General features: G+C 44.4%; 35 protein-coding genes and 4 pseudogenes. 8 read left to right on the forward strand and 31 right to left on the reverse strand.

All coding sequences use genetic code 11. The features are described 5' to 3' along the window. The 13 genes and pseudogenes from DXA13_RS16795 to DXA13_RS16860 form a co-directional block, all read right to left on the reverse strand. Positions 1 to 1,986: glycosyltransferase (locus tag DXA13_RS16795; RefSeq protein ID WP_118246207.1), on the reverse strand; the 1,986-nt coding region annotated here is incomplete at its 3' end. Between the two features lie 21 nt (positions 1,987 to 2,007). Continuing rightward, positions 2,008 to 3,162: a class I SAM-dependent methyltransferase gene (locus tag DXA13_RS16800; protein WP_118246209.1), complete on the reverse strand. Its 1,155-nt coding sequence runs from the start codon at positions 3,160 to 3,162 to the stop codon at positions 2,008 to 2,010. Positions 3,163 to 3,164: 2 nt separating this feature from the next. Continuing rightward, a complete protein-coding gene (locus tag DXA13_RS16805; protein WP_118246211.1) occupies positions 3,165 to 4,643 on the reverse strand; it encodes a glycosyltransferase family 2 protein in 1,479 nt (492 codons plus the stop codon). 33 nt (positions 4,644 to 4,676) lie between these two features. Next, positions 4,677 to 6,571 (reverse strand): annotated as a pseudogene (locus DXA13_RS16815) (DUF4422 domain-containing protein). A gap of 27 nt (positions 6,572 to 6,598) precedes the next feature. Next, the gene (locus tag DXA13_RS16820) at positions 6,599 to 7,345 is read right to left on the reverse strand and encodes an ABC transporter ATP-binding protein (RefSeq protein WP_118246218.1); all 747 of its coding nucleotides are present in this window, start codon (positions 7,343 to 7,345) and stop codon (positions 6,599 to 6,601) included. Between the two features lie 12 nt (positions 7,346 to 7,357). Continuing rightward, complete coding sequence (locus DXA13_RS16825; protein ID WP_118246220.1) at positions 7,358 to 8,146, reverse strand: ABC transporter permease; 789 nt, start codon at positions 8,144 to 8,146, stop codon at positions 7,358 to 7,360. Between the two features lie 10 nt (positions 8,147 to 8,156). Then, on the reverse strand, positions 8,157 to 9,179 hold the full coding sequence (locus DXA13_RS16830; RefSeq protein ID WP_147348047.1) for a DUF4422 domain-containing protein: 1,023 nt from the start codon (positions 9,177 to 9,179) through the stop codon (positions 8,157 to 8,159). Continuing rightward, positions 9,101 to 10,435: an exopolysaccharide biosynthesis polyprenyl glycosylphosphotransferase gene (locus DXA13_RS16835; RefSeq protein WP_118246224.1), complete on the reverse strand. Its 1,335-nt coding sequence runs from the start codon at positions 10,433 to 10,435 to the stop codon at positions 9,101 to 9,103. The genes DXA13_RS16830 and DXA13_RS16835 overlap by 79 nt, the downstream gene beginning before the upstream one ends. A gap of 233 nt (positions 10,436 to 10,668) precedes the next feature. Continuing rightward, complete coding sequence (locus DXA13_RS16840) at positions 10,669 to 11,757, reverse strand: O-antigen ligase family protein (protein WP_243009199.1); 1,089 nt, start codon at positions 11,755 to 11,757, stop codon at positions 10,669 to 10,671. A gap of 185 nt (positions 11,758 to 11,942) precedes the next feature. Next, positions 11,943 to 12,254 (reverse strand): hypothetical protein, encoded by a 312-nt coding sequence (locus DXA13_RS16845; protein WP_118246228.1) that lies wholly within the window; start codon positions 12,252 to 12,254, stop codon positions 11,943 to 11,945. Positions 12,255 to 12,280: 26 nt separating this feature from the next. Then, positions 12,281 to 12,484: a hypothetical protein gene (locus tag DXA13_RS16850; protein WP_118246230.1), complete on the reverse strand. Its 204-nt coding sequence runs from the start codon at positions 12,482 to 12,484 to the stop codon at positions 12,281 to 12,283. Positions 12,485 to 12,710: 226 nt separating this feature from the next. Beyond that, on the reverse strand, positions 12,711 to 13,256 hold the full coding sequence (locus DXA13_RS16855; RefSeq protein WP_118246232.1) for a DUF1700 domain-containing protein: 546 nt from the start codon (positions 13,254 to 13,256) through the stop codon (positions 12,711 to 12,713). Between the two features lie 268 nt (positions 13,257 to 13,524). Then, positions 13,525 to 15,461, reverse strand: a pseudogene (locus DXA13_RS16860) (fructose-1,6-bisphosphatase). Positions 15,462 to 15,687: 226 nt separating this feature from the next. Here DXA13_RS16860 and DXA13_RS16865 point away from each other — a divergent pair. The 3 genes and pseudogenes from DXA13_RS16865 to DXA13_RS16875 all read left to right on the forward strand — a co-directional run bounded on the left by DXA13_RS16865 (position 15,688) and on the right by DXA13_RS16875 (position 20,077). Further along, positions 15,688 to 16,496, forward strand: a pseudogene (locus tag DXA13_RS16865) (MBL fold metallo-hydrolase). Positions 16,497 to 16,892: 396 nt separating this feature from the next. Further along, positions 16,893 to 18,035 (forward strand): M23 family metallopeptidase, encoded by a 1,143-nt coding sequence (locus DXA13_RS16870; RefSeq protein ID WP_118246234.1) that lies wholly within the window; start codon positions 16,893 to 16,895, stop codon positions 18,033 to 18,035. Positions 18,036 to 18,199: 164 nt separating this feature from the next. Continuing rightward, positions 18,200 to 20,077 carry a hypothetical protein gene (locus DXA13_RS16875; protein WP_118246236.1) on the forward strand — a complete coding sequence of 626 codons (1,878 nt, stop codon included), beginning with the start codon at positions 18,200 to 18,202 and terminating at the stop codon, positions 20,075 to 20,077. Between the two features lie 60 nt (positions 20,078 to 20,137). Here DXA13_RS16875 and DXA13_RS16880 read toward each other — a convergent pair whose 3' ends face one another. The 6 genes and pseudogenes from DXA13_RS16880 to leuB all read right to left on the reverse strand — a co-directional run bounded on the left by DXA13_RS16880 (position 20,138) and on the right by leuB (position 28,505). Next, the gene (locus tag DXA13_RS16880; RefSeq protein WP_118246239.1) at positions 20,138 to 21,394 is read right to left on the reverse strand and encodes a DUF1015 family protein; all 1,257 of its coding nucleotides are present in this window, start codon (positions 21,392 to 21,394) and stop codon (positions 20,138 to 20,140) included. A gap of 191 nt (positions 21,395 to 21,585) precedes the next feature. Continuing rightward, positions 21,586 to 22,746, reverse strand: coding sequence for a phosphoglycerate dehydrogenase (locus DXA13_RS16885; protein WP_118246241.1), 1,161 nt, complete (start codon positions 22,744 to 22,746; stop codon positions 21,586 to 21,588). 21 nt (positions 22,747 to 22,767) lie between these two features. Continuing rightward, positions 22,768 to 23,850 carry a 3-phosphoserine/phosphohydroxythreonine transaminase gene (serC, locus tag DXA13_RS16890; RefSeq protein WP_118246243.1) on the reverse strand — a complete coding sequence of 361 codons (1,083 nt, stop codon included), beginning with the start codon at positions 23,848 to 23,850 and terminating at the stop codon, positions 22,768 to 22,770. A gap of 185 nt (positions 23,851 to 24,035) precedes the next feature. Then, positions 24,036 to 25,717 (reverse strand): annotated as a pseudogene (ilvB, locus tag DXA13_RS16895) (biosynthetic-type acetolactate synthase large subunit). Between the two features lie 12 nt (positions 25,718 to 25,729). Beyond that, complete coding sequence (ilvD, locus tag DXA13_RS16900) at positions 25,730 to 27,400, reverse strand: dihydroxy-acid dehydratase (RefSeq protein WP_118246269.1); 1,671 nt, start codon at positions 27,398 to 27,400, stop codon at positions 25,730 to 25,732. Next, on the reverse strand, positions 27,390 to 28,505 hold the full coding sequence (leuB, locus tag DXA13_RS16905) for a 3-isopropylmalate dehydrogenase (protein ID WP_118246245.1): 1,116 nt from the start codon (positions 28,503 to 28,505) through the stop codon (positions 27,390 to 27,392). The genes ilvD and leuB overlap by 11 nt, the downstream gene beginning before the upstream one ends. Positions 28,506 to 28,795: 290 nt before the next feature. Between leuB and brnQ the strand changes: the two genes are divergently transcribed. The 4 genes from brnQ to DXA13_RS16925 all read left to right on the forward strand — a co-directional run bounded on the left by brnQ (position 28,796) and on the right by DXA13_RS16925 (position 32,252). Then, a complete protein-coding gene (gene brnQ, locus DXA13_RS16910; protein WP_118246247.1) occupies positions 28,796 to 29,986 on the forward strand; it encodes a branched-chain amino acid transport system II carrier protein in 1,191 nt (396 codons plus the stop codon). 126 nt (positions 29,987 to 30,112) lie between these two features. Continuing rightward, on the forward strand, positions 30,113 to 30,625 hold the full coding sequence (locus tag DXA13_RS16915; protein WP_118246249.1) for an ECF transporter S component: 513 nt from the start codon (positions 30,113 to 30,115) through the stop codon (positions 30,623 to 30,625). A gap of 161 nt (positions 30,626 to 30,786) precedes the next feature. Further along, positions 30,787 to 31,626 (forward strand): pyridoxamine kinase, encoded by an 840-nt coding sequence (locus DXA13_RS16920; protein WP_118246251.1) that lies wholly within the window; start codon positions 30,787 to 30,789, stop codon positions 31,624 to 31,626. A gap of 23 nt (positions 31,627 to 31,649) precedes the next feature. Further along, the gene (locus DXA13_RS16925) at positions 31,650 to 32,252 is read left to right on the forward strand and encodes a TIGR04100 family radical SAM protein (RefSeq protein WP_118246253.1); all 603 of its coding nucleotides are present in this window, start codon (positions 31,650 to 31,652) and stop codon (positions 32,250 to 32,252) included. Here DXA13_RS16925 and DXA13_RS16930 read toward each other — a convergent pair. Next, positions 32,249 to 33,280 carry an acyltransferase family protein gene (locus DXA13_RS16930; RefSeq protein ID WP_118246255.1) on the reverse strand — a complete coding sequence of 344 codons (1,032 nt, stop codon included), beginning with the start codon at positions 33,278 to 33,280 and terminating at the stop codon, positions 32,249 to 32,251. The genes DXA13_RS16925 and DXA13_RS16930 overlap by 4 nt on opposite strands. 479 nt (positions 33,281 to 33,759) lie before the next feature. On the opposite strand from DXA13_RS16930, the gene DXA13_RS16935 reads away from it, so the two are divergent. Further along, a complete protein-coding gene (locus DXA13_RS16935) occupies positions 33,760 to 35,076 on the forward strand; it encodes a S8 family peptidase (RefSeq protein ID WP_118246257.1) in 1,317 nt (438 codons plus the stop codon). Between the two features lie 194 nt (positions 35,077 to 35,270). Here the strand turns inward: DXA13_RS16935 and DXA13_RS16940 are convergent, their stop codons facing one another. From DXA13_RS16940 to DXA13_RS16985, 11 genes are all read right to left on the reverse strand, one after another. Further along, positions 35,271 to 36,371 (reverse strand): cysteine protease StiP family protein, encoded by a 1,101-nt coding sequence (locus DXA13_RS16940; RefSeq protein WP_118246259.1) that lies wholly within the window; start codon positions 36,369 to 36,371, stop codon positions 35,271 to 35,273. Further along, positions 36,372 to 37,580 (reverse strand): phosphoribosyltransferase domain-containing protein, encoded by a 1,209-nt coding sequence (locus tag DXA13_RS16945; protein ID WP_181995723.1) that lies wholly within the window; start codon positions 37,578 to 37,580, stop codon positions 36,372 to 36,374. Then, a complete protein-coding gene (locus DXA13_RS16950) occupies positions 37,567 to 38,589 on the reverse strand; it encodes an HpcH/HpaI aldolase/citrate lyase family protein (RefSeq protein WP_118246262.1) in 1,023 nt (340 codons plus the stop codon). Before DXA13_RS16950 ends, DXA13_RS16945 begins: the two co-directional genes overlap by 14 nt. Before the next feature lie 46 nt (positions 38,590 to 38,635). Next, positions 38,636 to 39,409 (reverse strand): HAD hydrolase family protein, encoded by a 774-nt coding sequence (locus tag DXA13_RS16955; RefSeq protein ID WP_118246263.1) that lies wholly within the window; start codon positions 39,407 to 39,409, stop codon positions 38,636 to 38,638. Between the two features lie 155 nt (positions 39,410 to 39,564). Continuing rightward, positions 39,565 to 41,316 carry a cation-translocating P-type ATPase gene (locus DXA13_RS16960; RefSeq protein ID WP_347559900.1) on the reverse strand — a complete coding sequence of 584 codons (1,752 nt, stop codon included), beginning with the start codon at positions 41,314 to 41,316 and terminating at the stop codon, positions 39,565 to 39,567. Beyond that, positions 41,313 to 42,221, reverse strand: a complete 909-nt coding sequence (locus tag DXA13_RS23270; protein WP_347559901.1) for an HAD-IC family P-type ATPase — start codon at positions 42,219 to 42,221, stop codon at positions 41,313 to 41,315. The genes DXA13_RS16960 and DXA13_RS23270 overlap by 4 nt, the downstream gene beginning before the upstream one ends. 165 nt (positions 42,222 to 42,386) lie before the next feature. After that, complete coding sequence (locus DXA13_RS16965; protein ID WP_118246264.1) at positions 42,387 to 42,986, reverse strand: TerD family protein; 600 nt, start codon at positions 42,984 to 42,986, stop codon at positions 42,387 to 42,389. Positions 42,987 to 43,110: 124 nt separating this feature from the next. Then, entirely contained in the window at positions 43,111 to 43,692 is a 582-nt protein-coding gene (locus tag DXA13_RS16970) for a TerD family protein (RefSeq protein WP_118246265.1), read from the reverse strand. A 21-nt stretch (positions 43,693 to 43,713) separates the two neighbouring features. Continuing rightward, positions 43,714 to 44,295 (reverse strand): TerD family protein, encoded by a 582-nt coding sequence (locus DXA13_RS16975; RefSeq protein WP_118246266.1) that lies wholly within the window; start codon positions 44,293 to 44,295, stop codon positions 43,714 to 43,716. 63 nt (positions 44,296 to 44,358) lie between these two features. Then, the gene (locus DXA13_RS16980) at positions 44,359 to 45,507 is read right to left on the reverse strand and encodes a toxic anion resistance protein (protein WP_118246267.1); all 1,149 of its coding nucleotides are present in this window, start codon (positions 45,505 to 45,507) and stop codon (positions 44,359 to 44,361) included. A 16-nt stretch (positions 45,508 to 45,523) separates the two neighbouring features. Further along, positions 45,524 to 47,986 (reverse strand): YceG family protein, encoded by a 2,463-nt coding sequence (locus DXA13_RS16985; protein WP_181995724.1) that lies wholly within the window; start codon positions 47,984 to 47,986, stop codon positions 45,524 to 45,526. Positions 47,987 to 48,226 lie beyond the last annotated feature (240 nt).

Raw genomic sequence — 48,226 nt, forward strand, 5'->3', positions numbered from 1 at the left:
ACTTTTGAAATTTTGACACATTATACTCCAATTCCAATTTTTTATTTGAACCAGATTTTCTTTAGATAACTTTTTAAAATCTTGTGGATTACATAATAACTGTTGTATCTTTTTAACCAATGCTTCAGAAGAACGTACGTTTAATATGTAATCCCTCTGAAACTCTCCAAAACATTCTGGTACCAGACCAACATCGGTTGATATAACGGGTACCCCACAAGCCATAGACTCTAAAACCGGATTGGGAGTTCCCTCGTGAAGGGAAGCACAAATATAACAGTCTATACCCGAATAAAACTCTGGCATTTTGTAATGAGGAATAATTACCTCCTCCCTATCGGAGGTAACAAGCTCTACCGGATAGCCCTCATCTTGTAGCTTTTTGATGGCAGGTTTGATAATTGTATTAATTCCTTTTAAATCATTTATAATCCATCGACTATTTCCAACCCACCCAAAACGGATTACTCTGCCTTTAATATTGTCAAATCGTTCAAGGTTTATAGGTTGAAATAATGTTAAGTTAACACCATCCGGCAAATAAGCAGCCGGACGAAGGCGAAGATCAGGCAATTGATTATATATTTTTTCTATTTTTCTTGATGCCACCGCATAACATGTTACAATAGACGTTTTGTCCTGAAACAGTGCTGGTGTAATATGGCTTTCCTCATCATCCAAACATAGATGGTCATATATTTCTGTAGAAATAATTTTATTTTTTAGGTATTGCTCGCGGAAGTCCGGTTCTGTCATTCCCAGATCTTTAATCCTGCTCTGAACCCATTCGCCCCAATAAGAGGTCAGAATACCTCTCCATAAAAAATGTATAATTTTACAATCTTCACAAAGCATAAGGATATCTGCTAAATTATAAAAGTCCGTTTCGTACAATATTTTGAATTCATAGTAATGGTTCAAATTTTCTTCTATTTCGGTTGCGATATGCTCCAGTGCCCAGTTAGGCCTATCTACAATAAGAGCAATTTTTGTTTTACCACTTTCTGTTTCTGTAATTAACCCGGTATCCTTTTGACGTTCTTTTACCCATCCGGCAACACCTTCACTCCAGACACCAAAGCCAGATTTCTTTTCAAAATACATAGCAGACTCATAAAGTTTTTCATTAGAAAAGCGTTTCTGCTCATAGACTTTGTCGACCTGTTTTTCAGGCTTTGGATGATCGTGCAGAAGGCTTACCATGCCGCAACATCCGACTTTATATCCTTGCTGAAAAATACGCATAGAAAATTCCGTATCCTCAAAACCTACAAACATATTGTCGTCAAATCCCCCCACTGCAAAAAATGTCTCTTTATTCATAACAGCAGCAGTTCCTGGAACACCTGTACAAAGAAAACCAGGAGCTTCTACATCCATCTGAACCCCATCGCAATAAAAGGTAGAGCCGATTCCAATACAAGCCCTATTTTCGAGATTTTCTACAAAAAGATGGCCGCCATATATACCATTTTTCCGATTTCCCTGGTCAAGTAACGGCAACGCTAGAAATTTCACCCCCAGTGAGTTGATATCTTTTTGAGCTTGCTTTAATGGATTACTAGTAAAATACAAATCATTATCTAATGATAAAATCCAATCCGTTTTAACTTGTTCGAATGTACGATTCCGTCCACCAGCTACCCCATAATTTTGATCAAACTCAACCAATCGACATCGGAAAGGCATATATTTCATTGCTTTTTTTAGAATTTTTTTTTCTTCTTCAGCCGAGCCATTATCGCCGATCAAAAACTCTCCGGCAAAATGTGGAAGATGCTTTTTTATAGACTCCATCAGACGGAGAGTCAAAGAAGCCCTGTTCATGGATAAAACAGCAATTGTTAAATTTTCGCCATTATTTCCGATATTCTCTAAAGAAAATTTTCCTCTTGTATTTTCAACACCAATCAACTGGTGCATTGAACTTGTATAATAGGGTTGTTTTTCTACTAAGAGACACATGTTTAATTTATTTCTATCCATTTTCCCACCCTTTTTGAATAATTATTTTCCCTTAATCAAATCGACCAGACGCCAACATTTCTGCAGCATTCGATATCCTTTTGTTTTTTTAATAATTTCAATATCTTTTTGAGCTATTTCCGCCTGCTCTTGATATTTTTTCATCTCATCTTTTAGAAATTTTTCATGATTTTCAAAAGAATAAATTCTACTCCATAGTTTATCCTCTTCCTTATTAGCAAGTTCTAGCAATGAAGATGTCCTTCTCATTTCAATTTCTATGATCCGATATTCTTCCTTGAGACTTTGCATTTCTTTAAAATAACGTCCTTTTTCAGTTTCAATTTCCGCAAGCTGCTGAAGATGCTCCTGTTCAAGCTTCTCTATTTTTTTTCTCCACTCTTCAGTATCCGCTACATTAGGGTCTTCTGGCCGTTCAAAAAATTCTCTAGGAAAGAGGGTTGCATTCTGCAAATCATTTTTAGCTCCCCATACTCCTAAATAATAATTGCAATTCCAGTGATTAATATACCGGTCATGCGGAACTAATGCTGTTTTATCTAATAGTGAATATTGGAATAATCCTTGCATTGATTTAGGGGATATTTCATTTTTTTCTGGCTCAGTACAACGCGTCAAGGGAACATTCATAAAACCATTTAATGCAAATCCAAAATACCAGTCCACATTATCTCCTAAATGTGATTGAGTCAGTTTTGCGAAATCAAACCAGGAAAAAATCCTTTTATGGAATGGATTTTGGGGCTCACCTGCTTTCTGATAATAGGGATCATTCGGGCAGGATACCATTGCAATCCCGCCAAATTTTAGTACTCTGGATATTTCGGAGAGATATTTATCTGGAGAGTCTACATGTTCAATGGTCTCAAATGATATTACAACATCGAAGCTATCATTCTCAAAAGGAAGTTCTTCTGCACTATGTTGAATGTAATCTATACCATCTCCAGAAAAATTTTCTTTGGCAATTTCTATGGCTTCTTTTGATATATCTACACCAGTTACCTTAAGTGCGCCCCATTCCTTGAGCAATTTGCTTCCATACCCTTCGCCACAGGCGACATCCAACACTCGCTTCCCTTTAACAAAAGATTTAGCAGTAAAATAGCGATTAAAATGAATAGCAGATTCTATCGCTATATAGCTTGATTGATTGGTAAAGTCTAATCTCTCCATTTTTATTTCTCCTTTATCTCTGGTCTTATTCTTCGAATCAGCTTATACCACCAAGTACTTTTAATTGCTGCCAGCTTATCGGACAATGCTGTATTGTCTGCAAGCAGCACGTTAAATTCTTTTTGAAGCTTGTTTTGGCGGTCTAACGTGTATTCGTCCATTCCTATGAAGTACTCCAATCCCATTGATCTTACTGTCAATTCATCCAGTAACGTGACATGGGAAGAAGGGGACAAATAGTAAACTTTTTGAATTTTATTTTTAGTTAAACAATCAATCCACTCTCTACAACGATTTTGATATTGATCCCAATTGGCGTTTGTTGCTGCTTCTATATGAAATAGAGTATGGTTCAGATAGGATTCTCTTGTCTCAGGCGCATCCGAATCGGTAATTAAACATATCTTCCCACCTATTTGTTCTGCCATATTTATATACTTCTGTAGAATATCATCCATAGCACTATAGCCGATATACCGATAGTAGACTGCTGTGTAGGACTGATTTAAAATTTGACTGCGCATCAGAATGTCATTTTGTTCTTCAAAATAACGTCGTCCTATGGCTCCTACAATAGCTTCTACTCCCCAGTAATGTAATAGTATTTCATAACCAGTCTTCTGGTCACTTATATCCAATTTATTATGCCAGCAGTCCACACAATCCCATAATATATCATTACGAAAGACGTTAAATTCCTCAGATAGCTCCTCAAATTTTTGTTCCGATATCAAGAAATCACGAATATTTTCAACAATAGCAGCCCCGCTGCAGCGACTTTCAAATCGTTTTAAATCTAGAATGGCACCACCAGTAATCCCAATCCCCATCCGGTAATGATAATATTGATTCTTAATTCCTTGATAGGACTTCGCATAATATGTAATAATAAACGTTGCATACCGATCCTCAGCCGAGATATAGTATCCGTCTAAAATTCTAGTGTAAGCTTTTTTGCAACACTCTGCCCTCCAGATTTTATTAAACATATTACAATTGAATTTACGGTCTATAATACTTTCCTGAAGAAGTTTTTTTCCTTCAATTCGTTCCAGGGATGGTTCCATAAAAGCAGTTGTCCATGCTATCATATTTTTTGAAACATACTCATTTGTCAATAACTCTGTTCCAAATTGAAGAATATCCACTTTATGCCGCACTATCTCTTTATACAAATTTTCACAAGCATCAAGCGATAAATAATCATCACTATCTAAAAACATAATATACTCGCCATGTGCTACTGCCACAGCGTCTTTTCTAGTCTGACAAAGTCCCTTATTTTCTGTATGTCTAATAATTTTAATTCTCTTATCTTTTTCTGCAAATTTTTCCAAAATTTCTAATGAATTATCCGTAGAAGCGTCTTCGACACATATGATTTCTAAATCTTTTTCCGACTGATTTATAACACTGCTCAGACATTCATTCAAATAATCAGAAACATTATAAATTGGAATTAACACCGAAATTTTGGGCATTATGATCCTCCTAAATCGCCAATACAACTAACGTTATTTTCTAATTGACTTATAGACTTTCTTCACAGCCTCCCGCCGCCTGCTCCCAAACGGCAACAACCTGTTCGCTATCCTGCGAACCATCGGATCATTCCCAATCCAATCCACCTTCGTCTGTGGCATACGGTTCTCCAGTTCGTCAGCAAAACACCTTCGAATCCGCCTTAACAACATTTCATAGTAAGGCGACAGTTTCCCATACCTCCAGAAGTACTCCGCAAAATCACAGTCCACCACATCCCATGGCTTCTGGTATCCAGCAAAATGAATCATATATGGCTGCTTCCTGGCCTTCATATATTCCTCATATAAAGCTCTCGGCGCCATCTTCATGATCTGCATACGGCTACGTCCCGGTTCTTCCCAGCTCATCAGCACATTCCACTGCTGTGGGATATAAAATACCTGGTTTTTACATATCTTATTGAGAACATCCTGGTCATGACATCTCCATGACGCGGATAACGCTATTTGGATCATTTCTTCAGAGCTGGCAGTTTTTCGTAGTCCGTCTAAGTCCATGATCAAACTCCTGCCTGGAAGTAGTCGTAAGGTTTTTCTAATCCCAGCGTTTCTGTCGCATACATCCTCCAGTCGTTTTGGTTTAAGTTCACCTGCCCGGCCACATCGATATCTTTTGCAGCTCCAATAATACATCCGCCCAGATCCATGTCATAAAGCACCGCCACATCATGATCCACGACCATATCACAATCTAAATAAAGGATTTTGTGATAATCCGGCATGATTTCCGGAATAATAAGGCGGTAGTAGGTTTCAACGGAAAGATGCTGATCAACAAACAGCTTCCCTGAATCAAAATACTGGCTGACGCGGATAAAGCGGATGGAAATGTTATTCCGGTCTTTCGCTGCCTCTTTAATCAGGTTCTGGTTCTTTTCGGAAATGTCGTTGAACAAGACAATTATGTCATATTGTCTTGTTGACGACGCATTTGCTATTATAGAGCGTATCATAATATCAAGATACGGAGCAAAGCGGTCATTTGCCGATAAAACAACCGGCACTCCCTCAATAAATACTGGTTCTAGCTTTGCCATAGGTGCTGTGTCCTGGAACAGGGTCTTTGGAAGTTCGAATGTCTTAATACCTGTTTGCTTCTTCAGGTATGTATAATAGATTCCACAGAGACGTTCTGCCAAATATCCCATTACCCTATATTCTTCCACACTATACCAGGTTGTGTCAATTCTTTTTTCTGCCTCAAATAAAATATCAAATAACCATTCGCAATACTTTAAGTAAACTTCTTTTTTCATTATGAACATATTACACTCATGAGTAACATGAGAGTTCATATATTCATTAGCTGCATCTTCAAATTCCGGATATTTTTCTGTCAAAATCTTCAATGCAATATCCAGATCTTTTCGATGTTGGAAGGGAGCCGCACCATATTCATGGTAAACATCAAGCAGGCAGCCACCTTCCTGAATGCGCGGATACCGCCTCCCTTTTACAGAAATTATATCATACTTGGTTATTATTTTTCTAATCGCCTCAGGCTGAAGTTTTATTTCTTCAATAACCTTATCTGTAATTCGCTCATAGGCAATGTTTCCCCATCCGTCATCCTTATTGAGTTCCGGATCAAATGCCAAGTATCTTCTGTAGTGAAAAAATCCGTAATAATCTGCTTCTTCATTCTTCCATGCCCAATATTGAGCAGTGAGTTCACAGTAACTCTTATTCTTTTCTGAAATGTTTTCGCCTGTATCGTCATGCAGCATGCCTTCAAGGCGTTTTCCCGCCAACGCGGCTCCAACCTGAATCGGGTATAGATATGGATTTTCCGGGACATAAGATTCTTTATGGCATACTACATAAAGTTTTAAGTTCGGTTCTTTACACAAATTATCCTGTTCCATTTTATATTCTCTCCCTGTACTATTATCTTATCCGAAGCTTTCCATATAAGCCTGGCATACATTTTCTACTTCGCCCTTCATCATTACCTGACCTTTGTTCAACCAAATGGCATGATCACAAATTTCCTGCACTGACTTTATTGCATGTGAAACAAACAAAAGAGTAGTTCCACCTGCCAGCATTTCCTGCATCCTTTTCTGGCACTTCTCCTGAAACGCTATGTCGCCAACGGCAAGAACTTCATCTACAATCAAAATTTCCGGTCTTACAATTGTGGCAATGGCGAATCCCAGCCTGGCTGCCATACCAGAAGAATAATTCTTAATCGGCATATTCATGAAGTCTTGTAATTCTGCGAATTCAACAATTTCATCATAATGGCTGTCCATAAATTCCCTGCTGTATCCCAGCACTGCTCCATTAAGATAAATATTTTCTGTTGCAGTCAGCTCCCCATCAAATCCAGCTCCCAACTCAATTAAAGGAGCAATATTCCCATGAATTTCCACATTACCTCTATATGGCTTCAAAATGCCACAGATCAGCTTTAAAAGCGTTGATTTTCCAGAACCATTCGTACCTACTAGCCCCCAAGCCTCTCCTCTTTTCACTTCAAAACTGACATCTTTCAAGGCTAAAAACTCCTGAAACATTAATTCTTTTTTAACTAATTTAACGAAATACTCTTTTAAATTATCAATTTTTTCTGAAGCCATATTAAACCGCACAGTTGCGTCTGTTACTTTAATCATACAATCATTTTCTGCTGCCATATCACACCCCGCTTATATATACAGTATAAATTTGTCTTGTGTCTTAAGGAATGCCCATGTACCGATCACAAGCACGAATATTGCCGCTCCTGTACCGGCAATAATGAGATATGGGTCCGGCATACGACCTTCTAAGACAATCTGGCGAAATTCCGCTACATAAAAATACATGGGATTCAGCGCCATAACAATCTGGCGCAATTTGTCCGGAAGTAGAGTAATAGGATAAAATAAGGGTGTCAAGTACATCCATGCGGTTATAATCGCATTGTAAATATACTGAATATCACGAAAGAATACCGAGCTCTGAGCCAAAAGCATACCTAATCCGAGACAGAAAATGTATTCCTGAAGCAAAATAACTGGAATTAACAGATAGTAAATATTAGGCGTCACCCTACAAACAATGAATACGATAACCAAAGCGCCCAAAGCAAACAGTGTATTTACAAAAGAACTGGTTACTTTTGATACTGTAAAAACATATTTTGGCACATAGGTTTTTTTGAGAAGGGCGGCATTCCCAGTTATCGAGGTGATTGCCTGATTTGTGGATTCACTCATAAAGTTAAACAATGTCTGCCCGATAATCAGATAAACCGGAAAATTCTCTATATCTGATCTGAACATATTGGAAAAAACAATAACCATGATAACCATAATCATCAATGGATTGAGAATACTCCATAAATATCCCAGAAAACTTCTTCGATATTTCAGCTTGATATCCTTTGTAACTAACTGTTGCATCAAAAAGCGATATTGGTAAAAACCGCCTAACCGCCTAAAGAAAATACCCATAATCATTCTCCTATCTCAAAAAGATGTTTCGGATAAAAATCCGCCTTCGGCTTCCTGCTGGAAACATCTTATTGAACTTTCTCATATCAATTTTTATTTCAACATTAGTAGGTCCCAACTTTATACTTTTTACATTTCTATTGGTCTTATGTTTCTCTTGCCCTTCCCTCTCTTCTGTATTATAAAATTTCAAATATGGAAGCTCTGCACAAACTGCTCCATTTGTTGTTTTATAAACATAAAATATGCCAAAAAGCCTTTCACCAATGTATCCTAATAAACGTTTTCTTTCATCTTCCAATTTCAAAAACTCGTCGCTTTGTTCAAAGATGCCTAATATGTCAAAAAGCCATGTACAGTATTCCTTAAATAGCTGCTTTTTCATGATAAACATATTCATATAATAGATATCTTTAGAGTTCAAATACTTATCTGCCGCGGCCGAATACTGTGGGTACCGCTCCTTTAATATCTTAATTACCGCATCAAGTATTCCCTGCTGATGATACTGGCAAAACTGCCGGTAAACAGTCACATTAATTCGTTCCCTAAGTACTGTCAGTATATCATACTTCTGTATAACATTCTCCATAATATTCTGCTGGAGACCATACCTGGACAAATCCATCCTAATATCATCCAGTTCTGTATATGGACAGGGCCTTCTTTTATTTATGAGGTTCCCCTGAGCATCAATTGGGCAAACCTCGTCAAATGCCAAATACCTTCTATAATGAAAAAAGCCGTAGTAGTCCGATTCTATATTTTTCCAGGCCCAATACTGTGCTGTTAATTCACAATAAATATCATTTTTTTCTGATATATTCTCTCCAATATCATCATATATCATATCTGGGAGTCTTATACTCGCCTTTTTAGCTCCGACTTGAATAGGAATTAATAATTCATTCTGCAAGATGTACGCTTTTTTATGACACACTATAAATATTTTTATCATAGTTTCACACCTTCCGTGCTTTCCTTCATAAACATAACCTTCGGTGTCATAATAATCAGCTTCAAATCCATCCACACGGAGTAATTCCTAATATATGACAAATCTTGTTTTAGTTTATCATACGAGGTGGTATTATACTTCCCATAAACCTGCGCATAACCCGTCAATCCGGCTTTCACTTTCAATCTATAGGAGAACTCCGGAATCTCTTTTTCAATCTCCGCCGCCAACTCCGGCCGCTCCGGCCTGGGGCCTACCAGGGACATATCCCCTTTTAATATATTGTAGATCTGGGGAAGCTCGTCCAGTCTCAACCTCCGCAGAAGTTTTCCGATCGGAAGTATTCTGTCATCCCCTTCAGATGCCAGTCTGGCGCCGCTCTTTTTTTCTGCGTCCTGTATCATCGTTCGAAACTTGTAAATTTCAAACTCTTTCCCATCTTTTGTAAGTCTGGTCTGTTTATAAAATACAGAACCACCATCCGTCACCTTAATGCATACCGCAATAATAAGAAAAAATGGTAAGGTTATAATCGCTCCAGTCCCAGACATTATAATATCCATCAGCCGTTTGAAAAACTGCTGTTCAATTGTAAGTCCGTCATTCCTGGATAAAAGTAGAGGCGAATCAAATAATGTTAGTTCAGATGAACTCCTAAGTAAAATATCCGATATCTTCGGCACGCTGTATGTCCGAATATCATTTTCAAAACAGTATTTCAGAATCTGATTCCTTTCATGGGAAGGCATATCGCCAATAATAACTCCGTCGAAATTGTGGACCTTCTTAAAAATCAGGTTCATTCCCTTCTTATAACTAATCAAATCCTTAATTTCGTATTTATCATCTCTTGCATTCATTTTTTCAAGCAGATGATAATCTCCCCTGTTTCCAGACACCAACAGCATCTTCCTCGGTGGAAATATCCACACATAAAACTTTTGAAATACCATCGTCCAGACGACGATCACCGCACCATCTACTGCCGTCATAATTGACAAAGGAAGAGGGCTTAAAAAGTGCCTGTCCAACACAGCGATCTGAAAATAAGTAAAAATATTTACAAACACTACCGACAGTATCTGCGAATAAATAAGATTCCCCTTTTTAAGATATCCAACCTTAAATCCGCCATACATCTGCATAAAAAACACCAGCAAAACTCCATACAGGAAAACCATCATCCAGTTTCCACGACGGAAAAACGGCAGTTCGATAATCTTATTGTAGTAATCTGTCCAGACAACACTATAAATGACGAGGATTAAGCCAATTAAAATTGTTGAAAACAGCAGCTTAATCAAACGTTTATATTTTTCATCAATTTTCATAACAACTCATCCCTAACCCTTTACGCTTAACTTCTTTGGTTCCCGGCTCATTTATGTCATACAAGCGCAAAAATCCCCTATATCTGCGTATATTCTTGTAAAGTATAACATAAAAGGACTGATAAGTACATTCTATCAGTCCCGAAAAATATTAGAAATTATTTAAGAAATTGTTAAAAATGGCTAGTTTTTCTCTTTTTCTTCCTTTATTTTCATGCGTGCGGCTGCTAATCCTACCGCCAGAATCGTCCAAAAAGCCGGAGCACTGCCGGAAGATCGATATTGACCACAGCCTGTCCGGAATAGCATGCTGCCGCAAAGACACAAGCCATCACTGCCGGAGACTTTCCTGCCTTTTTAATCATCCAGACTATAGATGACACCAGAAATACCATATATGGGATAAGACCGGCCGGACCAATTGTTACAAAATACTGCAGATATGCATTATGCACGCTGTCATAAATAACACCGAGTGACTCATACATCTTTGTGGCGGTAGAACCGGTATAGCTCGTAGTCAGTATTCCAAATGTATCAGCCCCATATCCGAAAATCTTATGGTGGAGCGGAAAATCATTATAAAGCTCCATAGCGAATCTCCACGCAAAACCTCTGTCTGTTCCCCATTCATCACTAAAGATCACATAATTGGAGATCGCACCATAGCGCTCTCCATTACCGGCAAAATTGGCGTCGACGATAACCGCCGTAACTACCAGAATTACAGCAATTACAATACCGCCCCAAATCCGCTTCGGCCATTTACCGGCATCATCGGATTTCTTTTTATTAAAATCCAGATAATATAAAACTGCTACAGCCGCCCAAAGGATCAGTGCAATCGCAGTCGTCCCGCTGAAATGTCCAATCACCTTTGCCAGACCATCCAGACCGATCACACTCCCCCACTCATCACCTTTCAGCGCAAGGTCCAAAACTGCCAGTACCTTCATAACTGTAAAAATTGTAGCAAGCATAATTCCATATCTTTTTATGCCCTTTCTGGACCCAAATGCATAGAAAGGTAAAAAGCCAAACAGAACGGCAAACGCCAGATAAACGTTATCACTCTGCCCTGTAATTGCCGCTGTAATGGATATCAAGACACATATATAGTACCATACCGCCTTTTTTCTCGTGTCAGCCGCCACATAAAGTACCGCCGCTACTCCCAGCACTAAGGCGACAAATGCCGTATATGTGTTAATATTGCCAAACGTAGATGTGAAAATATCCAGATTTCTTATAGTCATTCCATCCTTGAATCCCATCACATCCAATCGAAAATAGTCTGTAATTCCAAACAGACATACCAGCATTGACGACACTAAAAATGCCTCCAGATACCACTGTTTAAAGCGGAACAGTCTCCCAATAATGAAAACACTCACGGCATATATAAGAAGAAGGAATGCGCCTGAAAACCGTCCCTCATTCCCCCACACTGATTCATACAGATAATCGGACTGCAGCGTTGATATAATCACTGCAATCATAAAAATAATCAGAGCAACTTCATGAAGGGCGAACGTCTTTTTCCAATTCCCCGGCTTAAACTTCGCAAAGATTCCTTCGTTCCCGCTCCTCCGTTTTCCATCATGTCAATAAACATGAATATCAGTGCCATGATCAGTATGATTGCCAGTGCTGCCAGCACAACAATATAATAAAAATGGTACTTTGCTCGCAGTATGTTGGCATACCGGTCTTCCACATACAGGGGAAAAACAAAAAGCAGGAGGAAAGCCATTACGCCTGCGATCTTTGCAAAGATGCTGTTTGCTTCTGTCTTTAAACCTGTGTTTTTATTATCCATTTTTCTCAGCTCCTTCATCTCTCATTCTATTTTGCACATGGCTTGTATTTTCTATCCATTCCCTGAAATTCCCTTTTAGTATACCATTCATGTGTTTCCGCCGCAACGCCCTTTGCTCCCTCTTTTGCAAGCAGCATATAGACAGCTGTAACAATCACGATCCAGAAGCACGTCATCCGCTCGAGCCGTAAATCCGCCCTCTTCTGGTACACAAATTCCATTTTCAGCACTTCACGCCGCCGGATACCGACTCATCCCATCCGCACCATGTTCCCTCTTCTATCTTCGATCTGCTTACTACGGTCTGTTTACTACGAACTGCTTACTGGGATCTGCTTATTAAACAGGAAAAAGGAGCCCCAGCATCCAGCTTTATCTCTACAGCTTCTGCCCCGGACTCCCTGATTCATTTCATATCTTTTCGCTATACCTTATCATTTGATTGTCCTGCCGTCATTACCTCTGCCCGCGCCAAAGAAGCAGAATGAGAATTAAGATCAGGCCGACCGGTGAAAGGAGAAGTGAAAAGATTCCTCCCACAATCGTTACCAGGACAAAGATCACCAGCGTTAAAATCAAAATGCCGGCCAGCTTCCAATACCATTTATTCAGATTATACATATGGAAGGAGCCGCTGTGGTTCGTGCTTTCTCCATAAGATTGATAGCTGCTTCCCTGCGGTTCTCCGTCATAGCTTCCCTGGCTTCCATAGCCGCTCTGGCCTCCGGGGCCGGAAGCGTCTTCATAAGGGGAATTGCCGAAGGGACTGCCTTCATTGCCGTAGCTGGCTGTCTCTCCGCCAGCCTCTGCGGCATCGATGATCGTTCTGGCAATCAGCCTTGGGCCGCCCAGTTCATTCATAATTTCACTCTCCGTACGGCCCTTTGACAGTTCTCCTGTTATATAATTATCGTAATATCGTATATTTTCCTGTATGATATGCTGCGGCACCTCGCCAGAAAGCGCTGCGCCAAGGGTTCGTAAAAACTCTTCTTTATCCATCTAAGTCTCCCTATTCTGCCTGCATTCTGCAGTATCAGGTATCTGCATATGTACCCACTGCTTATTTACTTATGCTTATTTTACTCATGCTTACTTTATCACTGCATACTTTATTATTGTTTAGTTTACGTGTTTTTAATGCATTTATCATATCATACGTTTTTCTATTTATCTATTAAGTTTTTCTAAATTTTCCCTTTCCTATTCACTTTCCCATGTTTTATCCGTTATTTGTTTTGAACCGCTGCATTTATCCTATATATCCTTACTATTTGTCCTTTTCCTTCAGAACTCCAGACCGGTACGCCGCCACCAGTTCCTTCAGATCCAGTATTCTCTGTGTCATTTCCTTGCCCAAATCCGTGTCCGCTACGCGTATACGGTTCTTTGTCTTCTCAGTAATATAGACTTTCGGAGTATTTTCCTCATTTGGTTGAAATGGCTTATGTTCTGCCAGAGCCAGATGGTTGGAATTGTAGATCAGCGTATATCCGGCGATCCCAGTAGTTTTCTGGTATGCTTTTGAGAGGCCGCCGTCTATGATATAAAGCTTTCCGCCAGCCTTGACGGGCTTTTCTCCATCTTTGATCTTAACTGGCACATGTCCATTGATAATATGGGCGCCCTCTTTCGGAGACCAAATTCTTCCAGTATCCTGTCGCAGTATGTTTCTTCCACGCTCAGGCGGTAATATGGATTCAGTGTTTCCTTATAGGTAGACTTGTCTGCAATGAAATAGTGTTCAAACGTCGTCATTCTGTCTTTTCCGAATACAGGTGATTTTGCCCCGCACCATAGGTACCACATAAAATCTCTTGCCTTCGCTTTCTCTTCTGCATCTTCAGGAAGAAAATAAGCCTTTTGAATCTGTTCATCGATGTAATCCATCAGGCTCTTTCCTGAGAGACGTTTGCCGTCCAGGCTGATTTCATCAAAACTTCCATCTTCCTTCATCGGGATGCAACCATGATAAAGGAGATTGGAATTATAGCATTTATACAGACTTCCGTGTGTATAAATAAAATTTATATGGCGGTGAAGAAGCTCACTGTGGCGGAAGGAAAGGACCAGGGTATGCAGCAGCTCTTCCTCTTCCTTCGTCAGGCGGAACGGATCTTTCGGATCCACCGTCGGAAAATTTGTATCCAGCATCGGATACTTCTTTCCCCTGAGCATTACGGTTCCATTTTCATAGTCGATCTGATTAAGAAGAAGCCTGTCGTCCATCTCGTATTCCGGATTCCGTTTAATAATCTGGCCTTCTACCTTAAATTGAATGACGGCGATCGCTTTGTGCATCTTAGCCGCCAGTCCCGGATCTACCGCGTCATAAATATTCTGATCGAGTGTATGAGGGATAAACCGCTCGCAGCTGTCTCCCTGGTATACATGGGCGGCAAACATGGAAAGCGGCCTTAAGTTAATCCCGTATCCGTCCTCCAGAACATCAAAGCTGTTGTAGCTGATGGCGATACGCAGAACATTGCAGACACAGGCCAGATTTCCCGTTGCGGCTCCCATCCATGAAATGTCATGATTTCCCCACTGGATATCCACATCGTGAAAATTCATCAACTCCTTCATAATGATGTCGGCCCTCGGTCCTCTGTCGAAGATATCCCCGATAATATGAAGGCTGTCGATCGTCAGATTCTGAATCAGTTCACACAGCGCAATTATAAACTTTCCAGCCACATCGATTCCGATCATGGAGTTTAGTATTTCGCTGTAATAGACGTCTTTATTGTTGTCACGGTAATCCACATGAAGGAGTTCATCGATGATGTACGCGAATTCCGTGGGCATTTTCTTTCTGACTTTTGAGCGGGTGTATTTTGAGGAAACCTGGCGACAGATCTGTACCAGACGATAGATTATGATCTTCTTCCATTCGTCTGTAACTTTGCCCTGAAGTGTGTATTTGTTTAAGAAACGATCTGGATAATAGATAAGACTTGCGAGCTCTGTCTGCTCTTCTTCTGAAATAATATGGCCAAATGTATCGTGAATCTTTTCACGAATAATACCTGACGCACTGCGCAGCAAATGAACAAACGCTTCATATTCTCCGTGTAAATCGCTGAAAAAATACTCGGTCCCCTTCGGCAGGCCCTGTATGGCCGTCAGATTGATAATCTCGCTGGACGCCGTTTTCACGCTGGGGTACTCCCTGGCCAGCAGCTTCAGGTATGCTAATTCTCTCATAATACCTCTCCCTCTTACTAAAAACACTGTTTGCGGCAGTTGCATTTCCGCCTGAAATATAGTACCATGGGTTCATCATAACATGCTTTCCTGAAAATGGAAAGTTTAATAATCAATACATTTTTTACATGTAACTGTTCATTGCAGCGGTAATCCAGGCGTAAAAATCGGCTGAACATGTGCCGCGCCGAACAGTACAACTATATTTGTTACAATGGAGGAAATTATGGAGCAGTTATACGTATTAGGGACAGGCTACGCAACGGCAACACGTTGTTATAATACCTGTTTTGCAATCAGACAGGACGACGATTTTTTTCTTGTAGATACAGGCGGAGGAAATGGCATCTTAAGAATTCTGGAAGACATGGAGATCGATACTGCAAGAATACATGACATCTTCATCACACATGAACATACGGACACATTCTGGGGATCGTGTGGCTGATCCGCGTTATCGCAACCCGCATGAAAAAGGGAACATATGAAGGTGATCTGAATATATACTGTCACGAAGACCTTGTTGATACGATCACAACCATCTGCCGCCTGACCGTACAGGGAAAATTCTTTAAAATGATCGGTGACAGAATTCACCTGATTCCCGTAAAAGACGGCGAAACAAAATGCATCATGGGATATGATGTTACATTCTTTGACATCCACTCTACAAAGGCAAAGCAGTACGGATTTACAACAATTTTGAAAAACGGGAAGAAATTCACCTGCGCAGGGGACGAGCCATACAATGCCGACTGCCATATGTATGTTGAGGGAAGTCAGTGGCTGCTTCACGAGGCGTTCTGCCTTTATGGAGACAGGGACCGCTTTCAGCCTTATGAAAAGCACCACAGCACGGTTAAGGAAGCCAGTGAGCTGGCTGAAAGCCTTAATATCCCAAATCTTGTTCTCTGGCATACGGAGGATAAGAATATTACACGCCGCAAGGAACTTTATACGGCAGAAGGAAAAGAATATTATCATGGTAATCTCTTCGTTCCGGACGACGGCGAAATTCTCAGTCTGGACCGTTAAGATGATTATACGGGCAGTTTAAGATCATTATTTTCACTGTTAATGTCCTAATATGATATCTCAAGTTCTACATCAGGAAATACTCCGCATATGCTTATAACAGTATTCCCCGGCATGTCCGAGGACTGAAATTTAAGTCGGAAGGGGCGTTTCCTGATGTTTTTTTATCATTTGTTCGATCACTTATGTAATATATTTCATAAATTCTGTCATAAAATATCTTCTCTTTTTCATTCTTTCAAGGTCAGGATTCCGTTCATCGCCCACCCGGCTGATAGGAGCGATAAGGAACCTGTATTTTCGCAGCAGCCCGGCAGGCATCGCCGTCTCTCCCTTTCCTTTTCCATTATCCTTTTGGAATTGATCGTCCTACTTGGACTCTCCATACCGTTTTTCATGGCGGTCCCCACGTTTCTCGGCCAGATAGAGGGAATTCCGCTCCTTACTTCATCACGCAACCGTCTGTATACGGCAACAGATTCTGAGGCAAAGAAATTTATTAAATGGGTGGATTTCGATGTGACGTCAGAAGCCATGAAAGCTGCTTTCCGATATGATGTAGATTCCTTTCAAAGCGATGTTCATTTGAATTGGGTCGATCTGCTCGCCTTTCTTGGTGCGAAATACGGCGGAGATTTTTCAAAGTATAAGAGCAGCGACATGGCTGCTCTGGCAGAGAGTCTGAAAGGCGGAAAGAAACTGGAAGACGTTACAAAAGACATGAAATATTTTTCCTATTATCGTGAAGCTTACGGCGCTGTTCTCGACGGCATGGTAGGCACTTACCGCATACAGATACCGAAAAGTGAAGCGCCGGCCTTTGCGCTGAACGATAACCAGAATCAGTCGGACCAGTCCTCCGGCAGCGCCTCACAGCTGTCTGAACCGGAATCTAATCCTGATACTTCTAAAAATCCTGAATCTTCTAAAGACACAGGAAAAGAAGATGGCGACGGCAAGGATAAAGTATGGGTGACGAAATATGGACTGAAAGCATTTCATCCGCTTGCCAAAGGATTCCCTTACAGCGATTTTGATGATTTTGGCGTAGCCAGAAGCTACGGTTTCCGCAGGCAGCACCTGGGGCATGACATGATGGGGCAGGTAGGAAGCCCGGTAATCGCGGTGGAATCCGGGTACATTGAAGCGCTCGGCTGGAATCAGTACGGAGGCTGGCGGATTGGAATCCGCAGCTTTGATAAGAAAAGATATTATTATTACGCCCATCTCCGCAAAAATTATCCTTACCAGAAGGAACTGGCGGATTTAAAGGAAGGAGATACGGTAACGGCCGGCGACGTCATCGGCTATCTGGGGCGCACCGGTTACAGCCGTACGGAAAATACAAATAATATCGACGAACCGCATCTCCATTTCGGCCTTCAGCTGATTTTTGACGAATCTCAGAAAGAAGGAAATAACGAGATCTGGGTAAACTGTTATGAACTGGTCAAGTTTCTCAACATGAACCGGTCTGAAGTGGTAAAGGCAGACGGGACAAAGGAGTGGGTGCGGGTGTATCAGATGGAAGATCAATAGAATCACATCCATTATTATATATCATATCATTTATTAATATTAAAATGGATATCTGGCATACTGATCATAAGTGTATTATACTTATGTTATAGCCTGATATCCGTTTTTGATTAATATTTTGAAATACACCTGGCAGGTAATCTGTTCTGCAGATCGGAGGATTTATGAAGCAGTATGAAGTTCACACGCCTCAAAGTGAGATTTACCCCTCAATAAGCAACCAGACAGCTCTACTCGTTCATTCCCTCCCGCAGGTTTCCTATGCAAATTCTCTCCTGATTCAAAGAGATCCTGATTATAGGGAAATTTCCACACAACTATGGGACGGATTTCATGAGCAAATCACTGCTCTAATTATTTCTCAGCCCTATGATACGTATCATGCCGGTCCTGCGCTGCTTGAATCATTGCGCGGGGTACTCAGCGCCGACTCAGAAATTCTTAAACTCATGTCATATGCTTTCAGTAAAAGCGGCAATACAAAAGAGGAACAGATCGATTATATATTTAATTCACTCACCGATCAGCGCGCTCCTGTAGATCAGTTATTATTCCAGTCTCACTTTTCCCGGGTTGCCCAGGGTGTAACGGAACTGATGCAGGATATTCTTTATTGGGGCGCACATTTAAACGCCGCTGCTGTCACTGAAATCATTTTCACCGAAAGCGATCTTCATGACCGTGGATTAGGAGCCTCTATCGTTACTTATAAAACAGGACTTCTTTCCTCTGTAAAAAAAGTGATCAAGCCGGATAACCGGTCTATTGACCGCAGCCTTCTGGGCAGTCAGCCCGGCAGCCTGGCCAATCAGTTTAACCGTCTGCCCCTGACGGTCGATGGAGATACGCGGCCTCTGGGCGGGCAGGTCCGCACCAGGACAATCGATGTTTCCGGCAGCCATGGCTCTATGGAGGAATTCATCCCCCACCTGCAGATCAAAAATATTCCTGCCTCGAAACGTTCTTCCATCTCTGTCCCAGACGAAAAAAAGACGCAGATTTTTTCGGCCCTGACTGGGCTGGAAGATCTTCATTATGAAAATCTCGTCTATACCACCCGCCTGCTGCGCTACTACCCGGCCGTAATCGATAGCGATATGCCGCTTTCCAAAAGGATATGGGGCAGCCTGAAGCATGCAGCTTCATGGAACCATGGTTTCCATTTCGATGGAGACGGGGCGGTCCATTCAGTCGAAGGCATCGATGCTTCATTCATAAAAACAGCAGTCAAAGCGGCCTTTCAGGGAGTACACGGAAGAGTGGTCCCAATTATGACCAGTCAGCTTCAGGATCGAATGATCACGTTTTCGAGCCTTCCGTCCGAAGATATCTGGGACGAGGGCAATCTGTCCGCACTTATCACGAATGCCGCCAATAAAACCGGAGCCAGCTATAATGCTGTCGATAATGCCTATGCAGAAAAAGCCGTAGTCCTGGCAACCGTGGCTGCCGCCAAAGTATATTCTACCATTATCTATCCTGCGAAGTCTGATCTGAAGATCAAGAATTCTGATCTGGCGCCAAAAGCCCTTAACTTCGATATGTCCTCTTTGTTTAGTGGCACTTCCGCCACCATGACACATAATGCGTTCCTCTCCATGTTTAACAACTTCGATGATAGCGAAAAGCTGTGGTTCTGTGACAGATATATCTCTTATATGGAGGGCTTAAAAATCGGCTATGAATCTGTTCTTAAAGATGTTTCCAACAAAAGCACAAAGTTTTTTTATACCTTCCTCACACTTCTTGAATCAGGCACTTTTGCTGAAACACCACAATTGGAAACAGCTCCCGGCCTTCAGGGTATCGTCGGCCCAGCTGGACAGACCATGACTGCCTCTGAACGAAAAACAGCCTGCGAAGAAGCAGTGAAATGCTTCAAGGCAGGCCAGATTCCATTTTATGAATACCACTATTCGACAGGTGAAGTTAAAACGAACGGACAGACAATCTGGAATGGCCCGACTCTGGACGAGCTGTTCAGTGATGAAAATGCTCAGGACCTGGCAGACCGGCTTTCCGGCGCCATACCTGATCGTTAAACCAACAAACGGTGCATAATTCCGTTCCTGCCGCCCTTCCTCCACCTATTCATTCCATCTTTATCCCAGCATATGAATAAACAGCCCGCTTCTCAGCTTCGGCTCGAACCATGTGGATTTCGGCGGCATGAGAAGACCTGCATCCGCTACGGAAAGCAGCTCTTCGATGGATGTGGGATACATGGAAAATGCGATTTCCATGTCTTGTGCTACCCGACGTTCCAGCTCCTTCAACCCGCGGATACCTCCTATAAAGTCGATTCTTTTGTCAGTTCTCGGGTCTCCGATCCCAAGAACCGGCCCGAGAAGGCAGTCCTGAAGAACCGATACATCCAGACTCTTTACCGGGTCGTTCTTCACCGCTTTTGCAGCTTCTTTCTTAAGTGTCAGCTTATACCAGATGCCGTCCAGAAGCATACCGAAGGTGGCTTTTTCCTTAGGCTCAAAAGGTGAAACTCCTACATCTCCAGCTCTCCTGATCTCGAAACTATCGTCGACTTTTTTCAGAAATGCATCCTTTGAAAGTCCGTTCAAATCCTTTACCACACGGTTATACGGCATGATCATCAGCTGCTCATCCGGGAACAGCACGGAAAGGAAATAATTAAACTGCTCTCTGCCTGTGTAATCTGGATTCTCTTTTCTGCGCTTTAAGCCCACCTTGACAGCGGAAGCCGCTCTGTGATGTCCATCTGCGATATATGTCGCAGGCACCTTTGCAAATGCCGTCTCAACAGCGCTCACCATATCCGCGCTGTCAATCTTCCAGACGCGGTGGCGGATTCCGTCTTCTGATGTAAAGTCATATAGTTCATCTGTACCGGTAACCAGGTTTACAATTTTGTTGATCTCATCTGTCGCACGATAAGCGAGAAAAATCGGTCCTGTATGGGCATTCGTCACATCCACGTGGCGGATGCGGTCCAGTTCTTTCTCCTCTCTTGTATTCTCATGCTTTTTTATAATACCGTTCAGATAATCGTCGATGGATGAACACGCAACGATTCCCGTCTGTGTCCGTCCATCCATAGTAAGCTCATAGATGTAATAAGCGTCAACTGTACCGGTGACGAATGTTCTGTCTGCTATTCTGTCATTCAAAAGCTCTTTTGCTTTCAAATACACCTGCTCGCTGTACATATCATAATCGTCCGGAAACTGTGTCTCCGGACGGTCAATATTCAAAAATGAGAGCGGTTTTCCCTGCACTTCTTCCTTTGCTTCTTTTCTGCTGTATACATCATACGGCAGAGCCGCTACCTGGCTGACAACCTCTGGAGCCGGTCTCACACACCGAAACGGTTTTACAACTGCCATCTGTCTCCTCCTGACTGTTTAGAAAAGCCGCCAGGGTGTCGCAAAAAGAAATATAGCAATGCCATCGATACCAGATGTAGTGACCTGGCCACTGCATCGAACGGAATCTGGTATTGGTGGCACAGCGGATTCGACTTTTGCAATCCCCTCACGGCCGCCTCCCTGTTTCTATTCCTATATCTGCTGACCTATTACAGTACGCGTACTCTGAGCACTCCCTTAATCCCCTTGAGGCGCTCTACCACTTCGCCTTCTGCTTTCTGTTCCAGATCCAGAAGGGTATATGCGTACTTGTCACGGCTCTTGTTCGTCATATCCGTGATATTGATATTTTCAGAAGCAAGAGTTCCTGTAACCTGGCCGATCATATTCGGGATATTGCGGTGAAGAACTGCCAGACGGCATGGTCCCTTCGGTACGCCCATATCGCAGTTCGGGAAGTTTACAGAGTTCTTGATATTTCCATTCTCCAGATAATTCATCAATTCCTTTACTGCCATCTTTGCACAGTTGTCCTCAGACTCTTCCGTAGAAGCTCCCAGATGAGGGATTACAATCGCACCTGCCATATTAGCAGACTTGGAATTTGGAAAATCCGTAACGTATTTGTGAACCTTTCCGGAATTCAGAGCCTCCGCCATATCATCATCATTTACAAGGAGATCTCTGGCAAAGTTCAGGATTACGACGCCGTCTTTCATCTCTGAAATCGTGGTCTTATTAATCATCCCCCTTGTGCTGTCAAGAAGGGGAACGTGAACGGTAATATAATCACATTCATGATAAATCTTATCGACTGCCGTAATATGTTTAACGGAACGTGACAACCCCCAGGCCGCGTTTACGGAAATATATGGATCATAGCCGTACACTTCCATTCCAAGAGAAGCTGCGGCATTAGCAACCTCCGCTCCGATTGCCCCCAGTCCGATAACCCCCAGTTTCTTTCCCTTAATCTCCGAACCGGCAAAAGCTTTTTTTCCTTTTTCTACGGTCTTTGTAATATCCGGATCATCCTTAACGGACTGACACCATTCGATACCGCCTACAACATCGCGGGCCGCCAGAAGAAGGCCTGTAATCACGAGTTCTTTCACTCCGTTGGCGTTGGCGCCCGGCGTATTGAATACAACGATTCCTGATTCCGCGCACTTTTCAAGAGGGATATTATTTACTCCTGCTCCTGCTCTCGCAATCGCCTGAAGACATTCCGGCAGTTCCATCTCATGCATGACGGCGCTTCTTACAAGTATCCCTTCTGCCTCTTCCATGTTGTCAGTCATGCTGTATTCCTCAGTCAACATGTCTGTGCCATAGCTGGAAATAGCATTTAAGCAATGAATCTTTTTCATAATTATTTACCCCTCTTCCAATCAGCCGTTTTTCTTTTCAAAATCTCTCATGAAATCTACCAGAGCCTGCACGCCTTCCATCGGCATTGCATTATAGATGCTGGCTCTCATACCTCCAACGGTACGGTATCCTTTCAGGTTCTCCAGGCCGATTGCCTTTGCTTCCTTGATAAACATTGCATCCAGTTCCGGATTTCCCGTTACAAACGGCACGTTCATCAGAGAACGATCCTTCTTTTCAACCGTCCCCGTAAACATCTGGCTCTGATCGAGGTAATCATAAAGGATCGCTGCTTTCTTTTCATTATAATCCTTCATAGCCTGAAGGCCGCCCCTCTTCTTCAGCCATTTGAATACCTTGCCGCAGATATAAATGCCATAGGTCGGCGGCGTGTTAAACAGGGAATTCGCTTCCACATGGGTCTTATAGCGAAGCATAGTCGGTGTTCCCGGATAAACATCGTCCGTAATCAGATCGTCACGGATGATGACAATTGCAGTTCCTGCCGGACCGATATTTTTCTGTACACCGCCATAGACAAGGCCATACTTTGTCACGTCGATCGGCTCTGACAGGAAACAGGAAGATACATCTGCCACCAGGGTTTTTCCCTTTGTATTCGGCAGAGTGTGATATTCTGTTCCAAAGACCGTATTATTCTGGCAGATATACACGTAATCCGCATCCGGTGAAATCGGCAGATCTGAGCAGTCCGGAATATATGTAAACATCTTATCTTCGCTGGAAGCGACGGCATTTGCCTTTCCATACAGCTTCGCCTCACCGTAAGCCTTTTTAGCCCATTGTCCCGTAATGATGTAATCAGCCACACGGTTTTTCATAAGGTTCATGGGAATCATCGCAAACTGTGTCCACGCTCCGCCCTGTAAAAACATTACCTTATAATTATCCGGAATGTTCATCAGTTCCCGGATATCAGCCAGCGCCTCATTATGAATCTCTTCATACATCTTGGAACGGTGGCTCATTTCCATAACGGACATACCGCTTCCCTTGTAATCAAGCATCTCATCGGCTGCTTCTTTCAGCACTTCCTCTGGCAGATTCGCCGGTCCTGCGGAAAAATTGTAAATCCTGCTCATTTCTCTCCTCCTGTTTCTACCTAACCATATTTCCTAATAAAACATATTTCCTAAAATACTACAGCATTTATCCTCAGATGTAAAGTCAAAGTTCAAAGGACTTCTCTATGTAATAAAAAGTATCCGGTCCTGCAGACAGATCACCCCTCAGAATGACCCGCCTGCCTGGCCGGATTTGTACATCATCAGATTTCCAGATCAGATTCATCAAAGACATCCTGAATCGCTGCTCCCGGAGAAACCATCGGGAATACCTTGTCATCACATCCGATTTCGCATTCAATGACTACCGGCTCTTTTAATTCAATTGCCTCTCTCAGGACCGGCTCCAGCTCTTCCACTTTAGTAACCTTAAATGCTTTTGCTCCAAGTCCCTCTGCCACTTTTATGAAATCCACACTGTCTTCCAATATTGTATGTGAATAACGCTTTCCATAGAACATTCCCTGCCACTGGCGCACCATACCCAGCACATGGTTATTCAGAATAATCTGAATAACCGGAATCTTATATCTGGTCGCCGTAGCGATCTCATTCATATTCATGCGGAAACATCCATCGCCCGCAATATTAAACACAAGTTTATCCGGACAGCCGATCTTGGCACCGATTGCAGCACCGAGGCCGTAGCCCATAGTACCCAGACCGCCTGATGTCAGAAGGGTTCTAGGGCTGCGGTATTTGTAATACTGTGCCGCCCACATCTGGTTCTGACCGACCTCTGTCGTAATGATCGCGCCTCCATCCGTTACCTTGTCAATCGTTTCTATCACTCCTGGTCCGGTCAGTATATCCTTATGATAGCTTAACGGATAGGCTTCCTTCATTTTCTGAATATGTTCCAGCCATTCCTTATGATCAATTGGATCCAGTCTGGCATTCATTTTCCTTAAAATAATCTTTAAATCACCGATTACTCTGGCGTCTACATCCACGTTCTTGTTGATTTCCGCAGGATCCACTTCAAACTGGATGATTTTGGCGTTTTTGGCAAATCTGGCTGCATTTCCTGTCACGCGGTCACTAAACCGGGCGCCCATTACAATCAGAGGTCACATTCCGTAATTCCGAAATTAGATGTTTTCGTGCCGTGCATACCTACCATGCCTGTATAAAGCGGATCATTTCCGTCAAAAACCCCTTTTCCCATCAGGCTGTCCGCAACAGGCGCCTGTATTTTATGAGCAAATGCCCGTACTTCTTCCCATGCTTCTGCCGCTACGGCGCCTCCTCCCACAAGGATATAGGGCCGTTTTGCTTTACGGATCATGTAGAGTGCGTTTTCCAGGTCTTTTTCCGTGATTGTATCCGTCTTTCTCTGAATTTCTTCCGGCTGATGATAGGAATATACGCAGGAATTCGATGTTACATCCTTCGTAATATCCACCAGCACAGGGCCGGGACGCCCTGTTTTTGCAATTACAAATGCGCGGCGGATTACCCTCGCCAGATTCTGTACGTCTTTTACAATGTAATTGTGCTTCGTAATAGGCATAGTAATTCCGGCAATATCTATCTCCTGAAAGCTGTCTTTTCCAAGAAGGCTTGTAGCGACATTGCAGGTAATCGCTACCATAGGAACGGAATCCATATATGCTGTCGCAATACCTGTAACCAGGTTCGTGGCACCTGGTCCTGACGTTGCCAGGCAGACGCCTACCTTTCCCGTAGCCCTGGCATATCCGTCTGCCGCATGAGCAGCTCCCTGTTCATGAGACGGCAGAACATGCCAGATTTCGTCCTGGTGATTATAAAGTGCATCGTATATATTTAAAATAGCTCCGCCCGGATAGCCGAATACCGTATCCACGCCCTGCTCCTTCAGACATTCAACTACTATTTCTGCTCCTGTTAATGTTTTATCCATAAATAATCCCCTCTATCTTTTCGGAATCTCTAAAACAGCGCCTCTGTTGCCGGAAGTTACCATCGCTGCATATCTGGACAGATATCCTGTCGTCACCTTCGGCTGTCTCGGCTGCCATTTTGCCCTTCTGGCTTCCATCTCCTCATCAGAGATCATTACATTCAGGCTGTTATTGTTAATATCTATGGAAATTATATCTCCCTCTTCCACCAGTGCAATCGGGCCTCCCACTGCCGCTTCCGGAGAAACGTGTCCGATGGATGCGCCTCTGGAAGCGCCTGAAAACCTTCCATCCGTAATCAAAGCTACGCTGGAGCCAAGCCCCATGCCAACGATCGCAGAGGTAGGATTTAACATCTCTCTCATGCCGGGACCGCCCTTAGGACCTTCATACCGGATCACGACGACATCTCCATCCACAATTTTCCCGCCCTTAATCGCTTCAATCGCATCCTCCTCGCAGTCGAAGACTCTTGCCGGTCCCTCATGCTTAAGCATTTCAGGGGCAACAGCGGATCGCTTTACGACAGCAGTATCCGGCGCCAGATTTCCCTTCAGTACGGCGATACCGCCGGTTTCACTGTATGGATTTTCTACTGGGCGGATGACTTCCGGATTGAGGTTTACACAGTTTTCAATATTTTCTCCCACCGTCTTTCCCGTTACCGTCATGCAGTCCAGGTTCAGAAGCCCCTTCTTGCTGATCTCTTTCATAACGGCATAAATTCCGCCGGCTTCGTTCAGATCTTCTATGTAAGTCGGACCTGCCGGTGCCAGGTGGCAGAGGTTCGGAGTCCTGGAACTGATCTCGTTCGCCAGCTCCATATTCAGTTCCACTCCTGCCTCATGAGCCACCGCCGGAAGGTGGAGCATGCTGTTGGTACTGCATCCCAGAGCCATATCCATCGTCATGGCATTGAGAAATGCTTCTTTCGTCATAATATCGCGGGGACGGATGTTCTTCTTATACATCTCCATAACCGCCATACCGGCATGCTTTGCCAGCTTAATTCTCTCAGAGTAAACGGCTGGAATCGTGCCGTTCCCCTTTAATCCCATGCCCAGCACTTCCGTCAGACAGTTCATGCTGTTGGCTGTATACATACCGGAACAGGAGCCGCATGTCGGACATACCTTCGCCTCAAATTCTCTCACATCGTCTTCTGTCATAAGGCCTGCCTCATAGGAGCCGACCGCTTCAAACATGCTGGAAAGGCTTCTCTTCTGTCCTTTTACCCGGCCTGCAAGCATTGGACCGCCGCTGACAAATACGGTGGGCACGTTGATTCTGGCGGCTGCCATCAGAAGACCAGGAACATTCTTATCACAGTTTGGAACCATCACCAGGGCATCAAACTGATGAGCAGTAGCCATGCACTCCGTCGAATCGGCAATCAGATCTCTCGTTACAAGAGAATACTTCATTCCCACATGTCCCATGGCGATACCGTCACATACGGCGATCGCCGGAAATACGACCGGCGTTCCTCCTGCCATTGCGACTCCAAGTTTAACGGCTTCTACGATCTTATCTAGGTTCATATGGCCCGGCACGATCTCATTATAGGAACTTACGATGCCGACCATAGGCTTCTTCATCTCTTCCTCTGTCATTCCCAGTGCATTAAACAGGGAACGGTGAGGCGCCTGCTGCATTCCGACTCTTACTGCATCACTTTTCATCATCTATCTCCTCCTGACTTTTTTCCAGCTCTCTGCATATACAGTCTCCCATCTCTGCAGTGCCTGCTTTTTTACATCCTTCCGACATGATGTCAGCTGTGCGGATTCCGTCTGAAAGGACACGTTCCACCGCTTTTTCCACGGCATCGGCTTCTCTGTCCAGATCAAAGGAATAACGCAGCATCATGGCTGCTGATAATATGGTTGCGATCGGATTGGCAATATCCTTACCTGCGATATCAGGCGCCGAACCGTGGCTTGGCTCATACAAACCGAATTTCCCCTCATTCAGGCTGGCACTCGGCAGCATTCCGATCGAACCTGTTATCATACTGGCTTCATCGGAGAGGATGTCTCCGAACATATTCTCGGTTAGAATCACGTCAAACTGTCCTGGATTCATGACCAGCTGCATCGCACAGTTGTCAACCAGCATATGGGTCAGCGTAACCTCCGGATAATCTTTCGCCACGTCTTCTACTACTTTTCTCCACAATCTGGAAGAATCGAGAACATTGGCCTTATCCACACTGATCACATGCTTCCTGCGTTTCATTGCAATTTCAAATCCCTTGACTGCAATTCTGCGGATTTCTTTCTCGTTATATGTAAGAGTGTCCACTGCCGTTTCCACTCCATCGATCTCTTTTGTATACCTTTCTCCGAAATACAGGCCTCCGGTCAGTTCACGCATGATGACCATATCGAAACCGCTGCCAATAATCTCTTCTTTTAACGGGCAGGCCGCCGCCAGCTCTTTATAAAGGCATGCCGGCCGGATATTGGCAAATAAACCCAATCCCTTTCGGATCGCCAGCAGTCCCGCTTCCGGTCTCAGGTTCGGCGCTACGTCGTACCATCTGGAATTGCCGACGTTTCCGCCGACCGCCCCCAGAAGGACGGAATCGCTCTCTTTTGCCGTATTGAGGGATTCATCCGTGAGAGGAACGCCATGGACGTCGATCGAAGCGCCTCCCATCAGTATCTCTTTATAATGAAATTTATGTCCATACAGTTCTCCGACTTTATCCAGGACCTTCCTCGCTTCCCTAACGATCTCCGGGCCGATTCCATCTCCAGGAATCACGGTAATCTGATATTCCATATACGTTCTCCCCTTTCATTTCTTAAAGAGCGCCCCGCTGTTCTGCAGCAAATATAAGGCCAGCTCAAAATGGTATTTCTATTCATAATATCCTATTTATCTTTTTTTTTCAACAATCCCTTTTATTTTTTCCGAAAAACGGGTATACCATCTAGGAATTGTTGATATAAACCGCAGTTATATAACTGCTTGTCAAAAATGCTCTTCAGTTGTAAACTAAATATACTCATAATTGTCCAGGACGCCATCCCGAACAATTATATACATCTTATCAGAAAGGACGTGCAGACATGCGTCATGACACTCATAAGCTAACACGATTTCATATGATACTGATCGGCTTTACTCTGTTTTCCATGTTTTTCGGAGCCGGCAACCTGATTTTTCCTCCGTTTCTCGGAATGGAGGCCGGAAGCAATATGCCGGCTGCCATGGCAGGCTTTCTGGTCAGCGCCGTCTGTTTTCCCATTCTCGGAGTCGCTGCCGTAGCCAAATCTGACGGACTCCCGAATCTTGCAAGCCGAGTACACCCACGCTTCGCATTTTTCTTTACCCTGCTTATTTACCTGTGCATAGGCCCATGCCTTGCCATACCCAGAACAGCAAGTACGTCCTTTGAAATGGCTGTGCTCCCATTTATCCCCTCGGGCGGAAGCAATGTTCTGTTTCAGGCTGTATACTCCCTGTTTTTCTTCATGCTGGCATCCTTCCTGGCTCTGAAACCGGACAAGCTGAAGGACCGATTGGGCAAGCTTATGACGCCTCTCCTGCTGCTTCTGATCGCCGTTATTTTTATTGGCTGTATCCTAAGACTTCATACGGACTTTGCCATTCCATCGGATAAATATGCCGCTTCCCCCCTCATGACGGGATTTATCGACGGCTATCAGACGATGGATACCATGGCTGCATTGAACTTCGGTATCGTAATTGCCGTTAACATCCAGTCTCTGGGCATAACCGAAAAAAATGAGATCGCGCGGGAGACGATTAAAGCCGGACTGATCGCAGGGCTTATGCTGGTTCTCGTTTACGCCGGAACCGCTTATATCGGTGCTTTGACCGGCAGTATGTTCTCGGAAGCTGAAAACGGAGCCCAGACGCTTACGCTCGTAGTTCGTTATCTGTTTGGAAATACGGGAATTATCATTTTGGGCCTTATATTCTTTATCGCCTGCCTGAACGTATGTGTCGGCCTCCTCTGCTGCTGCAGCGAATATTTCAGCACCGTATTCCCAAGGCTCGGCTATCAATCATGGCTGGCTGTATTTGCCGTCGTCAGTCTCATCATATCGAATGCCGGACTAAATACGATTCTGGCCTTTTCCGTACCGCTGCTGAGCATGATTTACCCTGTGGCAATCGCCCTTATCATTCTGTCCTTCCTCCCCGGGAAACTGGGGCGGTCCGCGCTCCTATACCGTGTTGTCATAACCGTAACAGCCGTTTACAGCATCGCTTCTACAGCTGGCCTGGTGTAAAATATCCAAACTGGCATTTTACACTAGGCCAGTTTTTTTGTATGATACCTTCAACATAATTCAAATACCCGCATCAGGATGCAGGTATAAAATATTAAGGCAGCGTGAATAAAAGGAGGGACTCATATGTCTGATAAGTCAACGAAACGCCTGTGTCTGGCCGCTATGGCCGCTGCACTTGTATGTATATCAACCCTGTTTTTTAAGGTTCCGATTCCTCTCGGATATGCCCATCTTGGAAATGGCTTCATTCTCTTCGGCTGCAGCCTGCTAGGCGGCCCCTATGGAATCTTTATCGGTGGCTTTGGCTCCGCTATGGCGGATCTTCTCGGCGGCTACAGCGAATGGATCATTCCTACCTTAATTATAAAAGGAACGATGGGATATGCAATTGGAAAAATTGCCAATCCAACAGGCGAAGTATTCCATCTGTTTACGATCCGGACCTTTATCGCCTCTGCCGTGGGGATCGCGGTGATGGTCGTTGGTTATTTCCTTGGAGGGATGCTTCTTTCCGGAAGCCTTGCTGCCGGTATTGCCCAACTTCCCGGCCTTGTCTCAGAAGGTATCGTCGGAATCATTTTGTTCTATATCATGGGAGCTGCTTTTAACCGGGTCCATATCTATCACTATATCTAATTGATTATCGAAAGGATGCTGCAAAAAACGAAAAATCATTGCCGTGAATACCAGATTTCGTGACGTGGCCGCCGCCTGGAACGAAATCTGGTATCCACGGCACGTCTGATTATCCTTTTGCAGCACCCTCACCATATATATTTCAGGAAGGGTTTTAAACTATGGCATATGCAGACCATAATCATCAGAAAAAAATTGCAGTCATCAATGACTTTTCCGGGTTCGGCCGCTGCTCTCTTGCGGTCGAACTCCCTGTTATTTCTCAGCTGAAGGTTCAGTGCTGCCCTGTACCGACCTCAATATTTTCCAATCATACAGGCTTTCCCCACTATTTCTTCGATGACTACACAGACAAAATGGAAGCTTATATCTCACACTGGAAGCAGCTGAACCTGCATTTTTCCGGAATTTTAACCGGTTTTCTCGGTTCCGTTCATCAGATGGATATCGTACGTCGGTTCATACAGGATTTTCAGGATGAACATACGCTTATTATCATTGATCCGGTCATGGGCGACAACGGGAAACCTTACAGCACATACACACCGGACATGTGCGAAGCCATGAAGGGGCTTATATCTTTTGCAGATGTTCTCATTCCAAACATGACAGAAGCCTGTATTTTAACCGATACCCCTTATAAAGCAGAAGGTTGGAAAAGCAGGGAACTATTTGAAATGGCCGATAAGCTCAGCCGCTCAGGTGCAGAAAAAATCGTCATCTCCGGCGTAGTCATAGGACAGTATATCGGAAATGTCGTCTATGAACGTGGAAAAGAGCCATGTATCCTGCGTACAAAACGCGTTGGTCACACCCGTTCCGGAACCGGTGATATCTTTTCAGCAATTATAGCTGCTGACTGTGTAAACGGGGCCGAATTAAAAGCCGCCGTATCGAAAGCCGCTCATTTTATCCAAAAATGCATTGCTGCAACCGAAAAACTTGACATCCCCATGACGGATGGGGTATGTTTTGAAGAAGTTCTTCACGAACTTCATTAACGCGAAGAAAGGAAAAATCTGCTATGACAATACTGTATGAGGTACATGAAAATCTCTATGTTAATATGACGAACCGCTGCCCCTGCTCCTGCACATTCTGTTTGAGACAGACAAGAGATGAAATGGAACATTCCGGCAGTTTGTGGCTGGAAAGAGAGCCGTCTGTTGAAGAGGTCCGGAAAGAATTTGAAAAGTTTGATATGAGCCGTTACAGGGAGGTCGTCTTCTGCGGCTTCGGTGAGCCGACGGAACGGATCGATGATCTTCTGGAAATTGCCGCTTTTGTAAAAGAAACATACCATATAAAAACCAGGATCAATACGAACGGCCTGGGAAGCCTGGTAAATGGACGTGATATCGCTCCTGATCTAAAAGACAAAATAGATACCGTCAGCATAAGCCTGAATACGCCAAATGCGGACCGCTATCTGGAACTTACTCGGAGCCGATTCGGAGCAGAAAGCTTTCAGGCCATGCTTGATTTCGCAAAAGAAGCGAGGAAATATGTTCCTCATGTAGTTTTAACAACGGTTTCCACTACGCTTACGAAAGCGGAGGAAGAGGCCTGTCAAAAAATCTGCGACGATCTTGGAGTAACATACCGTATCCGTCCCTGGGAGGACTAAGCCGTTCTCCCTCCGGTAAGAAGGGTCCAGACAGGCGGTGAAATTTTTTTTATTGCAGCGGACAGCAAGCTGCTGATAACAATACATATAATTGGCATCAAAAGATACAGGGTCAGCGGAACTTCGATCACATGAGGGAGAACTGCTGCCCCTGTTTTATTAATCAGGCGTACAAAGGCAAAGTGAACGGCATACAGGAAAAAATTGTTTTTCATCCATCCCCTGGCCTTGAGGAGCTTCTTTTCACTTACCATCAGCCACAGAGAGAGTGGAATCAGCAGGCGGAACATCACTACAAACACAACCCGTACTCCACCTGCAGACAACATCAGGCTGGTGACTCCTGCAGCTGCCATCACGGCGCCGACCGCCATTCTCCGGCCGCTCCATTCTCCTTCCGCCGCCCGTTTTCCATGAACGGCAAAGTACGCTGCGATTCCGTAATACAAAAGGGCGTCCAGATTCAGATACATCAGACGATAGCCGCAGTTTATAGCCAGCAGCACTGCTATACCGGCAGCCGCAGCCGTGTACCTGTTTCTGATCACCAGATAAATGAACGGCGCCAGGAGGATTAAAAGGATCAGCTGATACAGATACCAGAATACATAATTATACGTGTAATTGAGAATTGCATCGCCGGCAGCCATCAGATTAAATGGAACGATTCCCTTCCCCACTACGTCTTTCAGCCCAGTGATCCTGCTTGCAATCACATAGCCCATATAATAAAGAAAATTCCATACAATAAAAGGAACCAGCACAGTCCTGATTCTGGAATACCACTTTATTTTTAATTTGTCCCAGGAAAAATTGCGGTAAAAAAGATAGGATGAAATCATAAAAAAGCCCGGCACCGCCACCTGCGCAACGACATTGCCGATGAAATTTTCAAACGCATACAAAAGATAGGCCTCGTCTGTCCAGCCAAGATAAATCTCCGCATTAGCTGAATGCACCCAGACAACGAGAACGCTGAAGAGAAATGTAAACCAGTATATTTTATTGCGGAACCGGCCTTCTTCCATAAGCAGTCACCTCAATTGTCTGATTTGTTCAAGTACGTTTCCGAAATACTATATATGCCCGCTATACGCTCATTATGATATCCGCTTCCCGGATATCAGCATTCGCTGTTTTTATGCGCTCTGCTTTCTGCGGTGTACGCAGAAACAGAATGCGCCAGTATAATGAGCTATATGCTCATTATACCATATTCCCATATTACTCACAACTCTGTAATGTAAGCACCTGATAAAGAAATCGTAAATATTTTTCACACAATTTTCAATTCATTTTCCACTTTTTGTGGTATACTAGGAGCACTTGGCGAGGTACTTTCGAGCTTAGTGCGAGTCATACCCATTCTCTTAACGAGGTCTTCCACGAGTTTAGAGATTGGCGTATACTAGGAGCACTTGGCGAGGTACTTTCGAGCCTAGTGTTTTGATTTCATGTCATGGCTGTATTGCAGACATGATAAACTGTTCATTGAGGAGGTACATATATGTACAAAAATAAACTTTCCCTCTTTCTTGCTTCGGCCACAGCTGCAGCGCTCGTTTTCACCTGCCCATTTCCAGGCAGACCGGATACGGCAGACGCGTCTGAAACGTCTGCACCTGAGGGGTTTTCATCCTCCAGCACCGCTTCCTCCGAAGACGAATTCCATACGTTTGATATTGGCCCCGGACTGGATAATCTTTCTCCATCAGATGAATATGCAGCTTACCAATGGGGATTCAAAAATTACGGTGATCTCCGCATGATTGAAATCAGGAAGCGTTTTTCTGATATCAGCCAAAAATACAGAAATGTTATTGATCCCAGCGGCTTAATCGGCCTGCCGCGCCACAATGGTCCGGATACGTATGAACGAATTACCACGGATTCTGTAGCCGGAATTGATATCAACATACTCCCGGCCTGGGACCAGTATAAACAAATACAGACGAAACGCGAAGTTATTGTAGCTGTCATTGATACGGGTATTGATATCAGCCATCCTGACCTGAAAAATGCCATCTGGACCAATACGGACGAAATTCCCGGCGACGGAATCGATAACGACGGCAATGGATATGTAGACGATGTAAACGGCTGGAATTTCTTTCATAATAACAATCAGGTTTACGTAGGCGAGGAGGATGATCACGGCACTCATGTGGCCGGAACTATTGCAGCCAGCCGCGAAAACGGCGGAATTGTAGGGATTACAGATAACTCATACGTAAAAATCATGCCGGTGAAGGCCCTGGGAACAGCTTCCGGCACCGGCAAGCCGGAAATGATTATCAATGCGATAAAATATGCAGAAGCCAACGGCGCCTCGATCTGCAATTTAAGTTCCGGCACTCTGACTTCCTATCCGGAATTAAATGAGGTAATAAAGAATTCCAAAATGCTCTTTATCGTAGCTGCCGGCAACGGCGATACGAACGACATCGGCTACAGCCTTGACGTCAATCCCGTATATCCGGCGGCACTTCCTTACGACAACATCATATCCGTAGCGAACCTGCTGTTCGATGGAAGTCTGGACGAAAGTTCCAATTTCGGTCCTGTTACCGTGGATATTGCCGCTCCCGGTTCCTTTATTGTCAGCACCGTCCCCAATGGCTATGGCGTGATGAGCGGGACCTCCATGGCGGCTCCTATGGTTACCGGAGTTGCCGCGATGCTCTATTCTTCACATCCTGACTGGACCATTCTGGACGTAAAAAATGCCATATTAAATTCTTCCAGGAAGCTGGAAACTCTAACCGGCAATATCGTCACAGGAGGAATTCTGGATGCTTCGGCCGCAATGCAGTATCAAAAATAAATATGAAATCAATGAGGGTGTTGCAAAAAGAATATAGCGTTGCCGCTGATTCGACTTTTGCAGCACCCTCATTGCGTCAGTACTAAAACTGTACGGCCATCAAACGGTAGTCCCAAACAATAGAAGGGAGAGCAGATATAGATAACATGTTCTCTATATCTGCTCTCCCTTCGGTTCATACTTGGTTATCATTCTTATACATCAGAACACTTCCGTATGATTCCGCATGCCTTATAATTTTTCAGCCCATATGGTACCACCTCAACCCCTTTTTCATGAGCCAGGCTGAAAATATGACGCAGAACAGGATCGTCCACCTCTTCTTTCTTTATCAGAATCTTCCACGGTACGCGCCGCAAAAGCACTCTTGTCGTTTCTCCTATACCCGGCTTAATAAAGTTAATATCGGTGACGTTGAAGTCTTCAGCAATCTCCCTGATCTCCTCCAGCCCTGTCCGTATCCCTTTCGTTCTGCTGCTTTCCAGTTTGCTGCATTCCGTTTCCGCGCCTTCCTCCCATCTGTCTCCTTTATGAGTGTCATAGATAAATTCTTTCTCCACGGCGTTTATGAATTCATAAGTAACATCCTTTGCTTCTAATTCTCCATAATATGCTGCGCCGTGAAAGTCATCCTCTCCTATGATATCGTCCCTTAAAAACGTTCGGCTCATCAGTCCGGAAACAACGCTGTTCAGGCACGAGCTTGGAATCAGAATGTCTTCATGCGTTCCGCAGAGTTCCGTCATATGCGCCGGGTCCGCCAGTACGGCCAGCTCAGGGGAAACGCCGTTATACTCTTTTACTGCTTCCTCCAGAACGGAAAGAATCGCACCTTTTCCGATCCATCCATCTACAAACTGAAGATCCTCTGCCCTGTGGTTTTCCAGCAGATACTTCATGGCATTCCTGTCAATGCCCTTTCCCCGTATAATGGAAATGGTATAATGAGGCAGGCAGATTTTATATTTATTCCACAGATAGTGCTTCATCAGAACACCAGCAGACGTTCCGGCTCTCGCCAGTGAGACAAGGACTGCCTCCCTCCCCTTTTTCCTCAGAATTTTCTCTGCCGCCGCCGCGGCTGCGGCTGCCGTTTCTCCCGCATAGTTCTTAAGCGCAATCTTATACGCCTCCATATATCCAGGAGACGGCTCATACTCTAAAGGCAGCATTTCGCAGTAGTGCGTTCCGCTCTGTATCTTTTTTTCTCTCTCCTCTGTCGGAAGGGGCTTCACCAGCCCTGTGATATCCTTCAGTAAAATAATCACGTCTTCAATTCTGTATGTGCTTCTCACCTATTCACTCCATCTGACTATATAAATTTTCGAGTTTCCAGCGGCTTCCAGAGCTGATGTAAGGCTCTCTATTCCCTGTGCCGTATAATTTCTCGTATCGCTCATAAGAAAAACTACGTCGTAAGAATCCAGATTATAAATATAAGTTGTCCTTTCTCCATCGTAAACGCTCTTTAATTCTGCTCTCGACTGGAGAGGATAACCTTCTTCTGCATCCGGAAGAATCGGACTCCTAGTTGTTGCATGGAAACGCACATCGCAGCTGCATTCCTCTTCCACATACTGAGCTGTTTTCAAAGCCGGATACATAAATTCCTCCGTACCAAGAAAAAGGGCCCGTTTGCCTGACCAATCCCATCCTGGTTCTTTTTCCGCCAGCCAGATACAAAAATGTGCCAAATTTCTGCTTGCCTTCAGATATGGAACCGGTTCTACCCCCAAGCGCGGCTCACACCTTCCCGGCGCCGAATAGATGATCCTTTCTCCCTTCTTCCGGCAGCTTTTTTCTTCTTCCATATCCCTGGAAAAATCCTCTTTTTCTCCTTTAAAATCATAACGTTCCAGCTCCGCTGTGAAATCTCGGCCGCTTATTTTCTTTAAAAACAGGCGTTTAATCCCCGCCCGGTCAAATTTTTCCGAATTGCTCTCATCCATGCCATTCAGAACGGAGACGATTCCAAAGGCCAGTTTTCGCTCCCTGCCTCCTCCTGAACCGCGCTCTGAGTCACTTTCCGAATCCGCTTCGTACCTCTCTCTCATACACTGAATCAGATTCCATATGGTATTGCCTGTTGTCACCTCGTCTTCTGCAAATACAATTCTGTCTGCGAGGCGGATCATTTCATCTAATTTCTCTGTTGCCAGCCGCTGCTCGGTCGCATGACTGTGGATCTCTGAAAAATAAAGGAAGTTCGAACTGCCTTCCACCTGTTCTCGCGTCGTATGCATATAAAACATAACTTCCGGGCAGTTTTCTGCAATTATCGCTCCTATGGCCGTAGCTGTTTCTGCAAATCCGATTAAAAGCAGCCTTTCTCCCGCATAAGTGTCTGAAACTTTCCCTGCCAGCTCTTGAACCATATGGATACATCGGGACGGCTGCACCGGAATATGCTTTCCCTGAAGAGGATTTACAAGAAGGTATGACCGCTTCGTGTTATTATCCCTCTTTGCGATTTTCATCAATTCCTGTTCTTCATATATTCTCATCGTCATTCACTCCATAAATTTCTGCCAGCTTCAGAACCTTTTTCGCCCATGTCGTATGAGTCTTCTTCTCGTTCATCCTCTCGCCCCCGTTATTCTTGGCTACTCCCAGAGAATCTCCCTCCCAGTCAAGTATTGACAGGGCATCCTGATAATCAGCCTTCCGTACGCGCATGCAGCTGTTAACGACCGGAATCTGATTGGGATGGATTACAGTCTTTCCTATAAAGCCGTTCAGTAGGTCCATTCTGATTTCTCTTTCCAGCCCTTTTTTCCACAGCTCTCTGTCTCCTGCAAAGTATTCCCATACAGGACCCGAAACCACATAATCTCTCGAAAATACGGTCAAAATATCCGTAAGTATCTTTGATACGGCCCGGACATCATAAATACTTTCATCCATGCGGCGGCGTACTCCAAAGTAACTGCAGAAATCATTTCCTCCGACACGTACATTCAGGACCATATCTCCTGCTTCATCCAGCATATCCTTGACCGCATACAGATTTTTCTTCCTGGTTCTCATGTCAATGATGTCCCCGCTCTCCAGAATCGGCATCATATACATCTTTCTGCCGTTTTTTTCATTAAGCCGCTTCATAATCCCGATATAATCTCTTCCTCCCGATACCGAAAACTTAGGGAAGACGTATCCTGCAAGAATATCACTGTATGCAAGGAATTTCCCTCCCAACTGTTCCAGCTGACCCGGTGTCCGTACACGGACAAATATCAGCGGCAGTTCTTCATTTTTGATCTGTCCGGCTCTCCATGCTTCACAGATTTCACCCAGTGTTTTCTCCAGCTGTTTTTCCGCCTGTCCCACTGCCTCATCCCGGATCGAATCCTCCAGACAGAAGCAGAGCGAATAAGAGCCTCCGTACTTCCTTTCGATCACGCCTTCTGCGGCCGACTCCTGTATGGCCGGCGTATACATAAGCGGCCCCACTCCATATGCCAGCTTTTCCTTTTCCCAGTCTCGTTTCTGACCGCCCCTGCTTTTATATTCCATGTCAATCGTTCTCCTGACTTTCTCCTATCATATAAACTGGCTGTTCCTAAAAACAGTCCTTTAAATATTGTAACACTACATTTGATAAAAAGGAATCCCTACTGGTTTCACAGTCTTTTCGTCCCTTATTCTTCCGGATCATTCCATGAAGCTCTTTCGGGTAAAATGAAAGATCTGCTTCTTCCAGCATTCCGATATCAAACAGGCTGTCTCCGGCTGCCGCCGTTAAATCTGGGCAAAGCCTCTCTTTCAGTTTCCTGACTGCCCACGCCTTACTCATTTTCTTTGGAAAAATGTAAACCTTTTCTCCATTAGAAAACAACGATACCTGTTTCGTATCAAGGGCCGTATCCATCTGCCCCAGCACCTGTTCCGGATTCTTTACTTTTGTAAAGACGAACAGTCCGTCTACCAGCCTCACGTCCAGATTTCTGTCCCTTGTATGTTCCAGGATATCCATTCCCCTTTTCATCTCTTCTTCTGCTTCCTTTTTGACTGCCATAGACTCCGCCAGCCACTGTCTGTCTATCTCTCCATTATGGAGAAGAATCCCGCCGTTGCTTACAAGGGCATATTCGGGCATCCGTTTTCCCGTTCGTATATGTTCAGGAAACCGTATACGGCCATATTGTTCCATAGACCGTGTTGTTACCGGCACAAACCTCACCTGATCGGAAAGTGTGCTCAACATTTGACTGGCTTCCTCCGTCATGTAAGACAGATTTTTCCCATCCTTCTCTTCCACCAGGACCCTGCTTCCAATTTCTTTTTTATAGGAATAGATCAGTGTATTGTCCAAATCCGATACAAATAAAACCATATTCTGTCACCTGCAGTCTTTCTTGTTTTTCAAAGTAGACGATCCTGTAAAATATAAAAACGGAGGCTTCAGCTGCCGAACCGCAGTCCGGCAGTATCATTCCCCCGTTCATATAATTCCAAATAATAAAGTAATTATTATCAGCTGTTCTTCCGTTATTCCTGATCCTCTTTCTTTCCTACGATCAGCTTTCTGATCAGATCGACCGGAATAATAGTAAAGGCCAGCACTGTAACGATCACCCATTCTTTCGGTGCAAGTCCGTAACAGCGCAATACATCGCCGCCAAAGTCTGCCATCAGCACCTGAACCACGATAATCAGCAGAATGATTCTCCAGAATCCATGGTTCTTTCCGATATTGTCGAACAGATTCAGCTGATCCGTACGCGCATTGAAAGCGTTAAATGCAGCCATAAATATATAGAAGGTAAAGTACCCTGTCATTAGGTACTTTGCGTTCTCATCCGCCCTGAAATACGGAACAACAAGCGGCGTCATCAAAAATACCATACTCATGGCAAATGTCCAGAGACCGCCTGTTTCAATGGATGTCCTCATGGAACGGCTGATGATATTCTCATCGCGGCGCTTCGGCTTCTCCTTCATGAAACGCTCCAGTGCAGGCTCACCGCCGAATGCCAGGGCTGCCAGCGTATCCATGACCAGGTTCACCCACAGAATCTGTACGATAGACAGCGGATTCTCCTTTCCAAGAAGAGGAGATACAAAGGATATCATAACGGCGCTGACATTTATCGTAAGCTGGAAAATGATAAACTTGCGGATGCTGTTAAAAATCGTACGGCCGTAAAGAATCGCCTGCTTGATAGAATTAAAATTATCATCCAGAATGACGATATCTCCCGCTTCCTTAGCCACTTCCGTTCCGCCTCCCATGGCAAATCCAACGTCAGCTTTCTTAAGAGCCGGGGAGTCATTGACACCGTCTCCCGTCATGCCTACTACGAGGTTCATCTCCTGAGCAATCCGGACAAGTCTGCTCTTATCGCTTGGCAGAGCTCTCGCAACCACACGGATGGAATTCATCTTATCCCTGACTTCATCGTCAGACAACTTTCCGAGTTCTTCTGAAGTTAGTACGATGTCGCTTTCCTGCTGAATAATTCCAGCCTCTTTTGCAATCGCTACAGCCGTATCCTTTCTGTCACCCGTTATCATGACAACCTGGACGCCTGCTCCCTGAACCTCACGGATTGCTGTAATGGATTCCGGCCTGACTTCATCTCTGATCCCGATGATACCTACAAGTGTCCATTCTCCGTCCGGCAGCACATCTCCTTCGATTTTCTGACTGGATACAGCAAATGCCAGCACACGGATGGCGCGTTCTGCAAGGCTGCTTATTTTCTTTTCTAGCTCTTCCCTTTTATCAAGTGGAATTACTTTTCCATCTGAATCATAGCACGTTCTGCATCGGTCGATAATCTTTTCAGGTGCTCCCTTGATCAGAGTCAGATTGTACTCCCCTTCTATATAGGACGCAGAATATTTATTGGCACTGTTAAATGGAATCGAACTGATCTTCGCTACGCTTAAATCTACGGAAGTGCTGGCGGCGTAAGATAGAATTGCCCGCTCCGTCGCATTTCCTCCGATAATTTTCATTTTCCTGCCTTCCCCCGTAATAACCGCATCCGTGTTGTGGTGAATGCTGAGAGAAAGCAGCTTTCCAATTTCGCCTATAACATCGCTGCAGCTCTTATATTCCCTGACCTCTCCGTCTACAAAAGTAACGGCCTCCAGCTGTCCCTTTGTAATCGTCCCTGTCTTATCGCTGAACAGGATATTCAGACTTCCTGCCGTCTCAATGCCGACGATTTTTCTTACCAGGACGTTGTCCCTTAGCATCTTTCTCATGTTCAGAGCAGATACGAGAGCGATCATGAGCGGAAGCCTTCCGGCACCGCCATAACGATAATGATTACGGCCAGCATAACAGCTTCCACCAGATCGTTAATTACCGTCATCCAGTTTGAGAAATAAGCAGCCATCAGCTGAAGGTCAAACTGGTTGTGAACGACAACGCGCTGAAACATGAATGCAGCTGCGATCGCAACGCCGCCGATATATCCGAACTTGCTGATACTCTCCGCCAGTTTTCCAAGTTTTACCTTCAGAGGGGATTCTCTGTCCTCTTCTCCCTGCAGCTCGCTAGCAATCTGCCCGTAGACTGATTTGTCACCTACCGTTACGATCTCCATGACCGCATTGCCGGAACAGACAACTGCTCCTCTAAACACTTTATATCTGTTCAGGAAGTCCATAGAGGAGTCTTCGTCGATATAATCTGCCGGCATGACTTCCTTCGTCGCTTCCTTGCTTTCCCCATTCAACACAGACTGATCCACCTTCAGGCGTCCGTCGATCAGAACTCCATCCGCCGGAATTTTGTCGCCGGTCTGAAGGAGCACACAGTCTCCTACTACGAGATCATTAATGGATATCTCGCTGATTTCCCCATTTCTATATACTTTGCAGTAAATTCTGGAGGCTTCCTCCTGCAGCTTCTGAAAGGCGTTTTCATTGCTGTATTCCGAGTATGTTGAAACAAATGTCGCCAGTATGACCGCAATGGCAATTCCTGCCGATTCATACCACTCTGTCTGTCCCAGGAATGCAAAAATAATGTTAATTACCAGGGCCACACATAATATTTTTATCATTGGATCGCCAAAATTATCCTTCAGTTTGCTGAAGAATCCTTCTCCCTGCTGTTCCGTCATCCGGTTATCGCCGTATTTTGCCTTTGATTCTTCCACCTGTTTATCGGTCAATCCTGTAATCTTCATAAATTCTCCTCCGGAAATCTATATGAGGGGGGTGCAAAAGTCAAATCGGACACGCCCCGAACCAGATTTCGTTCCAAATCAGTTGCCATGTCACTAAAATCCGGTTCAGGGCTGCCCCCTTTTCCTTTATTTACATCCCCCTCATATGAATCAGTCCTACTGTGGTCAGACGTATCTCTGGATCAGCTCGCCAAGGCCCGGATCTTTCGTAGCCTGGCCAACAGCGCTAAACTTCCATTCGTTGTTATGACGGTAAACTTCTCCAAAAATCATGGCAGTCATGCCGCTGTAATTCTCACTCAGATTATATCTGCACATTTCTGCATTCGTCCGCGCATCTACAATACGAATGAACGCATTTTCAATCATACCGAAATCCTGATGTCTCTGAACTGCCTGGTAGATATTAACTACCAGAACGATTCTGTCATACTGCTGGGGAATCGCTGACAGATCAACTGTAATCTGCTCGTCATCGCCTTCCCCGGCTCCCGTCAGGTTGTCGCCCATATGCTGGACGGCTCCGCTGCCATGTCTGAGATTGCCGAAATAAACCACATCATTCTTATTATGCAGCTTGCCTCCCTGAAGGAGAATTGCGGATGCATCACAGTCGATCTCCGCTGTCTTACCCCCAAACAGACCTCCCAGAAGTCCCTTGGACTGCTTTGCCTGGTCCCAGCCAAGACCGATGATTACACGGTTCAAAGTTGCATTATCTTTCGTCAGGCTGACTTTTTGTCCCTTTTGTAAACTAACTGACATATCGTTTTCCTCTCTTTTTTTATTTCGCTCGGTCCTCGCTCCATAAAAACACGCGGGAACCGCCTTGACCTTACGGTCAAGCCGTAGCAAATAGTTCCGCGCTTTCACGGCGCGTCACTATTTTTTATTCTGTATCGATTCCGTAGCTTGCGCAGAGGGCCGCCAGCCCCCCCTGATATCCGCTTCCGATCGCGTTGAATTTCCATTCGCCGTTATTCTTATACAGCTCTCCGAATACAGCTGCCGTTTCTATGGAAAAATCTTCTCCCAGATCATATCTCAGAATTTCTTCCCCGCTGTCTATGTTAACAATACGTATAAACGCGTTATTTACCTGGCCGAAATTCTGATTGCTGTTTTCCGACTCATAAATCGTAACGGTGAAAACAATTTTAGAGATGTTGGCAGGCACGGCAGATAAGTCTACTCGAATCTGCTCGTCGTCGCCTTCTCCCTCTCCTGTGCGGTTATCGCCCATGTGCTCCACGGCTCCGCTCGGATGGAGCAGATTGCCATAGAATACAAAGTCCTCCTGACGGGTCACATGGCCGTCATCCCCTACCAGGAATGCTGCAGAATCCAGGTCGAATGCGCCTCCTGTATCGTACTGGTTCACGTCCCATCCAAGCCCTACCATAATATTCTTAAGTCCCGGATTTCCCTTCGTCAGACTCACTTTCTGACCTTTTTTCAAACTAACCGGCATAATGACCTCCTGTCCTTTCTTTTAAGCTACTTCAATTCCATAATTATCGCAGAGTGCCGCAAGGCCGCCCTGATATCCGCTTCCTACTGCGTTGAATTTCCACTCACCGTTATGTCTGTATAATTCACCGACAACAACCGCTGTCTCTATGGAGAAATCTTCTCCCAAATCGTAGCGGATCAGTTCTTCCCCTGACACTTCATCCACAATTCTGATAAACGCATTTGCAACCTGGCCAAAATTCTGCCGTCTCACATCCGCGTCATAAATCGTAACAGTAAATGCGATTTTCATAACATCTGCCGGAACTTTGCTCAGATCAATCTGAATCTGCTCGTCGTCACCTTCGCCTTCTCCTGTCAGGTTATCGCCCATATGCAGCACGGACTCGCTGTCATGCTGAAGATTCCCGTAGAAAATAAAATCTTCCTGCTTACGCACTTTTCCACTGGCTCCAAGCAGAAATGCCGCCGCATCCAGGTCAAAATCATAACCGCTGTCATACTGGTTGACATCCCAGCCAAGACCAACCATCAGATTTTTAAGACCTGCTCTTCCTTTTGTTAAATCGACTTTCTGTCCCTTCTGTAAACTGATTGGCATAGTGTTCTCTCCTTTTATATATTTCTCAGCTTTAGCCGTACTCAGGCCATCCGCTGGCTGATACTATTTTTTATGCATATACTGTTTTTCAAAGTCAGCTTTGATTGCGTCGAGACGCACCTTATCGTCTTCTCTCTGTTTTCTGGCATTTTCCTGAATCTGCTTTGTCTCTTCGATTCCATTCATAATGGTTCTCCACGTCGTTTCGAGAGTCTCAATCTTAACGGAACTTCCGCTGGCCAGAGCCGCCGTCTGCTTCGACTGTTCCACCGTATTCTGGGCGTTTTTGATCAGCATCTCATTCGTCTTGGCATCCAGAGCTGCCATGGCCTCCGCCTGAATCTTCTGACGCTTAAGCAGGATTGCCTGGGAGAGCGCCTGTTTAAAGATCGGCAGCGTTATGATAAATGCGGAATTAATCTTTCTTACCAGGTTCAGATTGCTGAATTCCATGGTTTTTAACATAGGAACTGACTGAAGGGCCACATTTTCTGCAATTCTAAGGTCCTGTACTCTCTGTTCCAGCATCATTTTTGCCTGATCCAGGCTGGTCAGCTCGAACTGAATCGAATTATCCCCGCTCTGCTCCAGTTCCTGCCGCCTCTGCGCAATATATGCGTCCAGCTCACGGATTCCCTGCTCTCCGGCCATAATATACTTCACGAGTTCGTGATAATATTTCACATTAACCTGGAACATATCCTCCAGCTTTTTATTCGACTGCTTAATTTCCGACTCATACTGTTTGAGCTGAACGTAAATCTTGTCCACCTCATCCCCCATCGTATGATATTTTGCCAGAATCTGATCCAGCTGCTTTGTAACATTTCCGAATATTTTTTTAAACAGCCCCGGCTTTTTCTCCTCTTCTCTCAGCTCGTCGATATTAAACTTGTCCATAATGGAGCCAAGAACCGTGAGCATCTGGCCTGACTGGTTAATCTGGCTCATATCCATGCTGTTTAAAACCGTGTCGGAACATCTTGCGATCTCCTCTGCAGCTTCTCCGCCAAAATTTACGATTGTTTCCGGGTCATTGACCACAATCGTGCTGACGATTTCGTCGATCTCCTTTGAATTGGCCAGTTCAGCCGCCATTCTCTCCCTGTCGGCCTGAATGTTGTACTCCTGTACAACCATCTCGCCTCCTGAAGGAGCTGTTCCCGCTCCTGCTCCGGCTGTTGCCGTCTGTCCGCTGAAATTAATTCCCATTTGCCATTTCTCCTCTCTACTTCCTTCTGCTCCAAAGCTTACTGATGATTCCCTCTACGTGGCCTGCCGTTGCCAAATCATTCAGATTCGGCACACTCATGTCATAAATGTATTCTCCCACCTGATGTTCCGTAAAGACAGGAGATGAGAAGAACCGCTCCACGCTCTGATATCCTGTTGGAATCAAAAGCAGAACGTCGAAGCCAAGGAGGCTTAACAGCATCGTTAATATACTGTCCTCCAGGCTGCACAGCCCTTCATTTGTATTGATCAGTACCATCTTAGGTATGTTCTTCGTAAAATCATATTTCTGAAGAATACGCAGAAGGCTTTTATCCATATTAAGCGCCGTTGCCAGTATGGTGTATTCCACACCTCTTGAAAACGTGCCTGTAATAATTTTGGAGTCCAGCATCTGCTGTATTTTGTCAAAGATAAACCGCTGCATATCTTCCCGTATAAATCCGTACTGATATGATGGATGGTGGATGATTTTCTCTGTAAGAAGTTTTCCGTTTTTCAAAAACGACGTTACATGAGGCTTGATGGGATTCGGCGTCTCTGCTGTTATATATGGAAGATGGTCGATTAAAAATGCTCCATCTTCCGTAAATCTTGCCGCGTCCTGCCAGTATCGGACCTTATTGCCGTCTTTTACACCTGAAATTTTTGAAAAGATAACCGGAACCATCACCCGGTCAGCCAGCACTTCAAAATTAGGCCTGTATTTTGCCTCCTGCTTCCATAAAATCCCGATTTCTTCATATGTAGTCTGCAGGATAACAGGGATCGCCTGCTTAAACTGGTGATTCCTGTATATGCCGCTGTCCTGGTACATCGCCGTATCCAGATCCCGTTCCGCATTGTAAGCTGCCGTATGAAATGTCACTTCTTCCAGCTTATCCGGAAAAGATCCCATGGGCAGTGATTCTTCAAATGCTTTGCTGAAAAGCACCTGATCGTGCAGCTTGTTCTCTGTCCGTTCCGCCAGCTCCAAATCAGGGCAGATCAAAAATACATCTGCCGGTATTCTGGACAGCAGGCGGAGAAACAACGCTTCATTTTCATTCCTGCATGTTCCATAGTACAGGAAGACCGGATATTCGTGAAGCCTCCAGTCGGGGAACATCTGAGGAATATACCGTCTCAGCCATACAATCATACAGACAGCTCTGTTCATCACCTTCTGAACATTGCCTGCCTCTTCTGCTATCAGCTCCACGAACGCTTTTTTGACCAGTTTTTCCAGCTCTCTGCAGGATGGAAAACTAACATTTGAAAGAATATCCGCTATCATTGCCTTTACATTCGGATAATTCCCTCTCCGAACCTTCTGCACCTCTTCTACCGATGGCATAAGGATCTGTTTTTCAATCAGAATCAGCCTCCTGCCGTTTGCTTCCAGCTTCATTTTCCATCGAAGGAGCCTGGATAGGTACGTCCCCTTTTCTTCCGCTCCATATATGCTTACAAACATGTTGTAATATACGTCTTTTTTGTCCCCTCTGGCCGCTTCTTTTTTTAATGAATCCTGCCATGGATCACCTGTAAGCCAGCTGTTCGTCCCCATCATCCCCGCAGGCGGCGGATACAACGATGTAAAATCAGAAGCCCGTACTCCCTGTGTTCGGTCTGTTCTGTCTGTCTTTTCTTCTTTATTTTCCTCTCTCGGTCCGACTTTAATTCGAAGCGGAGCAGAGGACGTACCTGCCGCGCCTGTACCCACTGTGGTATTCTGACTTCTGGCCGTGCTTTCTGCGGCACCTGTATGAATATTAATATTCACTCTGACCGGTTCTCTTCTCTGCAAAGGAGTCGGAGCAGGACCCGCCGTATTTTCCGGCGGGAACGCACCTCCGTCCGCAAGATCAATCTTTTGGGAATACGCCGAAGACGGATCCTGTTTTGTATACTCTCCGTCGCCGTTTTTCTCAACGAGAAGGACATCGCAGCCTGTGCCTGACAAAATCCGCATAAGTTTGAGTTCATATGCGCTGATATCACCTTCATACAGAATCTTAGGAACTTCATCCATTCCCGTGCGATTTAAAATTCGTTCAAACTTATAGTAAAACCAACACATAAATTTAATATAGGCATTTCGCAGCATCGCCTGGTTCTTACCGGCCCTCTGCAGCTCTGATAAAATCTCGAACATGGCTTCTGCAAGGCCTGTACGCTGACCATCTGTAAGCCGTGGCAGCCAGCTCTTTAAACTGCTCTTCATAAATTCCATATCCATCCTGAAATCCAACCCGGCCATCTCATCAAAGAATGCCAGCTGGCGCTCATCAGGATTCGGAATCTTACTTTTTATGTAAACTCCATTTTTATTTACTTCCGCCCGGAAGCGCGCCAAAAACTCCCCCGTCTGTTGATTCCAGGAAGCCAGACGGCAGAAATATACAGTTTTATGACCGCGTTCTGAGCTTCGCTTAAAATATGATTCCAATGAATCCAGTTTTCCCCGTTCAAACACCTTCCACACCGCCTACTGTTTGTCTATTTACAAAATTAAGTATAACATTTTTTTATATATTTTACAATATTTCGACTTCTTACGAAAAAATTACCTAAAATGAAATTTTAAATTCCGCTCCCATATTCCCCAGTGGAATTTACTTTCGCACAGTTGATATTTACTCTTTCATATATTAGTGATACGGTTATGTCTCCTTCTGACAGCAGTAGAAGGACATTTTATGAGCAACTATATTCC

This window comes from Clostridium sp. AM58-1XD (genome assembly GCF_003464085.1).
Taxonomy (GTDB): Bacteria; Bacillota; Clostridia; order Lachnospirales; family Lachnospiraceae; genus Lachnoclostridium_A.

Excerpts from the sequence above, each read along its gene's own strand:
- DXA13_RS16800 (WP_118246209.1), bottom strand. The coding sequence starts at position 3,162 with ATGGAGAGATTAGACTTTACCAATCAATCAAGCTATATAGCGATAGAA.
- DXA13_RS16805 (WP_118246211.1), bottom strand. The coding sequence starts at position 4,643 with ATGCCCAAAATTTCGGTGTTAATTCCAATTTATAATGTTTCTGATTAT.
- DXA13_RS16820 (WP_118246218.1), bottom strand. The coding sequence starts at position 7,345 with ATGGCAGCAGAAAATGATTGTATGATTAAAGTAACAGACGCAACTGTG.
- DXA13_RS16825 (WP_118246220.1), bottom strand. The coding sequence starts at position 8,146 with ATGGGTATTTTCTTTAGGCGGTTAGGCGGTTTTTACCAATATCGCTTT.
- DXA13_RS16835 (WP_118246224.1), bottom strand. The coding sequence starts at position 10,435 with ATGAAAATTGATGAAAAATATAAACGTTTGATTAAGCTGCTGTTTTCA.
- DXA13_RS16840 (WP_243009199.1), bottom strand. The coding sequence starts at position 11,757 with ATGCTGGTATGTCTGTTTGGAATTACAGACTATTTTCGATTGGATGTG.
- DXA13_RS16845 (WP_118246228.1), bottom strand. The coding sequence starts at position 12,254 with ATGGATAATAAAAACACAGGTTTAAAGACAGAAGCAAACAGCATCTTT.
- DXA13_RS16855 (WP_118246232.1), bottom strand. The coding sequence starts at position 13,256 with ATGGATAAAGAAGAGTTTTTACGAACCCTTGGCGCAGCGCTTTCTGGC.
- DXA13_RS16870 (WP_118246234.1), top strand. The coding sequence starts at position 16,893 with ATGGCGGTCCCCACGTTTCTCGGCCAGATAGAGGGAATTCCGCTCCTT.
- DXA13_RS16875 (WP_118246236.1), top strand. The coding sequence starts at position 18,200 with ATGAAGCAGTATGAAGTTCACACGCCTCAAAGTGAGATTTACCCCTCA.
- DXA13_RS16880 (WP_118246239.1), bottom strand. The coding sequence starts at position 21,394 with ATGGCAGTTGTAAAACCGTTTCGGTGTGTGAGACCGGCTCCAGAGGTT.
- DXA13_RS16885 (WP_118246241.1), bottom strand. The coding sequence starts at position 22,746 with ATGAAAAAGATTCATTGCTTAAATGCTATTTCCAGCTATGGCACAGAC.
- serC (WP_118246243.1), bottom strand. The coding sequence starts at position 23,850 with ATGAGCAGGATTTACAATTTTTCCGCAGGACCGGCGAATCTGCCAGAG.
- ilvD (WP_118246269.1), bottom strand. The coding sequence starts at position 27,400 with ATGAAAAGTGATGCAGTAAGAGTCGGAATGCAGCAGGCGCCTCACCGT.
- leuB (WP_118246245.1), bottom strand. The coding sequence starts at position 28,505 with ATGGAATATCAGATTACCGTGATTCCTGGAGATGGAATCGGCCCGGAG.
- brnQ (WP_118246247.1), top strand. The coding sequence starts at position 28,796 with ATGCGTCATGACACTCATAAGCTAACACGATTTCATATGATACTGATC.
- DXA13_RS16915 (WP_118246249.1), top strand. The coding sequence starts at position 30,113 with ATGTCTGATAAGTCAACGAAACGCCTGTGTCTGGCCGCTATGGCCGCT.
- DXA13_RS16920 (WP_118246251.1), top strand. The coding sequence starts at position 30,787 with ATGGCATATGCAGACCATAATCATCAGAAAAAAATTGCAGTCATCAAT.
- DXA13_RS16925 (WP_118246253.1), top strand. The coding sequence starts at position 31,650 with ATGACAATACTGTATGAGGTACATGAAAATCTCTATGTTAATATGACG.
- DXA13_RS16930 (WP_118246255.1), bottom strand. The coding sequence starts at position 33,280 with ATGGAAGAAGGCCGGTTCCGCAATAAAATATACTGGTTTACATTTCTC.
- DXA13_RS16935 (WP_118246257.1), top strand. The coding sequence starts at position 33,760 with ATGTACAAAAATAAACTTTCCCTCTTTCTTGCTTCGGCCACAGCTGCA.
- DXA13_RS16945 (WP_181995723.1), bottom strand. The coding sequence starts at position 37,580 with ATGAGAATATATGAAGAACAGGAATTGATGAAAATCGCAAAGAGGGAT.
- DXA13_RS16950 (WP_118246262.1), bottom strand. The coding sequence starts at position 38,589 with ATGGAATATAAAAGCAGGGGCGGTCAGAAACGAGACTGGGAAAAGGAA.
- DXA13_RS16955 (WP_118246263.1), bottom strand. The coding sequence starts at position 39,409 with ATGGTTTTATTTGTATCGGATTTGGACAATACACTGATCTATTCCTAT.
- DXA13_RS16960 (WP_347559900.1), bottom strand. The coding sequence starts at position 41,316 with ATGATCGCTCTCGTATCTGCTCTGAACATGAGAAAGATGCTAAGGGAC.
- DXA13_RS23270 (WP_347559901.1), bottom strand. The coding sequence starts at position 42,221 with ATGAAGATTACAGGATTGACCGATAAACAGGTGGAAGAATCAAAGGCA.
- DXA13_RS16965 (WP_118246264.1), bottom strand. The coding sequence starts at position 42,986 with ATGTCAGTTAGTTTACAAAAGGGACAAAAAGTCAGCCTGACGAAAGAT.
- DXA13_RS16970 (WP_118246265.1), bottom strand. The coding sequence starts at position 43,692 with ATGCCGGTTAGTTTGAAAAAAGGTCAGAAAGTGAGTCTGACGAAGGGA.
- DXA13_RS16975 (WP_118246266.1), bottom strand. The coding sequence starts at position 44,295 with ATGCCAATCAGTTTACAGAAGGGACAGAAAGTCGATTTAACAAAAGGA.
- DXA13_RS16980 (WP_118246267.1), bottom strand. The coding sequence starts at position 45,507 with ATGGGAATTAATTTCAGCGGACAGACGGCAACAGCCGGAGCAGGAGCG.